A 57,107-nucleotide genomic window follows, 5' to 3' on the forward strand; every position below is an offset into this window, starting at 1 on the left:
CCACGCCGGGCCAACTGCGGCCCCCCCCCCCCCCGCCCACCCCCCCCCCCCCCCCCCCCCCCCCCCCCCCCCCCCCCCCCCCCCCCCCCCCCCCCCCCCCCCCCCCCCCCCCCCCCCCCCCCCACCCCCGACCTGGTTGATCATGAAGTTAGCGCGTCCGTGAGGCCGAAATTTCCGCGCTAACTTCATGATCAACCACGTTCGTTGGTTCATTTGAGCAGGATGTCGGAGCTTTGGATGCACTCGCACAGCCTTGTCGGTGACGGGCCTACGGATGAGGGGAGCCGGCGGCGGGTTCTGGTGCTGTTGACCCTGATCCTCGCCCCGCTGGCCGTGGCGACCCTGGTCGGCCTGATTCTGCTCTGGCCCGGCGGCAAGCAGGTCTCCGGTGCGGCACCGGGTACGGCCGGACGCGACCTCAGCCACCCGGAGGCGACGGTGCAGACCGTGGCACCGTACGAGTGCCCGGCGCCCGGACAACGTACCGGCCCCCAGGCGGGGCCACGGATGGTCACCTGCGCCACCGTGCAGGCGCGGCTGGAGACCGGCCCGGAGCGCGACGGCATCGTGACCGTGGAGGTGCCGGCGGAGTCGTACCGCAGCGGACTTGAGGTCGGTGACCGGATCAAGGTGGTACGCGTCTTCAACCACCAGACCGGTCCCGCCATGTACGCCTTCTACGACTACGCCCGTACGCTGCCGATCGGCATCCTGGCCGCCGCGTTCGCGCTGCTCGTCGTCGCGGTGGCCCGGATCCGGGGGCTGAAGGCGCTGATCGGGCTCGGCTTCGCGTACCTGGTCATCGTCAAGTTCATGCTGCCCGCGCTGCTGGTCGGCGAGTCCGGCCTGCTGGTCGGACTGGTCGGGGCGGCGGCGATCATGTTCGTCGTCCTCTATCTCGCGCACGGCTTCTCCGCCCGGACCACCACCGCGCTGGCCGGAACCCTGTTCGGCCTGCTGGCCACCGCCGGACTCGGGGTGTGGGCGGCGGGTGCGGCCCACCTGACCGGGCTCGGTGACGCCGACGGGGTCACGCTCGCCGTCTACAACGGACAGGTGGACCTCTCCGGCGTGGTGCTCTGCGGCATCATCGTGGCCGGTCTGGGTGTGCTCAACGATGTCACGATCACCCAGTCCTCGGCGGTCTGGGAGCTGCACCAACTCGCCCCCGAGCGGTCGGCCCGCAAGCTGTTCACCAGCGCGATGCAGATCGGCCGGGACCACATCGCCTCGACCGTCTACACGATCGCGTTCGCCTACGCCGGTGCCGCGCTGCCGATCATGCTGCTGATCAACGCGTACGACCGGCCGGTGCTCGCCGTACTGACCAGCGCGCAGATCGCCGAGGAGATCGTCCGTACGCTGGTCGCCTCGATCGGCCTGGTGTTGGCGATCCCGCTCACCACGGCGGTCGCGGTGGCCGTGGTGAAGGCGGTCGGGCGTCCCGCTCCCCCGGCCCAACCCCCGACCGACGACCACGACGCCGGCACCGACGACAACGGCCCCACCGACGGCGGCGGCAGCAGCACGGACGACAACAGGCTAATCGGGGATGAAGAGGAGGAGGCCGGGAAGGACAGGGGCGGGAAGGACGGGGCCGGGCCCGGGCGACCCCAGCCGGTCGGCAGCCAGCAGGGGTGACCGGCGGGCGGTCGGGAGGGGTCGTCGGGCGGTTCGGGTACGGTGTCCACCGTGCTAAGTGGACTGGACGACGTCGCCTGGAATGAGCTGGACCACGCCCACGGGGCGGCGACGGACGTACCCGGGCTCCTGCGCGGTGTGGCCGGTGGCGACGACGACGCGCTCGGTGAGCTGTTCGGGACCATCTGGCACCAGGGCACGGTGTACGAGGCCACCGCGTACGCAGTGCCGTTCCTGGTCGAGTTGCTGGAGGCTCCGGCCGCCGACGCCACCGGACTGCTGGGCCTGCTGGCGGCGATCGCCCAGGGCACGTCGTACGCGGACGCCCACCAGGAGTACGAACCCGCCCCGGTCCGCGACAGTCCCGAGCTGGCCGCCCGGATCGAGCGGGAGCTGGCCTGGACCCGCGCCGCCAGGGCGGCGGTGGCCACGGGTGCGCCGACCTACCTGCGGCTGCTCGACACGGCAGCGGACGAGGAGGTGCGCAGCCATGCGGCGTACACCCTGCGGGCCAGCGTCGAGCCGACCGACCCGGCCGCGACGGCGATGCTGCACCGGATCGAGCGCGACGACAGCCCACTGGTGCGGGCCAGCCTCATCCTGGCGTCCGGCGCGCTCGGGACCGCGACCCCGGCGTTGATCACCGGTTGGCTGGCCGATCCGGCACCGCCGCCCCGGATGGCGGCCGCGCTGGTCGCCGTGCAGCTGGCGGCCGGGTCGTCGGCTCCGCTGCCCGACGGCGTGGAGGAGGTGCTGGTACGCGACACCCCGTCGTCGTTCGACGCCCTGTCGACGCTGCCGTGGAGCGCGCTCGGGGACGACCCGCTCCGCTGGGTGATCGAGCAGCTCGACGAGGAGTGGGAGCTGCTGATCCGGCTGCTGCGGGGCTGGATGCGGCACGAGAGCGCCGACGTACGCAAGGGTGCGGTCTTCGCCGCGGAGCATCCGATCCTGGAGTGGCGCCCGGCCGCCACCGAACTCGGACCGGCGCTGGGCGCCCGACTGTCCGACCCGGACCGTGACGTCCGATACTGGGCGGCGAGCCTGCTGGCGGACTCCGGTCACGCCGCGGCGACCGCCGCCGACGAGCTGTGGGCGCTGGTGCGGCGGGAACCCGTACGGCACAACGAGCCGGCCGCCCTCGCCCTCACCGCCCTCTGTCGGCTGCACGATCCCCGGGCCGCGACATACCTCGCCGAGCGCCTCGGCGCCGACCCGGTCGACCTGTCCGGGCTGGACGCGGCGATCAGGCTGGTCGGGCCGTGGGCGGACGCCTGCCGTGTCCCACTGGTCCGGTTCACCCCGCTGGCTCCGACCGGCAACATCCGGATCGGCCTGATCACGGCGATCGGCCAGCTGTACGCCGGCACCGGCGCCCCGGCCGACGAGGTCGTCCCGCTGCTGCGGCAGGAGTGCGCGACCCATCCGCACATCGCCACGCGGGTGCTCGGCGACCTCGGGCCGGACGCCGCCGACGCCCTGCCCGACCTGCACCCGATGCTGGCGCACGACGACCCGTTCGTACGGGTCAACGCGGCTCGCGCGGTGTGGCGGATCGGCGGGGATCCGGCCCCGGCGTTGCCCGTACTGCGGGAGATCCTGACCGACGGCGGTCGGGCCGACCGGGGTCACGCGCTCGACCTGCTGCCCGAGCTGGGGCCGGCGGCGGTGGACCTGTCCGACCTGCTGCCGCAGTGGTTCGGGGCCGACGACGACTCGCTCGCGGTGGGGTCGGCGGTCGCCTACTGGTACCTGACCGGTGACCCGACGACGGTGGTGCCGGCGCTGCTGCCGCACCTGCGCACCGGTCCGGACGGGCGCGCCGCGCTGGCCTGCCTGGTCGACATCGGACCGGCGGCGCGGGCGGCCGTGCCCGTCCTGCGGGCGGCCGCCGCGCAGGAGCGTCGTGGACCGACCGGCGGCGGTTCACCGGTCGACGACAACGAGGACTGGCCGACCCTGTGCGCCGCGGCGCTCGCCCGCATCGACGTACCGACGGCCGGGTGACTCCTCGGCTCGCAGCCAGGGTAGGTCCGTCTCGCGGCCGGGTCCGATCAGGGTGGCGGTCTGCGTCGGAGCAGGCTCCGACGCAGATTGTGCCGGCCCGTACGGACGAGGCCGGACAATGATCACGTGGAGATCGATGCTTCGCGTAGGGTGTCCGGGTGCGTAAGTCGATCTCCGTCGTCGCAACGTTCCTGACCGCCGCCATTCTCGCCGGGTGCACCCCCGACCGGTCGACCGAAGCCCCGCCCGAGAACCTGACGGTACGGGTGATCCTCGCCGCCGACGCCGACGAGGCGGAGATCAAGGCCATCGAGGCCCGGCTCCGGACCGTCGCCGACCTCAGCGACCTCACCTTCGTCAACCGCGAGCAGGCGTACGAGAAACTCAAGGCCGACCTGGACGACCAGCCGGAGCTGCTCGAATCTCTCAAGTCCGACAGTGCCCCGCACTACTACGACTTCAGGCTGCCGAACCGTTCGGCCTTCGAACGTACCTACGAGGGGCCGCTCCGCGCCGACCTGCGCCGGATGGACGGCTTCAACTCAATCGTCTTCCGGGGCAAGGAGACCCAGACGTCGGTGGGTGAGTGCGTCATGAGCATCGTCCGGGTCGCCCCGAACCCGACGCCCCAGCTGGACATCAGGGTCTTCCTGACCGACGGCACCTCCGAGGCCGAGAAGGAGGCGATCGAGGCGCGGCTGCGGGAGGTGCCCGGCGCGAGCGACGTTCAACTCCGGGGCAAGCAGGAGGCGTACGAGGAGTTCAAGAAGATGTACGGGGACTCCAACCCCGCAGTCGTCGCCTCTGCCAAGCCGGAGGACCTGCCGGAGGCGCTGATCCTGACCCTGGCCGACCGCGAATCGGTCTCCCGTGCGAACGACGCCCGGATCGATCAGGATCTGTGCCGGATGACCGGGGTCGACGGGGTTGTCGTACCGCCCAAGCCGCTCGGCGGTACGCCCTCGTAGCGTCACCGCGCCCCGGACAGGCGTCGGGCGGCACTCGGGACACGCGGGTGCCGCTCGGCTCACCGGTCGGACCGTCCGTCGCGCGAAAGATCGCGATTGGCGCCGGCGGGCCCGGGCGGCGGTACGGTTCCGGGCGGTATGCGGAGGAATCTGCGGGACTGGTGCAGGTGGCCGCTCGACGGGAACCCCCGCACGGTGACTCGGAGAAGAGGTGTCACGTGCCACTTCTGGCGGCGCTGGACCGCGCCCACACCGTCGCACCACCGGGGTACAGCCGCTGGCTGATCCCTCCGGCGGCCCTGTCCGTGCACCTGTGCATCGGGCAGGCGTACGCGACCAGTGTCTACAAGAACTCGTTGATCAGCCACTTCGACAGCAGCCAGACCGCGATCGGCGTCATCTTCAGCATCGCCATCGTGATGCTCGGCCTGTCCGCCGCGCTCGGCGGCACCTGGGTCGAGGCGAACGGTCCGCGCAAGGCGATGTTCGTCTCCGCCTGCCTCTGGGCCTCCGGTTTCCTGGTCGGCGCCCTCGGTATCGCGACCACGCAGCTCTGGCTGGTCTATCTCGGCTACGGCGTGCTCGGTGGGATCGGACTCGGCATCGGCTACATCTCGCCGGTCTCCACCCTGATCAAGTGGTTCCCCGACCGGCCGGGCCTGGCCACCGGGCTGGCGATCATGGGCTTCGGCGGCGGTGCGCTGCTGGCGAGCCCGCTCTCCCGGCAACTGCTCTCGTTCTACGACTCCGACTACAACCCGACCAACGCCGCGTCGGTCGCCTCCGGTGGCGCCCTGGTCGGGCTCTTCGTCACGCTCGGCCTGGGTTACTTCGTCATCATGATGTTCGGCGTGGTCAATGTCCGGGTGCCGGCGCCGGGTTGGCGCCCGGCCGGCTTCGATCCGGGTACGGTGGCCGCCCGGCCCCTGGTGACCAGGGCGAGCGTGTCGGCCGCCAACGCGGTGCGTACGCGGTCGTTCTGGCTGCTCTGGGTGGTGCTGTTCTGCAACGTCACCGCCGGTATCGGAATCCTCGAACAGGCCAGCCCGATGATCCAGGACTTCTTCCGGTCCGGTGGCGTCTCGACCGTGGCGGTGGCCGCGGCCGGCGGATTCGTCGGGCTGCTGTCGCTGTTCAACATGGCCGGGCGGTTCGTCTGGTCGTCCACGTCGGACCTGATCGGACGCAAGCCGATCTACCTGCTCTACCTCGGCGGCGGCATGGTCCTGTACGCCCTGCTCGCCGCCGTCGGACACCGCTCGACCGCACTGTTCGTCCTGCTCGCCTGCGTGATCCTCTCCTTCTACGGCGGTGGTTTCGCGACTGTGCCGGCATACCTGCGGGACCTGTTCGGCACGTTCCAGGTCGGCGCGATCCACGGCCGGCTGCTGACCGCCTGGTCGGCCGCGGGTGTCGCCGGCCCGCTGATCGTCAACGGTTTTCTCGACGCCCAGGGCAAGCCCGGCACGCTGACCGCCGAGGCGTACCGGCCGGCGCTGTTCACCATGGTCGGGGTACTGGCCGTCGGGTTCGTGGCGAACCTGCTGATCCGCCCGGTGCCGGAGCGGTTCCACGAAGCGGTCGCACCGCCCGGTGCCGAGGTCGCCGTACCGGAGCAGGTTACGCAGGAGAAGGAGTCGAGCCGATGACCGGGAACGAGGGTCGGTCGACGGTCGGCCGGCAGCGGCTGCGCCTCTGGGTGTCCTGGCTGCTGGTCGTCGTCCTGCTCGGCTACGGCGTGGTCCAGACCGTACGAACCGCGGTGAACCTCTTCACCCACTGAGCGGCGGCCCGGCCGCTCGGCCCGCGCTGGTGGACGGCGTGCCCTTCATGTCGTCCACCAGCGCGAGGGTTGGCCGACGGGTCGGCTGCCGACGGCGCTGGTGGACGGCTGGTTCTGGCCTACTCCTGGTGATCGGGTGCGGCCTCGGCAGCGAGACCGATGAGGGTGGTCATCGGGATGGGTCCCGCAGGCGCAGCCAGCGGCGCTGGGTGGCCGCGGCGATGCCGTGGACTAGCCGGGCCAGGTCCGCTGCTCCGTCGGCGTCGTCTGCGCGCCGCACCGTCGTGAGGATCGGCGCGACCTCGTCGAGTTCGACGCTCTCGCGCAGCAGCACGAACTGGAGCACCAGCCCGGCCAAACGAGCGTTGCCGTCGTCGTACGGATGGAAGAAGGCGACGTCGAGGTAGACCCGGGCCGCCCGGGCCGTCACCGGTGTTTCCCGGTCGGCGCCCTGGGCCAGACACGAGGCGAACCGGGCTTCGGTGTCGGAGTGCAGCCCGTACCGTTCCCGACCGTTCTTCGCGTGCGCCGGTGCCCGCCGGAACACCGCTACCGGGACACCACGAATGATCCGGTTCCAGCGGGCCAGCAGGTCCGAGGTGAGGTCGGCGCCGGCTGCGGCTTCGAGCCGCACGTCGTCGTACGCGCTCAGCAGTCGGCTCAGCCGTTGCGGGTCACGCCCGGTAGATCCGCGGGTGAAGCCGACGAAGCCGTCACGAATCGCCGACACTGGCGTCTTCGGGTGCGGGACGACATCCCGCCAGCCGACGGTATCCCGCAATCGCTGCCACACCGCCAGGTGATCAGGCGCGGTCAACGGCCACCCGCCGGGCCAGGTCCCCGGCTACCGACTCCACGACCGCTCTCGGCGGCTCCACCCAACTGTCGAAACGGCCGGCGACCGCGTGTTCGAGTAGTTTCCCCCGCCGGGTGGACTCGATTCCGGCCGCGTCGAGAAACCAGCCGAGCACGGTCATGCAGCAGCCGTACCAGCCGGACTCGTACTGCGTGCGGTCACCGACCACGGTCACCAGGTGGGCAACCGCGCGTTCCCACCCGTCCAGGTCGTCGGCGGGAAGCGGCAGGAACCGGTCGAACCGCTCCGCCACATCGTCCAGCCAGTCGCACCACTCCACCAGAGCCGCGGAAATCGCGGTCGCGGTCGCCTCCGGCGTGGTGACCGAATGCGAGAAGCAGCACCAGGAACCAACCGGGCCACCGTCGAAGTCGCCCTCGCCGACCGACCAGCGCCAACCCACCGCCCACCGCCCGTACCGGTCGACAAGCCCGGCCGACACGTTCTCCAGCCACAGGTCTCTGAGACGCCAGTCGGCCTCCGGTGACGGGAGTTCGGACGCGGCGACCAGATCGCGCACCACCGCCCGAACCGTGTCCGGATCGAAGACCCGATCCGGGGGACCGGTGTCCGCCCAGATCAGCTGACGCGGATGGGGCAGGCGGTCCCGGGGTGTGGTGTAGACGGTGATCCGGCCATCGCCCTGAACAGCCTGCCAGGCCGGCGGTTCGTCGGTACCGTCCGTTGCCACCGGGGCCGCGTCCGCGAAGCGGCCCCGGGCATCGGTGGCGAGCTCGACCAGCAGTTCATGCCAGGCCACCACGGCGTCAGCGAGGCGGGTCAGCGTCTCATCCGGGGTCGTCACCGGAGGGCGTTCCGCCCGCCAGAGCGGAATAACCCCACGGCCCCGGTAGTCCTCCATCGCGACCGTGTACCACCAGCCCACCACCCAATCGCCCAGGTGCTCGACCAGCGCCTCCGTCATCCGGTCGTACCAGAAATCGATGAGTCGCCAGTCGGTGCCGACCGGCGGGACCTCGCCGGCCGGCGGCAGCACCCGCACCAGTTCCGCGACACCAGTCGGGTTGAACGCCGGCCGCGCGGCGGGGTCGACGTCTCTCCAGGTGAGTCTTGACAGTTCGGGGAGATTGACTCGGTCAGTTGTCACACTCGGCCTTCCGTCAGGCAGCCGACCAGCTTAACGGCCCGCACTCCCCCTCGCCGCCCGTCCTCGACCAACCGTGGCGCCCTCCTCAAGAGGCGAGACATCCGCTCGTCGCCAGAAGCCCGAGCGCACCGCCAGCGGTCGGGCCGATCAGCTCGAGCCCAGCAAACCGGTCCAGCCAGCCGCCGGGCACGCGGCAGGCCCACCGGGCGGGGGCACCGTCACTCCGACGCCACCGTCTCGTCACCAGTGGTACCGGTGGTGGTGGCCGGGGTCGGCGTCGCGCGGGCCACCTGGAACCGGCGCCAGGCCAGCGCGGCCCCGATCACCGCAAGGGGCAGTGACGGCACCGTGTAGCGAGGGTCGATCGCCGACGTGGCCACGCTTCCGACGATCATGCCGAATGCCAGCACGACCCAGGCCAGCGGGTCGAGATGCTCCCGCCAGGTCGACGCTCGGGGCCGGTAGAACGCCAGGACCAGGACCAGCAGGAAGCAGAGCGCCACCCCGGTGGTCGGCACGGTCGCCACCGCCGAGTAGCGGTGCAGCGGGCCCATCAGCGGGTGGTCGTAGTCGCCGGAGAGGCCGGCGAAGCGGCGTACGGCAGGGTTCTCCGGTGCCAGGTACGGCACGCAGCTCCGGTCACCGCTGGCCGGGAAGTCCCAGATCTTGGCGACGCAGGCGACCCGCTCGTTCGGGTACGGCCCCGGTCGCACCGCCCGCCACGTCTCCAGCGCGACTGTCGCCAGGTAGTCACCGGGTTGACCGAGGATCGCCTTGCTGGCGAAGCTGCCGAACACCGCGTCCGGCGTCTGCGTGAACTCGGCCTTGTTGCCCTCACCCCACAGGTACAGGTCCGGCGGAAGTCGCCGGCCGAGTGGCTGGTCGGGGCAGAGCCGACGCTCCTCGGCGGTCAGGTCGAGCTGGTCGCAGTCGACGAAGGTCATCGTCCGTGACCAGAGGAAGCGGGATCCGTAGGTGCCGAACGAGTACTGCCCGTGGTGACTGTTGTACCAGACCAGGTAGCCGCCGAGCGCGATGACGACCACCGCGAGGAAGGCGGTCGTCCGGCGCCAGTTGATCCGACGCAGCAGCAGGTAGAGCACCGGTACGGCGAGGGCGGCCAGCCCGATCGAGCGGGTGAGGGCCGCCCACGAGAACACTCCCCCGGCCACCAGCACGCCGATCCAGCCGGGCGCCTGCCGCCAGGTCAGCGCCAGCATCCCGATCAGGATCAGGGTGGTGAACAGCGTCTCGGCGAGCAGGAAGTGTTCGACCGCGACCGTACGGGCGTCGAGCAGCAGCGGCGTCACGGCGAGCGTGGACACCAGCCGGGACACCCCACGGCGTTGCAGGAAGGCGTACCCGGCGACCACCATGCCGAGTCCCATCAGGTGCTGGATGGCGATGATCCGCCGGACCGAGTGCAGGTCCACCAGCAGGCTGAGGAAGAAGCTGTAGCCGTACGGCCGGACGGTGCCGGGCTGGTGCAGGTAGGCCAGGCCCAGGTAACTCTGGCTGTCGCCCTGGTACCAGAGCGCGGGGTTGTAACCGAGCATGACGAGCACTCGCAGGGCGGCGCCGACCACCAGCAGCACGACCAGCACCCAGTGCCGGCGCAGCAGGTGGCCGGCGTCACCCGGCAGTCGCCCCAACCGAACCGTGGTCCAGCCCCGCAGCCGTTCCAACCGGGGGGCGGGCGGGGGCGGGGCGAGCGTGGTCACCGGGCCGGCTGCTTCGGCAGTACGGGAGCGGCCCGGCCGGTGCCGTGGTCACCGGAACCGGAACCCGATCCGGAGTCCTTCTCCTCGTGGTACTCCTCCTCGACGTTGACCTGCCACACGTCGTGGGTGGTGCCGTCGAGGATGTTCTCCGCGGTCAGCATCGCGGTGAGCATCGAGTGGTCCTGGTTGTTGTACCGGTGCATGCCGTTGCGGCCGACCGGGTGCACGTTCGGGACCGCCTCGGCGAGCCAGTGCCGGATGGTGTCGACCGCGTCCTCGTAGCCCTCGTCGTAGACCGGGTACGCCTTCGGCATCCGGACCACGTAACCGGCGCTGACCGCGCCCGGCGTGACCAGCCGCAGCCGCTCCAGCTCGTCGGTGCCGAGCTTGACCAGATCGTCGTCGGCCATCTCCCAGAGATCGTCGCCCTCGTTGACGAAGTATTCCAGGCCCAGGCAGGTGAAACCGTCCTGCACCAGGTACGGCGACCAGGAGCCGAAGTTCTGGATCCGGCCGACCCGTACGCCGGGGGTGTGCACGTAGATCCAGTTGTCCGGGAAGCCGGCGGCCTCGGGCACCACCAGGGCGATGGTGAGGAAGTCGCGGTAGCGCAGCGCGTCGGCGGCGGCGCGTACGTTCTCCGGGGCCGGCGGGTCCATCACCTTGATCAGCTCGGAGATCGGCATGGTCGACACGACGTGGTCGGCCTCGACCCGGCGCTCGTCGTCGGCGTCGGCGACGGTCACCGCGACCGCCCGGCCGTCCTCCCGGTGCACGGTCTTCGCCCAGGTGTTCAGGGTGACCACACCGCCGGCCTTGGCCACGTGCTCGGCGGCCCGTTCCCACATCATGCCGGGGCCGAACTTCGGGTACTGGAACTCCTCGATCAGGCTGGTGATGTCCTTCTGGTTGCGCTTCGGCATGAGCGCGTTCACCACGGCGTTGGCCAGCGAGAGGTTCTTGATCCGCTGGGCCGCCCAGGTGGCCTGCAACTCGGTGGCCGGAATGCCCCACAGCTTCTCGGTGTAGGTCTTGAAGAAGATCGAGTAGAGCCGCTTGCCGAACCGGGCGGTGACCCAGCCCTCGAAGTGGCTCTGGTCCTTCGGCGGGCGGACCTGGGCCCAGACGTACGAGCCGACGCAGCGAACCGCCTCGAACACCCCGAGGTTGCCCAGCGCGTTGCTGGCCTTGAGTGGGTAGTCGAACAGCTTCTCGCGGTAGTGGATCCGGCTCATCCGGGGCCGGAGCAGGAAGTCCTCGTCCGGCAGGATCTCGTGCCACAAGGCCTCGACCGACGAGACCTTGGTGAAGAACCGGTGCCCGCCGATGTCGAAACGCCAGCCCTCGCGTTCCACCGTACGACTGATCCCGCCGACCTGGTCGTCGGCCTCGAACACCTCGACCGAAGCCTGGCGTTTGGTCAGCTGGTACGCCGCGGTCAGGCCTGCCGGGCCGGCCCCGATGACAACGGTGTGTGGTGTTCTCGTCATGCGCTGATTCATCACCTTCGACGTATTGTCGGCCACCACCGCACGGCCGTCCCGCTACCCGACGCCAGCCACCGGCGCTTTTCGCAGCGGGGGGCGCGACGACCATGACGACCGTCGCGGAAGGAGGACAAGGACGCGCGGAATCTAGCATGTCGGCGATCGTGCCGAAGACCGCCTCGATGACCTGGGCCTGCACCGCGCCGGGATTACCGATCAGGACGTCGGGGTATCGCACCGCCATCCGGAGTTCGACCCCACCACACCAGGACACATCCGGATATGTCGGCAGTGCCGTCCCCGTCGAACTGGAGTCGTCATGGAACTGAACGAGAACGCGGAGATCGACACCAGTCAGGTGGAGGACCGGCGTGGATCGGGTGGAGCAGGCGGTTCGGGCGGGTTCTCCCTCGGCGGTGGCGGCGGTCTGGTCGGCGTCATCGTCACCGTGCTGGTCGCGCTGGTCGGCGGCGGCTTCGGCCTGAACGCCCTGACCGGCGGCGACGAGCAGGGTGACAACACCGCGATCGAGCAACGGTGCTCGGCCGACGACGCCCTGCGCCAGCTCGACTGCCGCAACACGCTGTACGTCAACTCCATCCAGAGTTGGTGGGAGCGGACGATGCCGGAGAAGTTCGGCAAGCCGTACGCCGAGTCCGACACGGTCTTCTTCGAACAGGCGGTGAACACCGGATGTGGTGCGGCTGACTCGGGCGTCGGCCCGTTCTACTGCCCGACCGACGACAAGGTCTACATCGACCTGAGCTTCTACCGCCAGTTGGCCGAACAACTCGGCGCGACCGGCGAGTTCGCCCAGCCCTACGTCCTCGCCCACGAGTACGGCCACCACGTGCAGGACCTGCTCGGCACCGAGGCGCAGATGCGCCGGCAGCAGGCCCGCGACCCCGGCCAGGCGAACGCCCTCTCGGTCGCGCTCGAACTCCAGGCGGACTGTTACGCGGGTGCGTGGGCGCGCAACGCCACCGGCACCGCCGACGATCGGGGCGAGAAGATCTTCACCAGCATCTCCGACCAGGACATCCAGGAGGGACTGGACACCGCCGCCGCGATCGGTGACGACGCCATCCAGGAGCGTTCGGGCGGTCGGATCGACGAGTCGGCGTTCACCCACGGCAGCTCGGCCCAACGCCAGGAGTGGTTCCGCCGGGGTTTCGACACCGGCGACCCGACCACCTGCGACACCTTCGGCACCGGCCGCTAGTAGTAATTCGTCCCGTTCTGGTCGAGGGTAGTGGCGATAGGTGCATCAGCCTCGACCAGCCGCGCGTCGCGTTCGCCCTCAGCGCGAGGCCGGCCGCCGGGGCCGTACCGGCGCCGACCGGGCCAGGTCGCGAGCGAGCGCGACGAGGTTGGCGGTGGCCGGGTTGGATCCCATGCGGCGGTACGCGACCGCCAGTTCGATGACGTGGGTGGCCGGGAGGGCTGGCCGGAACGCGACGTCGTCGCGACGTAGCCGGGACACCGACGCGGGCACCAGGGACACGCCGAGTCCGCCTCCGACCAGGCCGATGATGGTCTGCATCTGAATGGCCTCCTGCGCGACGGTCGGAGTGAACCCGGCCCGGCGGCAGTAGTCGACGATCTGGTCGCGCAGGCCGGGGCCGAGGTGGCGGGGCGAGAGGACGAACGGCTCGTCGGCCAGCTGACGCACGTCGACGACCCGGTCACCGGCGCGGGGGTGGTCGGCGGGCAGGGCGACGACGAGTCGTTCGTGGCCGACCGCCTCGACATGCAGGAAGCCGGTGTCGGCGGCGGGCAGTGGCGGGCGGAGCAGGCCGACGTCGAGGGTGCCGTCGCGCAGCCCGTCGACCTGCTGGGTGGTGGTGAGTTCGCGCAGGCTGAGGGTGACGTCGGGATGGCGGTCGCGGACCGCCCGCAGCAGCCGGGGCAGCAGGGTGAAGGTGGCCGAGCCGACAAAGCCGACCGTGAGGCTGCCGGTCTCTCCGCGCCCGGCGCGCTGGGCGGCACGAACCGCGGCGGCGGCGTGGGCGAGCACGCGTTCGGCGTCCGGCCGGAACGCGATCCCGGCCGGGGTGAGGCGGACCCGGCGCGTATTGCGGTCGAACAGGTCGACGCCGATCTCCGACTCCAGCGCCCGGATCTGCTGGCTCAACGGCGGCTGCTGGATTCCCAGTTCGGCGGCGGCGCGGCCGAAGTGCAGGTGGTCGGCGACGGCGAGGAAGTACCGCAGATGTCGCAGTTCCATCATTGCCCCCTCTTCCGAGTCGCCTGCGCCGGTCCGGGCGATACACGGAAGATATCAATTGGTGCGGTTCGGGATATGTGACGACCAGTGCGGCAGCCCATGTCGGCATGGTGGCGGCATGACTTCCCGCACGGTCGCACGGCGGGACCCGTTCAGTCAGGAGCGCCCGCCATGCCCGTCAGCCGTCCAAAAGTGATAGCGGCCGCCGTCGCGGCCCTGCTCCCCGGCGGTACCGCCGCCTCGGCCACCACCCTCGCCGACGCCCCCGGCGCCGACCCGGTCCGCAGCGAACTGCACGTGACCAGCGACCCGGGCATTCGTATCGCCGTGCGGGAGGTCCGGCCACGGGACCCGCGTCCGTCCCCCGCTCGCCCGCCGGTCCTGCTGCTGCACGGGGCCCGGGTGCCCGGGCCGGCAAGCTTCGATCTGCCGGTACCCGGCGGCTCGCTTGCTGTGGACCTCGCCGCTGCCGGGCACCGCGTCTACGTGATGGACGCGCGCGGTTACGGTGGCTCGACCCGCCCGGCAGAGCTGTCCGAACCGCCGCAGGCCAACCCGCCGGCAGTCCGTTCCGACGCGGTGGTACGCGACGTGGCCGCCGTCGTCGACATGATCAGCGCACGGAACCGGGCAGGCGACCGGTCAGGCCGGGTCGCGCTGCTGGGCTGGGCCACCGGCGGCCACTGGCTCGGCCAGTACGCCGCCGCCAACCCGGCGCGGGTCAGCCATCTCGTGCTTTACAACTCCCTCTACGGCGCGAGCGACACCCATCCGACCATGGGACGAGGTAGCGGCTACGAGGACCCGAACCGACCCGGCCGGTTCAACGCGGCCAACTACGGCGCCTACCGCACCAGTACCGCGGCGAGCCTGTTGCCGTCGTGGGACAGCAGCATCCCGACGCCGGACAAGAGCGTCTGGCGCGACCCGGCGGTGGCGGCGGCCTATCAGCGGGCGGCGTTGGATTCCGACCCGACCAGCAGCAGCCGTGAACCGGCGAGCTTTCGCGCGCCGTCCGGCGCTCTGGAGGACAGCTTCTACCTGGCCACCGGCCGTCAACTGTGGGACGCGAGCCTGGTGACCGCACACACGCTCGTGCTGCGCAGCGAGCATGACTTCTGGAGCCGACCGGAAGACCCCACGACGCTGGCGGAGCATCTCGTGCACGCCCGCAGCGTACGCAGCGTGCAGTTGGCCGGGGCAACCCACTACGCGCACCTCGACCGCGGCGACCACGGGCGCGACCAGTTCCTCGCCGAGGTCCTCCGGTTCCTGGGGTCGGGCTGGTGACAACACCCTCCGGGGCGTCATCCGCCACCGCTCCACGCCGCACGGCCGGACGGGGCACGATCATCTGACGCACCGACGGGCTCTCCTGCCGACCGTTACCGGTACGACGGGAGAGCCCACGCCGGGCCGCGTTTCCCTGGACACGATGCCCCTGGACACGGTGCTCCCTGGACACGATGCCGCTGGACGTCCGCAGGCGGACGCGACGGACGCGGCCGACATGGGACGGACGGAGCCCGCCGGGTGGTGCCGGTGTCAGCAGCGACCGAGGTCGCGCCACTGGGCGGTCAGGCCGGGCTCGGAGCCCTGGGTCCACCAGTTGGCCTGCCACAGCCGCCCGTTGTGCTTCACCCGGGCCCCCTCCAGGTAGACGGTCCCCCAGTCCCAGGCCGGGGCGGCGGCGCAGTTGGCCGGCGGCGCGGTGGTCGGCGGTGTGGTGGTCGGCGGTGTGGTGGTCGGCGGACGGGTCGTCGGAGGCGTGGTCGGCGGACGGGTGGTCGGCGGGGTGGTGGTACAGGTGCCACCGGCGCCGACCGTGTCGACGTGGTTGGTGCCCGCCGTCCGGTACGCGGTGACCCGGCTCTTCGCCTCGGCCGTGGTGATCACCTCCCGGTCGGCGTAGTAGAGGTAGTCGACCTGTTGGATGTAGGTCGCCAGCCCGGTGCCGGTACGGCCGAGCAGGTCGATGAACCACAGATTGAAGTTGATCGACATCGGGGTTTCCGGGTAGTAGCGGTCCCCGTGGTCGGCGACCTGCACGCCGTCGACGAAGTACTTCACCCGACCGTCGGAGACGGTGAAGACCAGGTCGTGCCAGCCGTTGAAGCTGGTCCGCTGGGCGGTGTGGGTGTTGTCGGCCCGCCACGGCTCGTTCTGGTACGTCTCCCAGGTGGTCTGGTAGAAGATCGGCCCCTGCTCGCCCCACCCGCCGTTCGGCAGGTACTCGAAGTCGATCTCGCCGTAGTTCGGGTCGAGCGGCCGGTCCAGCGGGGTGATGGTGAAGAACGTCTCGACCAGGCGGTCACCGTCCGGGCCGGACACGGGCGCGTCGGTGAACCGGACCCGGCTGGCGTAGGTGCCCTCGAAGAACTTGCGCTGGTGGAAGAACTCGGCGTGGCTGGTGCCGCCGGCCGTACCGTCGGTCTTGGCGGTCAACTGGAGGACCTTCTGCCCGCCGTCGGTGGGAAAGCTGACGTTCGCCGCCGGCCAGGCCGCGCCGGGCACGCCCGGTCCGCCGGCGTTGGTGCGTACGGTCCAGTTGCGGGCGGCGATCGCCGGGTCCGACGACGACGCGTAGGTGAAGTCGTCGAAGAGGACGCCGCAGTTGGCGGCGATGGCGGGGGCACCGACCGGGGCGGTGCCGGCGGAGGCGGTCGCGGTGATGCCGGCGAGGGTTCCGGCGGCCAGGACGGCCGCCGCACCGGCCGCGAGACTTCTCACGGTGGGTTTCGTGGACACGGGGTCTCCTCACAGTGGATCGAAGGATGGGTACGGCCGGACGACGGTGGTCGGCCGTGGCGTGCCGCAGTGGGCGTTACTTCACCGCGCCGGCGGTGAGGCCGGAGCGGATCTGACGCTGGAAGAGCACGTAGGCGGCGAGGACCGGCAGCATCGCGATGGTGAGACCGGCGAACAGTCCACTCCAGTCGCTGCGGTAGCCCTGGCTGACCGAGAGCGCCGCGAGCCCCTGGGCGAGCACGTACCGGTCGGGGTCGGGGTTGAGCACGAGCGGCAGCAGGTACTGGTTCCACAGCCCGAGGAAGTTGAAGATCCCGATGCTGACCAGGCCCGGCCGGGCCAGTGGCAGCATCACCCGGAAGAACACCCCGGCGTGTGAGCAGCCGTCGATGAAGGCGGCCTCGGCGATCGCCGTGGGCAGCGTACGGAAGAACGAGTGCAGGAAGAACACGGTGAACGGGAGCGCGTACGCGGTGTAGACGAGGATCAGCCCCGGATAGGTGCCGAGCAGTCCGAGTTGCTTGACCACGAAGAAGAGCGGCACCAGGGCGAGGAAGACCGGGAAGAGGATGCCGGCGACGAACAGGTGGTAGAGCAGCCGGTTGCCGGGGAAGGTGTACCGGGCGAGCGCGTACGCGACCAGCGAGCCGAGCAGCATGGTCAGGATGAGCGCGCAACCGACGACGATCGCGCTGTTGACGAAGTAGCTGCCGATCGACGCCTGGGTCCACGCCCGGGACCAGTTGTCGAACTGTGGTTGCGTCGGCAGTCTCCACGGGCTGGTCAGGATCTCCCGGTCGGTCTTGAGCGAGCTGACCACCGCCCAGAGCAGCGGTACGGTGACCAGCACCGCCCAGCCGACCAGGAACAGGTGGGCCGCGACGTCGCCGGGCCGCCCGGAGCGGGTCACCGGTCTGTCCCGCCTGGCAGGAGTGACCGGTCGCGCCGACCGGTCGACGAGCGCGGTCACGACAGTTCCACCCGTTCCCGTCGGCTGGCCCGCAGCGCGATCACGGCGAACGCGAGGGTCAGGAAGAACAGCGTCACGCCCATCGCGGCGGCGTAACCGAACTTGCCGTAGGTGAAGGCACTGCGGTAGAGCCCGAGCCCGATCACCTCGGTGGCCCCGTCCGGTCCGCCCGGTCCGGCGGTCATCACCTGCACCACCGCGAACCCGTCCAGGGCCAGGACGCCCAGGTAGACGAACGCGACCTGGATGTTGTCCCAGAGCAGCGGGACGACCACCCGGCGCAGGGTGGCGAGCCGCCCGGCACCGTCGAGTACGGCGGCTTCCAGCACGTCGCGCGGGATCGACTCCATCGCGGCGGAGAAGAGCACCATGTAGAAGCCGACCGCCGACCAGACCAGGACCGCCATCACCGCCCAGAGCGCCAGTGCGGGATCACCCAGCCAGGCGTGCGCCAGCGCGTCCAGGCCGACGGCCCGCAGCAGGCCGTTGAGCAGTCCCTCGTTGGGGTGGTAGACGAACTGCCACAGCACGGCGATGATCGGCAGCGAGAGCAGCTGCGGGAAGAAGTAGGCGATCTTGTAGAACTCGCCGCCCCGGATCCCGGCCGGGGCGGTGCTGCCACGCCGGCCGCCGAAGTTGACCAGCGCGGCGAGCAGCAGGCCGAGCACGATGGTGGCCAGCGGTACGACCAGCAGCATCAGCCCGTTGTTGCGCAGTGCGGCCAGGAACAGCCGGTCGTCGAGCAGCCGCCGGAAGTTGTCCAGCCCGACGAAGCGCACCTCGCCGGAGACCCCGGTCCAGTCGGTCAGCGACAGGTAGAACGCCTGCGCGTACGGGGAGAGCACGAAAACCGCGTACAACAGCAGCCCCGGCAGGATCGCGCCGGCCAGGAACCGGTATTTGCCGTGCCGCATGGCTGCCATCGCCCCGCCCCTACCGGGCGTACTTGGCGACGGTGGTGTCCCTGGCCAGCGCGTCGGCGGCCTGCTGGATCCGGTCGGCCCACTGGGCCGGGGTGACCCGTCGGGTGGCGAGTTCGCCGGTGGCGTCGTCGACGGCCTTGGCCAGCGGGGCGTACCAGGTGCGGAACCGGTAGGTGAAGGTGTTCGCCCCGGCGGCCTGTACGGCGGACCGGACCGAGCCGAGCCCGCTGCTGACGGTCAGGCCGTCGGTGGCCCCGGCGACGCTGGGCAGGGTGCTGTTGAGTTCGGCGAAGGTGCGGGCGGCCCGCTGGGAAAAGAGGATCCGGAGGAACTCCAGCCCGCCGCGCGGGTTCTTCGCCTTCGCCGGCACCAGGAACGATTCGCTGCTGGCGGCCTGCAACGCGCCGTACGGCAGCCGGTCCCCGGCCCCGAGCGTCGGTACGGCGGCCATCACCATGTCGAAGCCGTCCGGGGTGACACCCTTCTGTTCGGCCTCCAGCCACGACCCGCAGGGGATGATCGCCGCCTTCCCCTGTGACCAGGCGGCCTGCGCCTCGGTGTGCGACAGCGCCTCGGAGCCGGAGAGCAGGTAGCCCCGGCCGGCGAGTTCGGCGACGGCGGTGGCCGCGTCGAGCAGGGGTTGCTGCTTCCACGCGCCGGGCTGGAGGTTGTCCACCGCCTTGACCAGGTCCGGCCCGCCGGCCTTGGCCGCCATGGCGAGCAGCGGGTCGTTCAGGTACTCGGGATACTTGCCCTGGTACGTCCACGGCGCGATGCCGGCCTTCTTGATCTCCGCGCAGAGCGCGAGCATCCCCTCCCAGGTGGTCGGGTAGGTCCAGCCGTGCCGGTCGAACAACGGTTTGGAGTACCAGAGACCCCAGACGGTGTAGGTGAAGTTGAGCGAGTACACCCTGCCGTCGAGGGTGCCGTCCTCGACCACGCCCGGCAGCAGGGTGTCGCGTACCTTGCGGGCCGGGTCGTCGAGTGACGGCGCGTCGAGCAACTCGGTCAGGTCGGTGAGCTTCTTCGCGCCGACCAGGGTGGCGAGGTCGAGCCGACCGGCTCCGGTGTTGTCGACCACGTCCGGCGGGGTGTCGGCGACGAACCGGGGCTGCAACGCCTCGCCGACCTTCTGGATGCCCTTGTGGTCCACGCTGGAGCTGGGGTACCGCTGCTCGTAGAGCTTCTCGGCGTTGATCGCGTAGTCGTCGCCGTACCCGCCCTTGAAGATGACCACCTCCAGCGGGGTCTTCTCGGGTACGCCGAGCGGGTTGTCGGCACTGGTCGCGCCCTTGGCGGCGGTGGAGGTGTCGTTGTCACCGGCACTGGTGACGCAGCCGGTCAGGGCCGGGGCGGCCAGGCCGATGCCGGCGGCTCGGAGCAGGGTGCGTCGGTTGGGACGGCGTACGACCGGGGTGGAAGAGGGGTCCATGGTCGGCGGCCTCGCCTTCTGGTCAGGCGGTGCGTCGGATACGCCCGGCGTACCGCGCTTCGAGTTCGTGGTTGTGGGTGTCGCCGCCGGGCACGTTCGCCGACAGGTAGATCGGTGGGGTCTGGCCGGCGGCGAGCAGGTGCGCGACGACCTCGGTGACGATCTGCTGGGCGAGCAGCGCTCCGGTGATCGACGAGATGGCTCCGACGGCACCGCCGCCGGGGATGGGCAGGGCTGCGTCGCCGTACGGCGCTCCGTTGTCGAGTACGACGTCGGCGATGTCGGCGAGCCGCCGCCCCGAGGGGTGCCTCGATTCGACCCGTGCGGTGTGGTCGAGCGAGGTGATCCCGACGAGCCGGTGGCCGTGCTCCTTGACCAGCAGGGCGAACTCGACGATGACGCCGTTGACGCCGGAGTTGGAGGTGAGGACGAAGACGTCGTCGGGCTTGACCGGGGCCAGCTCGTAGAGCCGGTGGGCCACCGCCGGGTCCCGTTCGAGGTACGGGTCGTCGAGCACGGCCCGGTCGGCGCCGCCGTAGAGGACGAGGTCCCGCAGTGCGATCCTGTTGGTGGGTACGAGTCCGCCGGCCCGCCCGGCGATCTCCATCGACAGTGCCTCGGAGTGCCCGCAGCCGAACGCCTGCACCACCCCGCCCTGGTCGAGAGCGGTGGTGATCAGGGCGGCGGCGGCCCGTACGCCGTCGGCCTGGGTGCCGGTGACCCGTGCGATCGCCGCGGTGACGGCGTCGACGTAGGCCGGTGCGCTGATGGTGGTGGTCATGACCCCTCCGTGGTTTTGACACGTCGACGAGCCGCCCGCTGCGACTCGTCCGGCAGCCGGTGGGCGTCGACGGCGCGTGCCGTGACCTCGAACGCCTCGGTGGTCCGCTGGTACGTCCGCTGCGCCACCGCGACGTAGATCAGGTCGAGCACCAGCAGTTGGGAGTGCAGGGCCGAGAGCGCGGCCAGCCGGAACGTCGTCTCCTGGACGGCGGTCGTCATGACCACGTCGGCGACCTCGGCCAGCGGTGAGCGGGGGAACGAGGTGACCGCGACGGTGAGCGCGCCGTGGTCGGCGGCCTCGGCGAGCACCTCGATCACCTCGCGGGTACGCCCGCTGTGCGACAGTCCGATCGCGACGTCGCCGGGTCCGAGCAGGGCGGCGTTGGTGAGCGCGCTGTGCGCGTCGGCCCGGTGCCAGACCGGGATCCGGATGCGTTCCAACCGGAAGGCCATCTCCCGCGCGGCGTTGCCGGAGCTGCCGAAGCCGAACAGGTCGACCCGTTGGGCCTGCGCGACGGCGGCGGCGACCCGGTCGACGGCGGCGAGGTCGACCTGGCCGGCGGTGTCCTGGATGGCCCGCGCGTCGGCGCTGGCGACGACTTCGAGCAGGTGGTCGAGGGGGTCGTCGGGGCCGATCTCACGGTCGATGTCGGTGTCCCAGCGGGCCTGGGCGGCTCGTCCGGTCTCGGTGGCGATGGCGACCCGCAGCTGGGCGTAGCCCCGGTAGCCGAAGACCCGGCAGAACCGGGTGACCGTGGCCGTGGAGGTGCCGGCGCGTTCGGCCAGGTCGATGATGGTCGCCCGAGCGGCCTCCTCCGGGGCGATCAGGATCTGCTCGGCGACCCGCTGCAAAGCGACCGGCAGCGCACTCAGCTCGGTACGCACCCGGCCCAGCAGTCCGCTCTCCTCCATCAACATTCCTTTCACCGTCACGTGTTGGTGAGAAAAACTATGACCACTGTGGCGCACACGTCAATACCTTTAACTTTTTCGATCCGTACCCTTGTGGTGGGCCACCGGCAGCCCGCACCATCGGCAGGGTGACCACTCCCCTCGTCCTCGGCGTCGACGCCGGGGGCACCGCGACCCGCGTCGTCGTCGCGACCCTGGACGGCCGGATCGTGGGCCGGGGCCAGGCCGGCGGCGGAAACCCGATCGCCACCGACCCGGCGCAGGCCGCCGCCGCGCTCGGTGCCGCGATCCGATCCGCGCTCGCCGGCCACGACCCGGGCCGGATCGTCGGCGGAGTGGTCGGCCTGGCCGGCGTCTCCCGACTGGACGACCCCGAGGTCGCCGCCGGCTACGCCGACCACTGGTCCCGAGCCGGGCTAGCTTGTCCGATGTGGTCGGTCGGTGACGCCGTGGTCGCGTTCGCGGCCGGCACCCCGGCCGACACCGGCACGGTGCTGATCGCCGGCACCGGCGCGGTCGCGGCGGTTGTCCGGGACGGCACGGTGGTCCGGATCGCGGACGGCCTGGGCTGGCTGCTCGGCGACGAGGGCTCCGGCTACTGGCTCGGCCTGGCCGCCGTCAAAGCCACCGCACGAGCCCTCTACCAGGACGAACCGACCGAGCCGGGAGCACTGCCGCCCTCGCCTGGAGCACTGCCGGCCTCAACTGGAGCGCTGGTGGTCGAGCCGGAGGCGCGACCGGCCGAACCGGGGGCACTGGTCCGGGCCGTCTGCCAGCGGGTCGGCGCGACCGCACCGGAGGCGTTCGTGACCCGGTTCTACGAACTCGACCGCCAGCACGTCGCGGCGATCGCACCGGCAGTCGTGGACTGCGCACGGGCCGGCGATCCGATGGCCCTCGACATCGTGGAGACCGCCGCACGCCGGCTCGCCGACACCCTGGTCTCGCTGCACCCGGCACCCGGACCGGTGGTGCTCGCGGGCGGTCTGCTCACCGGAGTGCCGGAGATCCGGGTCAGGGTGCAGCAACGGCTGGTCGCCTGGCTGGGTCGACCCGGCGTACTCGCCGGAGACGGTGCCGCCGGGGCCGCCTGGCTCGCCATCCGCCGGGCCACCCCACAAAATCCAACCGCAGGGGTACGCGACAGCGCGCTGGACGAGCAGACGCACGCCCGACTGGTCAGCGGCTGATCCCCACCCGTTCGGATCCTGCCGTTGCCTACTTCTTCGGATCCTGCTGTTGGCTACGTCCTCGGATCCTGCCGTGCTCGGGTCGCCTCGGCGTGCGAGCGGCTGCGCTCGACGTACTGCTCGGCGGTACGCCGCAGGTCGGCCCGCTCCGGCTCGGTCAGCGGCCGGCGTACCTTCGCCGGCACCCCGGCGACCATCGAACCGGGTGGCACCACGGTCCCGGCCAGCACCACCGCCCCGGCGGCCACCAGCGAACCGGCCCCGATCCGGGCCCCGTTGAGCACCACCGCGCCCATCCCGACCAGCGCACCGTCCTCGACCGTGCAGCCGTGCAGTACGGCCCGGTGCCCGACCGAGACACCGACGCCGACCGTGGCGGGAAAGCCCGGATCGGCGTGCACCACACAACCGTCCTGGATGTTGCTACCCGCCCCGATGCTGATCTGCTCGGTGTCGCCCCGGAGTACGGAGCCGTACCAGACGCTCGCGTCGGCGGCCAGGCGGACCGAGCCGATCACCGTGCAGCCGGGCGCCACCCAGGCTTCGGGATCGATCTGCGGGTGCCGGTCGAGGTAGTCGAACACCAACGGCTCACCTGACACGGTTACCTCCCCGACCGGTCGCGGCGCGGTGCCGCTACCAGGCCGGAATCGTATCGAAGCGCTCCGGGGACGCCTGCCTACCGGCCGTGGCCGGACAACATCTGGCGCTGCTGGCCGCTGATCGTCAGGTTGCGGGGTATCGCGGCGAGTCGGGCGGTCGAGGTTCAGGTCGGGCACGATGGGCCAGGGAGCAGCTCGACCAGGGCTCGGCGGGGGTGACCTTCGCCAACGGGTTGTAGGAGGAGGACGCAGTGCAGGTGATCCAGAAGGTCCGCCATCGCCAGGCCGCTGTCGATGGCCTGGAGGTGTTCTTCCGCGAGGCCGGGCGCCCCGGTGAGCCGGCCGTACTGCTGCTGCACGGGTTCCCGAGCTCGTCGCACACGTTCCGTGAGGTCATGCCCATACTGGCCGACGTCGCGTACGTGATCGCGCCCGATCTTCCCGGCTTCGGCATGTCCTCGTCGCCCACCATCGACGAGTACGCCTACACCTTCGAGAACCTGTCACGGACGGTCGAGAACCTACTCGACCAACTCGGGGTCGAGCGCTTCTTCGTCTACCTGCACGACTTTGGCGCTCCGGTGGGATACCACCTGATCACCCGGGCCCCGAATCGCATCCGCGGCATTATCGTCCAGAGTGGCAACGCGCACGAGGACGGCCTCGGCGAGCAGTGGAACAGCGCCAAGGCGTACTGGGCCGACCCGACCGACGACAAGCGTGCCGAGCTGCCGGACTGGTTGAACTTCGCCGGCACCCGGGACCAGTATCTCGCCGGGCTGCCCGATCACATGCGGACGCTGCAACCTCCGGAATCGTGGCACCTCGACTGGGAGCGCATGAGCCGACCCGGCAACATCGACGCGCAGTTCGCGCTGTTCAGCGACTACGCCAACCACGTCGCCCGCTTCGGTGAGCTCGCCGCGTACCACCGGGCTCATCAGCCGCCGGCGCTCGTGCTGTGGGGACGGCACGACCCGTACTTCGACGTCGAGGAGGTCCTCGCCTACCACCGCGTCCTCGATCGCATGGACGCGCACATCTACGACGGCGGGCACTTCCTGTTGGAGACGCACGCGGCCGAGTGCGCCGAGCACATGCGGACGTTCGTGCACGACAACGCCTGAGCCAATTCACCGCAACACGTTCTCCCACGACGCCTGCTGGATCAGGTGCGCGCCCGTCGGCAGCTCCGAATGCCGACCGACACGGAACCGCTGATCATCATTGATCCAAGTCAACCGATGCCGCCCTACGTGCAGATCCGGGACCAGATCACCGACCTTGTCAACGTGGCGAGTTGGAGGAAGGCACACTGCTGCCACCGGTACGACAGCTCGCCGCCGACCTTTGGCTGAGCTGCGGCTTGATGTGGTGCGGGAACGACGACAGTCACCGCCGATCATGGGCGGCTGTGTGGACCGACCATGACGCAGCGGTGGCTGCCGGATACCGGGCAGATCCTCGGCAGCGGTGCGTAGCCTGCCGGGCCGGTTCGCTGGCCGTCCAGCGGTAGAACCCGGAGCCTTCTCCTGCCGCAGCTCAACCGCCTCGCGCCGCAGGCGGGCGATCTCGGCGTCCTTGTCCGCCACCGACAGCCCCTCCCCGGAGACCGCCGTACCCGTCCCAGACTGCCGCTCCTGCTTACGGACCCAGTTCCGCAGAGTCTCGTGACTCATCCCCAACTCACGGGCAACCTGGTTGATCGGCCGCCCCGACGAGCGGACCAGGTCAACCGCGTCACGCTGGAACTCTTCCGTGTACTTCGATGGACGCCCCAACCGGGACACCCCTTCCTCTGGACCAACATCCAGTTTCAGGATGTCCACATCTCAGGGAAGCCCAGTCAGTGCTTTCCGACGCGGCACCTTAGGGGGAGGTGAAACCCGTTTGGTGTTGCCGGTAGGTCCCTGGAGTCATGCCGTTGGCGGCGGCGAAGAGTCGGTTGAAGTGCGCCTTGTCTGGGAACCCCCAGCGGGCGGCGATGGCGTGGATCGTGTGGGTGGCCATGGCGGGGTCGGCGAGATCGCGTCGGCAGCGGTCGAGTCGGCGGTGGCGGATCCAGCCCGCGACTGTGGTGTGGTGGGCCCGGAAGAGCCGGTGCAGGGTGCGCAGGGAGATGTGGTGGGCGGCAGCGATCGCCGATGGGGTGAGCGCCGGGTCGGCCAGGTGTCGGTCGATGAAGTTCAGGATGCAGGCGTAGGTTGCGTGTTGACGGGTCTCCGGAGGGAGTGCCGCTTCGGTGTCGAGTTGATGCGCGAGGGTGGCCGCGATGAGGTCGACGGTGATCGCGCCGAGGCGTGTTGCGTCGGCGGGTCGCAACTGCTCGACGTTGTGGGCCAGTTGAAGTAGGTGTTGTGACAGCACGGCCACGATGCCGGCTCGGCCGGAGACCAGGGGTGACGCGAAGAGCCTCTTCACCTTTTGGCTGGGAATCGATAGGAGCGCCCGGGGGATCTGGACGCTGATTGCCGTATTCTGATTGCGAGCACCGGGTTCTTCTGAGTAGCTGAGTTGGTGCGGGCTTGAGACGTTGTAGAAGCAGAAGTCGCCTCGGCGGGCCACACAGATACGGCGATCTTGGTCGACGACACCGCGTCCGTGGAGAACCAGGTTGAGCTTGTAGATATCCGGATCAGATTGTCTGATCATTCGTGCGGTGCGGAATACCTCAAGTGATGGAAATTGGTAGATTGACAGCTGGAGGGCGCCGAGCTCAACTGACCGCATCGTGGCAATGAAGTCGATCGAGCGTTCAGCCCGGATGTCCATTGGCGCGAGCGAGGTGGATATCAGCTCGCGGAAAAAGTCGAGTCGGTCCTTGGTAGGATAATCCCTCGTGTTTGCCGTCGTCTGAGCGCGTTGCATCGTCATCCCTCACACGGTTCATCGACGTACTGACGCTTGCGGCGCCACATCCTCGGACTCTTCACGCTCAACCTCGCCGAACGCAGACGTGTTGTGGTGCAACGGAATCGCCACACGGATGCATGACCGGCTGCGCAGAGATTCAACTCCTACGATACCTCCAGCCCACGCGACATCAGCTACAGAGGTTGAAAGGCCGAGTTCTGTTGTGGAGGTTCGTCGGCGGGTCGAGCTGACGCAGCCCCGGTTGATCATCTAGACCTGTGGGGTGAGGTATCCCGATGGTGGTGGTTTGAGTGCGACCGCTCGGCAGCGTCGAGAAGCGGTCGTCACCGCGGCGTCGGTCAACCGCCCTGGCGACGGCGCAGCGAGGGCGAGATCAGCGGCGCGGCGATCTTCCACAAGCGGTCAGGCGCCCACTCGGCCACGGCAGCGGGAGCCCACGGTCGTACCATTGCCGCACTGTGAGGTCAGGAAGGGGATCCGACTTGATGAGTCACCCACCGCACATCGATTTCGAGCGTGTGCCGGAACGGCAGGTCGAACGGATACGGATGCTGATCGTCGACCATGACGCCGACGGCCGTCCCGTGCTGCTGGCGGGAGTCGATGACAGAACTGGGGAGTTTGTTCGGATTGCCGGCATCCCCGCTATGCCTGATCCGACCGTTTGCGACCTCAGCCGCGACGGGCGGAAGATCCTCTTCAACTCCTCAAGGGAGTCTGACCAGGAACAGACGAGGCTGTGTCTGCTGGACCTGCCAACCGGCCAGCCCGACTGGATCGATCACGAGCCATCTGTGCCTAGTAGCACCACGGCGGCGCTCTCGCCGGACGCAAGCAAGATCGCCGTCCTGGCCTCGGTCGAGGAAGGCCCGTACGTGGACCTGATCGACCTCGCCGCCCGAACCACGACACGGCTGTGGGCCGACGACGACGAGATGTGGACCAACTGGGAGAGCAGGATCAGCTGGTCACCCGACGGCGAGCTCATCGCGGCCGCATTTATCTGGTACGACCATGTGGAATCCGACAACGACCAGGACACCGTGGTGGTCATACGCACAGCTGACGGCTCTGTTCAGCACCGCTACGACTTTCATTCTCACATTGGCTGGCTCAACGAGCACGAGCTGGGCATGGTCAACTATGTCACCGATAACACCTTCGTGCTGGCCGACGCGTCCTCTGGCACAGCCCGGGCGTTCGTCGACATATCCTTCGATCCAAATCAATCGTCGGGTGGTCCATGCGGGATCCTCGACAACCGCATCGTAATCCGTCGCGGATACAACGATCCCCTCTCTGTCTTCCTACACAGCGATCGTGACGGCCGGGACCTCAGACCCCTCTTCACGACCAACACACGGTCTGCAAATATCTTCCTCGCCGCCCAGACCGACCCGCTACGGCTCACCAGCCACACCGGCGATGAGCCCAGCTCGCGGGACCTGCCGGCTCGGCCGAAGACTGATTCTGAGCCGCTTTGATAGCGGGCCGTGAGGCGCCGTGGTTCCCGTGGAGGTGAAGACCTGCGCCGGCCTCCTCAGCCACTAGAGAGGTTGAAAGGCTGAGGTCTGATCGGTCAGGTTTTCTCCGGGTCGAGGGTCATGCCGGTCTGGGCGAGGAAGCCGGCGATGAGGTCGGGTCGTTGCTGGATGTGTCGTAGTCGCTGTTTCACGACCTGGGCGAGGTGATCGACGCCTCGGACGGCAAGATTACCGAGGCCGCGTTTCAGGTGTGCCCAGGCGCCCTCGGTCGGGTTCAGGTCGGGGGCGTAGGCGGGTAGCCGGATCACGGTCAGCCAGGCCCGGGCGGCGATCAGGGCGCGCATCGCGGCACTGACGTGAGTGTTCAGGTTGTCCCAGACCAGGATGATCGGGGCCCGTAGACGCTGGTGGACCTGGTCGAGCAGGTTCGCGTAGTCGGTCTCGGAGAAACTGCTCCGCTCACCCTTACGGCCGCGGTGGGTGATGGTGCGCCATCCGAACCTGCCACGGTGGCCGGGCTTGAGACAGACCAGGCCGGCGATCGAGACCCGACCCGAGCCCTTACCCGACACCCCGACCACCGGAGTACGCCCACGCCTGGCCCACGTCTTGGCTTTCGGCGGTCGCAGAGTCTGACCCGCCTCGTCCTGGAAGCAGATCCACGCACCCCGCGCCGCCGCTAGTCTTTTACCGCTGGCCACCGGCGCCGCCGCCACCCGGCGATCTGCTCCGGGTCGCGTTCGACCGCCCGCCGGGCCGGTACCTGAACGGTGTAGCCGATGCGGTGCAGCAGGTAGGACACCCCGCGCAGCGTGTAGTCGACCCCGAACAGTTGGCGGATCACCTCAGCGATGCGGGCCAGTGTCCACCGTTGGTCCGCCCAGCCCCGCGCGGCCGGGCCAGCGTCCAGGACCTCGGCCAACCGGTGGAGCTGTTCATCGGTGAGTTTGCACGTTGACCCGCCCGCCCCGGTCGAGGCCAACGCCTCGTCACCGCCGGCTTTCCACGCACGCCGCCACTGTCGTACCGACTTCTCCGACACCCGCAACCGCGCCGCGACCTGCGTGGTCGGCTCACCCTGGGCGAACATCTCGGCCGCCCGCCGGCGTACCGCTTCTCGACGCTGCCGAGCAGCCGCGCTCAAACCACCACCATCGGGATACCTCACCCCACAGGTCTAGATGATCAACCGGGACTGCGTCAGCTCGACCCGCCGACGAGCCTCCACAGCAGACCTCGGCCTTTCAACCTCTGTAGTGCCTCGTCATGCAGCCTTGGACGTGTAATCCGGGTGTCGGATCTTGGAGTTGATGGCGAATCCGGACGCCGGTCGTGCGCGCTGGTTGCGCCATCGGAGGTAGTCGCCGATGGCCTTGTCCTGCTCTCGGTGGGTGCGGTGGTAGGTGCCGTTGAGGGCGAAGTACCGGACGGCTGCGAACTCGCCCTCGATCCAGTTCAGCCAGGATGCGTAGGTCGCGTTGCTGCCAGGCGCGGCCGGAGCTGGGTTGCAGTTCAACGGCCCAGGTGCTCACGGAGCTTGGTCAGGGACCAGCAGGAAACGGTTTGCCGAGGAACCGGAGGTCGCCCCGGGCGGTGGCGCAGATCCAGGCTCTGGTCTGCTCATCGATCCGTCTCGGTGCGCCCCCTCTCCATTTTGCGTTCAACACGTCGAACCTCCGATCGTTGAACACGTGGATCACGTCCCGGACGTAGTCCTCGGTGGCCTTCAGTAGGTGCGCGATGTCCGGGGCCGGCTGGCCTTGAGCGGACATCAGCACCACGACGGCCCGTCGTAGCTTCACTGGGTCCTTCGCGGTCCGGGTGATCTTCTGCAACCGTTGGCCCTCGGGGCGGCGGGCGGCGGCAGGGTCTTCGCCGGGCGGATGCTGCCGTGGGGAATCTCCCAGCCTCAGGGGTCGGTCACGAACCGGTGACGCCACTTCGAGAGTCGGCGGTGGCTGCTTGCTGCCCACGGACAGACCACACCGCCACCGCAGGTCAGAGCGGATCTCCTGCTGGAGTACCAGAAGAGAGCTTGCCGCACGTGCCGACAAAAGACAGCCCGGTCCGTCCTCACCAACAGCGCGGCGCCGGTCGCTCTACGACGGGCTGGCACGCGCGGTCAACGGCCTGGCACTCGTACACAACAGCCCTGAGGACTATTCACTGCATGCTTTGTCTGGCCGGCGGAGGCGCCTGACATGGCGAACATGTGCGACTACGCCAACGCGGGCCGCCAGCAAGAGCGCAATCAGTCGACGAAATCCAAAGAGGGGAGTTCGCCATGACGCCACCTGACTACTGATGTCTCCAGTTCGACAGGCGGTCAGCGCGTGGACATCACCCGGCGCATCAAGAATCTGACGCACTTTGAGGCCACAGATTCCATTGGATTCCGGGCTCGGCGTCGGACTCCCGACAGCCACGTTACGAGGAGACCTACCCGGGCGTCGGGCGGCCCGGCACCTATCAGTGGTCCGCCGACGCCACCCGAGCCGGCGACAACACCCCGGATCATGCATACGACAGGGGCGGTAAGTCATACCGGGCCGGGCGACTGAGCAGTCCCCAGCCGGGGACGATCAAAAGGTAACGGGGGAGACGAACGCAAGTCGCCTCCCGATTTTGGGCAGGCCTCGCTAGGTTGCGCGTCGTCTACAGATATCCACGAGATAGATCTCGAATGGCCAGAGAGGAACCTACATGCGAGTTACACGGATGATCGCAGGTCTGGTAGCTGCCGCGACTGCTGTTCTCGGGCTGAGCCTGGCGACCGCCGCTCCCGCCGCGGCTGCGGAGAGCGGGTCCTGGCGCCCCTACGGCAACACGTCCCCGCCGAGCGTGGGCACCAGCACGTGGCGCTGCGCCGGCACCGAGAGCGTCACCGAGGACCGCACGGTAATTGCGCAAGTCTGCGCGATCAGGTCGCAAAGCGGGGCGTCCGTACAGGGGGCAGTGATTGTGCGCAACAACCGATCCAGCCTCTACTCGGCGACGGCATCCGCAGACCTGCACACCATCACAGGCGTTGACCTAGGCACGTGGGTATGCGGCTCGTCGGGGGTCGCGGCACACTCGTGGTCAGTGTGCTTCGGACGCACCCTCACCCAGAGCAGCGCGGTGGACTCGGAAGGGTACGTCCACAACGTGTACCTCGGCGTATCACCGCTGGTCTGAATACGGAAACCAATCGAGGCCGATCCTCCTTGAGGACAGGCGGCAATAGCCGAAGCGCTCGATCGGGATGTTCCGGTCGAGCGCTTCGGCTATTGCCGGGGGCGCGGCGCGGGGGCACAGGCCCGGAGCGTGGTGCGTCACCGGCGGTCCGTCCCCGCCCTGAGTGGGCAGGATGGGCGTACGACCTCGCACGGGTCGTTCAGGCCCGGTGGGTGTGGCTGCGGGGCGCCTCGTGGATGACGACGACGAGGACGTGATGGCCCGGCACCGGCACGGCCCGGACTGGCGTTGTCGTGACTGCCTCGACGCGTGGCCGTGCAGGTTCTTCCGGCGGCGGCTGTTGGCGGTGGCCCGACGGGAAGCCGGAGAACATCCGCACCTACATGGAGCAGTACCGGAAGCTCGCGGGCGCGGAACTGGTCGACGCGCCCCCCGAAGAGCTGGACGAACGTTTCCTCGGGTGGCTGACGCGCCGACCCGCCCGGCGACTCGGATTGCGATCGATCGGATGAACGGGAACAGCGCACGCAAGCCTCTCCGCAAGTGCAGCGAGTGCCCCCGTACGTTCGAGGTGGCGCCGGGAAAGGCGGCACCGATCCACGGCGTCGAGGGCACCGACATGATCTGTTTCGGGTCGGGAGCTTTGCCGGTTCCCGTTCCGACGACCAAGTGACAACTTGTGAGGGGCAGTCTCCGATCCTGGGGCCGCTGTCGTTTCCGTCCAAGACGGCCGCCGTGGCCCTGATCTAGCGTGGATCCGGCAGCCCGCTCAAGCATGAGGAGACAGCACAATGCGTAACCTGGTCTACACCGGTTTCATGTCGCTCGACGGCGTGGTGGACTCGCCCGGCGGTGGGCCGGGAGAGGAACACCGCAGCGGCGGGTGGGTGTTCAAGGACCTTGAATTTGTCCCGGAAGCCTGGTCGCTGAAGGGCGAGGAGCTCACCGACACGACGGCGCTGATGTTCGGCCGCCGCAGCTACGAGGCATTCGCGCCGGTCTGGCCCGGTTCGGAGGACCACGCCGGCTACAAGGAGCTGCCCAAGTACGTCGTATCGACCACGTTGCCTGACGACGCCCTCGTCGACGGGTGGGGGCCGACGGTGCTTCTGCGCTCGACCGAGGACGTCTCCGCGCTCAAGCAGGGCGACGGCGGCGCGATCTTCATCCACGGGAGCGCGGAGCTGGCCCGGCGGTTGTCCGATGCGGGCCTGATCGACCAGTACAACCTGCTCGTCTTTCCCGTGCTGCTCGGTGCCGGGAAGAGCGTGTTCGGCCGGGCCGACAGAGACAAGCACATGCTGACGCTGCGGGAGTCGGAGACTTACTCGAACGGGATCCTGAAGCTGGTCTACGACGTCAAACGCTGACCCAGGTCGAGGGCGATCGCACCGCCGGTGCCCTCGCGCAGCTGCCTGACGGTGCGTCCGACGTAGGAGCGCAGTGCCCGGGCCAGGTGCGGCTCGTCGAAGTAGTCGAGCTTGGCAACGACCTCGACGGCCGGGTCACCGGCAGCCAGCAGCTCCGCCGCCGTACGGGCCCGCTCGATCTGCCGGACCGCGCCCCGCGTCAGTCCGGTCGCGGCGCGGAACCGGCGTTCGACGGTGCGCCCCGAGACGGCCGGGCGGTGACCACGCAACACCTCGGCGACGAGCGGATCACGGACCACGGTCCCGGCGCGGACGAGAGTGTCGACCAGTGTCTCGGCGTCGTCGGGGCCGGGCGTCTCCCAGCGCGCGCCGTCGAGCCGGAACGTCCGGCGCGTGCTGTCGGGGAGCCCGATGCCGCCGTCGACCAGCGCCGACGTTGGTACGGCCCGCAACGAGGTGCCCACGGCGAACTCGATGCCCGTGAAGGTCGCGCCCTCCGGCACCGGCGCCGTGCCGGTCCGGGTCTCGGGACCGGTGATCGCCGCGTACGTTCGGCCGGACTGTTCCCAGAACACCAGGCCCCAACGCACCCCGGCGACGGACGTCATCGAAGTGACCTGCTCGCTCGTACATGTCCACACGGTGTCGACCCACGGCGAATCGGACCGACGCGTTTCGAACCGCAGTCCCACGCGCGCAGGATACGCCGCTCCACGTTCTGCTGGCCGGGCCGGCCGCACCACCCTGCGCGACGACGAGCTGAGCGGACTGCGCTCCGGTCACGTCGCCCGCCTGCCGTGCCCGGGGCGCCCGATCATCTGCTCACCGGGTTGCCGGCGCGGTACACGGCGAGCGGGCGGCGCAGTACCGTGATGTCGCTCGTCGGGTCGCCGCCCACGACCAGCAGGTCGGCGTCGAATCCGGGATGGACGCGGCCCTTGCGCCGGCCCAGGCCACACACCTCGGCACCGACCGAGGTTGCCGCGCCGAGGGCGGCGGTGGCGGGGATGCCACACCCGACGTACTCGACGAGCGTCTCCGGCAGGATCCCGTGCGGCTTCGCCGGGCCGAGGCCCGCGTCCGACCCGGCCACCAGGCGGACCCCGGCCCGGTACAGTGACGGGTGTCGCTCACTCCTCGACGAGCGCCCAGTACGGCGGCCGCACAGCAGAGCAGGGCGATCGCGGCAATGACCACCGGAACCCATCCGCCGGGGAAGTACGATTCCCTGCCCATCAGGAAACGCGGCGCACCACCGATGGCCGCCCACAGGTGGACCAGCGCATAGGCGGCCTGCCACGCCACCACGAAGAGTCCGAACCTGCTCGCCGGTCCACCGGCGACCCCTGTGGGCCGACCGGAGACATCGGCGTTCATGAAAGCACCACCAGCCGAAGTATCCCAGCCCCGCCTTTGACTGAGCTGAGCGAAACTGAGGCGCCACTCAGTCTTCCGTCCCACCGGCCGCCGAACCGGCGGCGAGCGGGACTACGCGGGAGCGGACCGTCGGTGTCGGACCCAGCTCTCCTCGGTGACGTCGTAGTCGGCGGGCACCCGGTAGGGCCGTCGTGGATGGTCGCGCTAGTGTGCGGTCCGGGTGTTGGCGCAACATGGGGGGGTAGGGGTCTTGTCGGGTCTTGCCCTGCGCGTCGGTGATCCAGTGCGCCTCGGTGCTTACGAGGTACTGGCTCGGCTGGGCTCCGGTGGGATGGGAGTGGTGTTCCTGGGGCGGACGCCGCAGGGCCGGCAGGTGGCGATCAAGGTGCTCCGTAGCGAGTTCACCCAGGACACGGAGTTCCTCGGCCGGTTCCGCAGCGAGGTCAACCGGGCCCGGCAGGTACCGCCGTTCTGCACCGCGGAAGTCCTTGACGCCGACCTCGACCACGACCCGCCGTACCTGGTGGTCGAGTACGTCGACGGGCGGAACCTGTCCGACGTCATCCGCGAACAAGGGCCACTGTCACCGGCGGCACTGCACAGCGCGGCGTTGGGAATCGCCACCGCGTTGACCGCGATCCACGGCGCCGGGGTCATCCACCGCGACCTCAAGCCCGCCAACGTCCTCTTCGCCCTCGGCGGCCTCAAGGTCATCGATTTCGGAATCGCCCGACCAGTCGAGGCCACCAGCCATCACACCCGCACCGACCAGATCGTCGGAACCGTCGCCTACATGGCACCGGAACGCTTCGACGACGAACCCGGTCCACGCATCGGGCCCGCCGCCGACATCTTCGCCTGGGGCGCGGTCATCACCTTCGCCGGCACCGGCCGAACCCCCTTCGCCGCCGACTCGGCACCCGGCACCGCCATGCGCATCCTGACCCAACCCCCCACCCTGACCGGCCTACCCACACCACTGCGCGCCATCGTCGCCCGTACCCTCGCCAAGGACCCCGACGAACGACCGACGGCCCGCGAACTACTCGACCTCCTCCTCGCCACCAGCGCACCACCACAGCAGCCGGCCGCACCGGAGGCGGTAGCGCCCGCCCCCGTACGGGCAGCATCCACCGACCCCGGTGCACCAGCACCAGAGGACGCACGGCCACGGCGACGCGCTCTCAAACGTGCCGGCGTCGCCGCCCTCGCCCTCGCCGTCCTCCTCCTCACCGGCCTCCTCGGCTACAACCTGCGAACCGGCACCGACACCAAGACCAACCCCGAAGCCGCGAACGACATCGCATCGCCCGCCAGCGCCGGCACCTCGACGCCAGCGACCGGGGGCGCTTCCGTCGGCGCCGGGATCGCAAGCGGCCGGCCCTCGACCGGCCCGTCGATTCCTGCCGCGCCACCACCGGTTCCGTCGCGATCCCCGGCCCACCAGACCTCCGCGCCGGCGTCCCCGGCCGCACCGAAGGCCTCAGCGAACACCTCCGGCCGCAACCTCGCGCTGAACAGCACGGCCACCGCCTCCAGCGTCGAGCACGGGATCTGGCCGGCGTCGAACGCGGTCGACGGTGACCCGGCAACCCGCTGGAGCAGCGAGTTCAGCGACCCACAATGGTTGCGGGTGGATCTCGGCGCGCGGTGGCAGATCAGCGAAGTCCGGCTGAACTGGTACGACTCATACGCCACCGAGTACCGAGTCGAGTTGTCAGCCGACGGTACGACGTGGAAATCCGTCTACCAGACCAGCAACGGCCAGGGCGGCAACGTGGTCGTCGATGTCGCCAAGCTGCCCGCCCGGTACGTGCGGATCTACGGCACCAAGCGTTCGACCAACTACGGCTACTCACTGCTCAACCTCGACGTACGCTGACCTCAGCTCTCCTCGGTGGCGTCGTAGTCGGCGGGCACCCGGTACGGCGCGGCGATCCGCGCCCCGGCGCCAACCGGACCGGACGGGTCCGGCGGCCGACGCAGGTGATGGTCGGTGACCGCCTGGTACGCCGCGACGAGGGCGAGCAGCCGCTCCTCCCCGAACGGCGGCGCCGCGACGGTCGTCCCCCGAGGCACGGTCAGCCCGGTCGCCTGGTCCACGCCCAGGCCGTACGGGAATGCCATCATCGGCAGCCCGATCCGGTCGACCGCGGTCCCGATGAGCAGTACGTCGCACTGGCCGAAGAACTGCGACAGGGTGCGCTTGAGCAGGATGTAACGCGCCTCCATCGCCTTGAGGTAGCTGTCGGCGCTGCGGAACTGGCCGTTCAGGAAACCGGTGAGACGGTCGGCGAAGAGCCGCACGTCGCGTTGCAGCGCCGGCAGGAACAGGTTCGTGCCCTCGCCGGAGGTGCTGGTCACGGTGCCGGTCAGTTCGCTCCAGCCGTCCGGGTACGGCACCTCCCGTACGCGTATCCCGACCGTTTGCATCGCCGCGAGCATGGCCTCGCGCAGTGGTCTGGTCTCCGCGTTGGCGCCGGTGAGGTAGTCGGGCGGGTAGCCGAGGGTGGTCTCCCAGCGGACCCGGATCCGCTTCTTCCAGTAGTAGACCTCGGCCGCCCTGATGTAGTTCGGCACCGGCGGCAGGCCCAGGGTGCGGGGGTCGTTGGGGTCCGGTCCGGCCACCGACTGGAGCATGATCGCGGCGTCCATGGCGTCTCGGGCCAGTGGTCCGGGGTGGTCGTGGGTGATGGTCAGCGGCACGATGCCGTAGAGCGAGGCCCGGCCGAAGGTCGGTTTGAGGCCGGTCAGGTTCTGCGCGTTGGACGGCGAGGTGATCGACCCACCGGTCTGGGTGCCGGTGCCGGAGGTGGCGAGCCGGCCGGCGACCGCGGTGGCGGTGCCGCCGGACGATCCGCTCGGGCTGTACCGGATGTCGTCGGGGGTCCAGGCGTTGTAGGTGGTGGCGGTGCCGTCGGGCAGCCGGGCCCGACCGGAGGCCAGCGGGCCCATCGCCGCCTTGCCGATCATGATCGCCCCGTCGTCCTTGAGCCGGGCGTGCACGGTCGAGTCGTACGCGGGCACGAATCCCTGGTAGACCGGGGACATGGCGGTGGTGGGGATGCCGGCGGTGTAGTAGTTGTCCTTCTCCGCCGTGGTGATGCCGGCCAGCGCCGTCGATCCACTGTGGATTTTCGTACGGCGGGCCAGGTCGAGCAGTTCGGCGTCCGGCCGGCGCCAGAGGAATGCCTGGTAGCGGGCTTCGTACCGGTTGATCCGGTCGAGGTAGGCGGCCATCAGGTCCACCGGCTTGATCAGCTTGCGGCGGAACGCGGCGGCCGCCTCGCTGATGGTCAGCTCGGTCGGGTCGGCCAGCGCCTCGGGGCGTATCGTCCGGGCGAGCGCGCCGTCCCACCAGTCCTTCGGCGTACCCGGTCCGGTGCGAGCGGTCGCGGCCCCGGCCGGTGTCGCGCCGGCCGGCGTGGCCGCGAACAGGGTGCCGCCGACCGCACCGGCGGATGCCGCAGCGGCCCAGACGCCGGCCATCCGCGACATGAACCAGCGTCGGTCGACGGTGAGGTCCTGCGGCTGCCCGGTGCCGTCCGTGACGCGGTCGGGCCGGTACGGTGCCAGCGGTTCAGTCATCGAGCGCTCCCGTCCACTGGGCGAGCTGGACGGGGTAGAAGGTCGGCACGTCGGCCTGTTGGTCGGTCGGGTACGCGGCGATGACCGGGTCCTGCCGGATGACGCTGCGGGCCGAGGCGAACACCCGGGCCTGGTCCATCGGCGCCGCCGGGTCGTCTTCCGGCAGGACCGAGATGTCGATGCCGAGCAGGGCATACCGGGTTCTTATGTAGACGTCGAGTTCCTGGTCGGTGGGTGCTGGAGGTACGGCCATGACCACCCCTTCGCTCCTTACCAGCGGATACTGGAGCGAAAGCCAACCAGAAGATCGTTTCTGCCGGGCATCGGATCAAATTCGTCGATGTTTCCGGGGCGCGGGTCCCGGCCGGTCTCAGCTGCGCTCGGGTACGGCCAGTTCGCCGAGGAGGGACCAGTCGTCCTGCGGAACCGTGGCGTTGACGATCCGGGGTGTTTCAGCCAGATACTGGGGCAGTGTCCGTTGCGCCTGCCGGAAGTGCTCGGACTGCACGTGCGCCCCTCCGGCGTCACCGTCGCGGAACGCCTCGACCAGGACGTACTCGTTCGGGTCGTCGAGGCTGCGGGACCAGTCGAACCAGAGGCAGCCGTCCTCGGCGCGGGTCGCGCGGGTGAAGTCACCGGAGATCTCGGGCCACTGGTCGGCGTGCTCCGGGAGCACCCGGAACTTGGCGGTAATGAAGATCATTCGGATCTCTCCCCTGGGTACGACGGGCGGGTGGAATCACTCGCACCGGGCGATTCTAGTACCCCGATCCGGTCGACATGATCTTCATGGGGTGGTGCCGGTCAGCGCATCCGGCGCTCGGGGTGCTGGCGGTTCCAGGCCCGCATCCGCTCCGGGTAGCCGACCCGGGCCGCCTCGTAGATCGGCACCGCGTGCCGGTGCGCCAGCCGCTGCGCGATCCGGGGTGAACCGGTCCGGCGGCGGATCCACTCGCCGTCGTCGGCGATGGCGACAACGGTCGTGTCGGTGGCCGTCGTCTCCGGTTCGAGGTACAACTCGACGCCGTGCCGATCGTCGATGAACGCGGAGAGCGCCGCAAGATCGGCGGAGGTCGCCTCCCGGTCGAGCTTGGTCGGGGTGTGGAGGTCGTCGGCGGACGCCCGCCGACGGGACAGCCAGCGCATCAGGTGCTCCTTTGCTCCGATTTCCGATCACCGCCGGTGCCCTTTCCGGCAGCCCACCCATTCCAACACCCCGGACCGGGAGAAACCTTCAAAAAACCTGTACGTGAGGTGAGAGCCGCCCGCCGATTCGCCGACGGTGAATTCGCTCGACAAAACCGCACCGACGACGCACCCTCACCGGGATCGGCCGGCGAACTGCCGGCCGACCCCGGCCACAGGTTCCGGGCGAGAGTCGCCGCCGGTTCAGCTCAGGTACACAAGATCGGTCCTGTTGCTCCAACTCCAGTCGCTGTTGCACGGCAACAGCACCGAGGTGAGGTTGTGACGTCCCGGAGGGACCTCAAGCAACCACCCGGGACAGGCGAGGTCCCGCAGGAGTGCTATTCCCGACCTGCGGTTGTAGACGCTGCTGGCCTGGTTGGCGAACCCGATCTCTCTCAGATCGTGCCAGCCCGGACTCCGGCCCGAGACCATGCGGCCGGTGGCGTCCGGGTTGTCCCAGAGGCAGACGGAGCCGCTGGCACAGGCGTCCCAGGCGTTCGTGCCGACACCGGTCCCCGCGAGATCGGGCCCCGGCGACAGCCGAACGATACGGTCGCCGCCGTCCGCGACGACGCCGGTCACCTCGAAACTGTTCGACGGTTCGGCCGCCATCGTCGGCGCGGGTCCGATGGTCACCAGCGTGACGATGCCGAGCACCACGGCGCCGAGGGACAACCCCAGTTGTCGTCGCATGCCGTACACACTTCCTTTCGTCGTGGCCCCTGCCCACGGCTCTCTCCGAATGATTCGCGAAGCCGCGCCGGCCGGACCGACCTGGCTCAAGCCTGCCGATCCGCGACGAAGACGTCGTTGGCGTAGCCTCCACAGTCGCTTGACGATGCCTCTACACACGCGAGCGAGCCGATCGATCCACGCCATTGGATAGACTGGCGACAATCGGCACCGGACACCGATGTCCGTAGTACCCGCCGACCCCTGGGACCACGAGATCGACGCGGACTGCTCCGAAGGGGACGGACAGGTGATCGAATTCGAGTTCGACAGCGCCGAGCTGCCAGCGGTCGAGCGGTTCGACTACTGGCGCAAGTTGATGTCCGTAGCCCCGTCACCGATGCACCCGAGCAGTGATCACGACGCCGCTTTCCGGGTACACCAGCACGACCTCTACCTCGGCGACACGCGGGTGTGGAGAATGGCCTTCGAGCCGATGGTCTTCCATCGCACGGCGAAACTGATCCGACAGTCTGACCCCGAGACGTACAACCTCTGTCTCCTGCTGGACGGGACTCTCGGCCGTAACTGGAACCGGCGCGAGGCCACCTACGAGCCGGACGACCTGCACACGATCGACTCGTCACAGCCGTTCGAACTGCACGCGCGCAGCGTACGAGGACTGATCTCGTGCGTGGGTGTCGAGTTGCCGAAGAGACTGCTGGCCCTGCCGCAGAACCGGACCGACCAGTTGGCCGGGCTACGGCTGTCGGCAAGAGAAGGGTTCGGCGCGCTGCTGGCCGGAACCCTCACCCAGTTGACCACCCGCGCCGGCTCCTATCTCCCCTCGGACGGCCCCCGACTGAACGGCATTCTGGTCGAACTGGTGTCGGCGCTGTTCGCCCACGCACTGGAAACGGAAAAGGTTCTCGCACCACAGGCGCGCCCGCAGGCATTGACCCTGCGAATCCGGGCGTTCATCCAACAGCATCTGCACGATCCGCAGCTGAATCCTGATGCCGTCGCCGCCGCGCACTACATCTCCACAAGCTACCTGCACCGGCTCTTCCAACAGGACGGCACCACCGTCGCCGGCTGGATTCGGGAGCAACGCCTGGACCGGGCCCGCCGCGACCTGATCGATCACGCGTTCTCCGGCACCCCGATCCACGACATCGCCGCCCGACGCGGCTTCAAACACGCCGCCGCCTTCAGTCGCCTGTTCCGGGCCCGATACGGCATCGCCCCGAGCGACTACCGGCAACGGGCACTCGACCCGACAACACGCGGCGCCCCCGACCACCCGCCGCCATGGTGACGCCCATGCCCGACCGCCACCGGTGGTCCGGCACGCGAGATCCCCGGTCAGTGCGACTCGCGGGCCACCTCGTCGCCGCTGGACCCGGTCAGGAAGTCGAGGTCGGCGCCGGTGTCGGCCTGACGCACGGTGTTGACGTAGAGCCGCTCCCAGCCACGTGTCGGGGCGGCGAAGGCCCGCACGGTCGCCTCCGCCGGCTCGCGCCACTCCCACTCCGAGGCGGGCACGTCCACGTCCAGCCGGCGGGCGGCAACATCGAGAACGACAACGTCACCGGTACGCAGCAGCGCCAACGGACCACCGGCGGCGGCCTCCGGGGCGACGTGCAGCACCACCGTGCCGTACGCGGTGCCGCTCATCCGGCCGTCGCTGATCCGTACCATGTCGCGGACCCCGGCGCGCAGCAGTTTGGCCGGCAGCGGCAGGTTCGCCACCTCGGGCATGCCCGGATAGCCGCGCGGTCCGCAGCCACGCAGCACCAGCACCGAGTCCGCGTCGACGTCGAGGTCGGGGTCGTCGATCCGGGCGTGCAGGTCCTCGATGGAGTCGAAGACGACCGCCCGGCCCCGGTGGCGCAGCAGGTGCGGTGACGCGGCCGCCGGTTTGATGATCGCACCGGACGGGGCCAGGTTGCCGTGCAGCACGGCGATCCCGGCGTGCTGCAGCAGCGGCTGGTCGCGTACCCGGATGACCTCGTGGTCCCAGATCCGGGCGTCGTCGAGGTAGTCGACCAGCGGGCGGCCGGTCACCGTGAGCGCGTCCGGGTCGAGCAGGTCGCGCACCTCCCGCAGCACCGCCAGCAGGCCACCGGCGCGGTGCAGGTCGTCCATCAGGAACCGGCCGGCCGGCTGGAGGTCGACCAGCAGCGGCACAGCCGCACCGGTACGGTCGAAGTCGTCCTGGGTCAGCTCGATCCCGAGCCGTCCGGCGACGGCGAGCAGGTGCACGACCGCGTTGGTCGAACCGCCGATGGCGGCCAGCGCCACGATCGCGTTCAGGAACGAGCCACGGGTGAGCAGGTTGCTGGGGCGGCGCTGCTCGGCGACCAGTTCGACGGCGAGTCGGCCGGTGTCGTGGGCGTGTTCGAGCAGCCGGCTGTCCGGGGCCGGGGTGCCGGCCAGGCCGGGAATGGTGGTGCCGAGCGCTTCGGCGAGCAGGGCCATGGTGGACGCGGTGCCCATGGTGTTGCAGTGCCCGCGACTGCGGATCATGGACGATTCGGAACCGAGGAACTCCTGCCGGGACAGGGTGCCGGCGCGTACCTCCTCGGAGAGCTTCCACACGTCGGTGCCGCAGCCCAGCGCCACTCCCCGGAAGGTGCCGGTGATCATCGGACCGCCGGGGACCACGATGGCGGGCAGGTCGACCGAGGCGGCGGCCATCAGCAGGGCCGGGATCGTCTTGTCGCAGCCGCCGAGCAGCACCACGCCGTCGATCGGGTTGGCCCGCAGCATCTCCTCGGTCGCCATCGCGGCCATGTTGCGCCACAGCATCGCGGTCGGGCGTACCTGCGTCTCGCCGAGCGACACCACGGGCAGGTTCAGCGGGATGCCGCCGGCGGCGTACACGCCCTGTTTGACGCTCTGCGCCACCTCGTCCAGGTGGCTGTTGCACGGGGTCAGGTCCGAGGCGGTGTTCGCGATCGCGATGTGCGGGCGACCGTCGAAGGCGTTGGCCGGCAGGCCGCGACGCATCCAGGCGCGGTGGATGTACGCGTTGCGGTCGGTGCCGCCGTACCACTGTGCGCTGCGCTGCCCCGGCATGTGAGCGCCTTCCCATTAGTGGATCACAAGTCTACGATCCGGAACGCCGTCGTGGCGCAGGGAGAGGCCGGTCGGAATGAGGGCGTTCGTGGTGACCGGCCCGCGCCGGGCCGAGGTACGGGAGGTCGAGCCGCCCGAGGCGGGGCCCGGTCGGGTGGTGGTCGACGTGTCCCGGGTCGGGGTCTGCGGCACCGACGTGGAGTTCTTCACCGGCGAGATGGCGTACCTGCACCAGGGGCATGCCCGGTACCCGATGCGGCTGGGGCACGAGTGGTGCGGCACGGTCGCCGCGGTGGGGCACGGGGTCGATCCGGGCTGGGTCGGTCGGCGGGTCACCGGTGACACGATGCTCGGCTGCGGCCACTGCCGGCGCTGCCTGGCCGGTCGCGGTCACGTCTGCGCGGACCGGTTCGAGATAGGCATCCGGGGCGGTTTCGCCGGTGCGCTGGCCGAACAACTGGCCGTACCGGTGAGCGCCCTGCACATCCTGCCGGACGCGGTGGACGACACGGCCGGTGCGCTGGTCGAGCCGGGCGGCAACGCACTGCGGTCGGTACGGGCCGCCGCGCCCGCTCCGGGCGACCGGGTGCTGGTGCTCGGCCCTGGCACGATCGGCCTGCTGGTGGCCGAGTTCGCCCGCGCCAAGGGTGCCGAGGTGCACGTGGTGGGAAAATCCGCCCGCTCCCTCGAATTCGTCCGGGGGCGGGGCTTCGCCGGGGTGTGGCACGCCGACCGGCTGCCCGACCTGCCCTGGGACGCGGTGGTGGACGCGTCCAACGATCCGACCGTACCGGCGCTCGCGCTCGACCTGGTCGAACCCGGCGGCCGGGTGGTCTACGTCGGCCTGGCCGGCACCCCGAGCCGGCTCGACACCCGGACGCTCGTCCTTAAGGACGTGACCGCGGTCGGCATCCTCGGCGCCTCGGCCGGGCTCGCCGGCACCATCGAGCGGTACGCCACCTCGGCCGTGGACCCCCGCCCCCTGGTCGCCGCCACCATCGGCCTGGACCAGGTCACCGAGGTGCTGGCCGGCCGGCTGCCCGAGGGCGCCGGACCGGGCCCCAAGGTGCACGTCGACCCCCGCCGCTGACCGGTCCCGGTCGCGCCGGGCGGGTGGGTTAGCCCGGCGACCGACGGGTAAGCGCCGGTCCTCACCAGGTGGGAGGGATCAGATGTCCGAACGACACACCGTGTTGCGCTCGATGCACGATCTGGGATTGGCGGCCTGGTTCGGCGGTTCGCTGATGGGGGCGGTCGGCGTCAACAGCGCGGCGGCCCGGGTGGACGACTCGAAACAGCGGCTCGGGATCGCCTCGGCCGGCTGGGCCCGGTGGACGCCGGTCAACGCCGCCGCGATCGGCGCCCACGTCGCCGGTGCCGCCGGTGAACTGGTCACCGAGAGCCCACGGGTGATCGCCCAGGCCGGGGTGGCCCGGATGAGCCTGGTCAAGACCGGGCTCACGGTGGCGGCGCTGGCGGTGACCGGTTACAGCCGGATGCTCGGCATGAGGCTGCAACGGGCCGGTGGTTCACCGGTCGACGGGGTCACCGAGCCGAACCACGCCACGCCGAAGGACATCGCGGCCAGCCAGCGGCAGCTGCGGGTGCTCCAGTGGGCGATTCCCGCGCTCACCGGCGCGCTGATCGTGGTCACCGCGCTCGCCGGGGAACAGCAGAAGCCGGGGCAGGTGGCCCGGGGGATGCTACGCCGGGCCAGCGGCCTGCGGCAGCGCCGGTCCGGCGCCTCGCGGTACGCCTCGGGCGCGATGCGGCACGTACCGGGCGCGATGCGGCACGTACCGGGCGCGATGCGGCACGTGCCGGGGGTGATGGGGCACGTACCGGGGGCGGTGCGCCAGGCATCCGGCGGGCTGCGGTACGCCTCGAAGGGGATGGGCCGGGTGATGGCCGTACGGTCGGCCATGCACGCGCTGTCGATGCTGCGACGCTGAACGGGCGGACGGATCCGGGCCGGGCCCGGAGGGAACGCCGACGGCGGTCGGTGCCGGTGCGGCACCGACCGCCGTCGCGGGCGGATCCGAGGGTCAGCGGCTGGCCAGGCCGGCGCGCCGCTTGGTCCAGACGTCGAAGGCCACCGCCGCGAGCAGCACGATGCCCTTGACCAGCATCACCCGCTCGCTCGGGGCGCCGATCAGCGACATACCGTTGTTGATCACACCCATGATCAGGCCACCGGTGATGGCGCCGACGACCTTGCCCACGCCGCCCTGGACCGCCGCGCCGCCGATGAACGCGGCCGCGATGGCGTCGAGCTCGAAGGCGTTGCCGGCGGTGGGACCGGCCTGGTTCAGCCGGCCGGCGAAGATGACCCCGGCGAGGGCGGCCAGCACACCCATGTTGACGAAGATCCAGAAGATCACCGACTTGACCTTGACGCCGGAGAGCGTCGCGGCCTGGAGGTTGCCGCCGACGGCGTAGATCTGCCGGCCGAACACCGCCCGGTTGGTCAGCAGCGAGTACGCCAGCACCAGCACCGCCAGCAGCACCAGCACCCAGGGCAGGTTCTTGAACCGGGCCAGCTGCACCACCACCGCCAGCACCACCACCGCAGCCGCGATGATCTTCAGCAGGAAGAGCGGCAGCGGGTCGACGCTCTGCTGGTAACCGAGCCGGGCCTGGCGGCTGCGCCACTGCGTACCGGCGATGCCGACCACGGCGACCACGCCGACCAGGAGACTGAACAGGTCCGCGCCGCCGAGCGGCCCGAGGCCGATGTTGCCGAAGTAGCCGCTGGTGAACCCGTTGGAGAGGGTACGGATCTGCTCCGGGAACGGGCCGATGCCCTGGTTGCCCAGCACGGTCAGGGTCAGCGCCCGGAACAGCAGCATCCCGGCCAGCGTCACGATGAACGCCGGAATGCCGAAGTAGGCGATCCAGTAGCCCTGCCAGGCGCCGATCAGGCCGCCGACCACCAGCGTGATGAGCAGGGCGAGGGGCCAGGGTACGTCGTGGTTGACCATCAGCACGGCCGAGATCGCCCCGCTGACCGCGACCACCGAGCCCACCGAGAGGTCGATGTGCCCGGCGATGATGATCAGGATCATCCCGATCGCCAGGATCAGGATGTACGAGTTCTGCACGATGATGTTTGAGATGTTCTGCGGCTGTAGCAGGTCCCCGCCGGTCAGCACCGAGAACAACACGATGATCAGGGCGAACGCGACGTAGATGCCGCTCTGCCGCAGGTTCAGCGAGAGTCGCCGCTGCGGACGGCCGTCCGGTGGCCGGGAGTCGCCGACGCCCATCACGGCACCGGCATCTGCGCTCGCGGGTGCGATGCTGCTCATCGGGTCTACTCCTGTTCCTTGGTCATGTACTGCATGAGTCGTTCCTGGGTGGCGTCCGCGCGGTCGACCTCACCGGTCACCCGGCCCGCCGACAGGGCGTAGACGCGGTCGCAGAGGCCGAGCAGTTCCGGCAGCTCGGACGAGATGACCAGCACGGCCTTGCCCTCGTCGGCCAGCCGGTTGATGATCGAGTAGATCTCGTACTTCGCGCCCACGTCGATGCCGCGGGTCGGTTCGTCGAGGATCAGTACGTCCGGATCAGTGAAGATCCACTTGGACAGCACGACCTTCTGCTGGTTACCACCGCTGAGCTTGCCGGTGATGCTCGCGACGCTCGGCGCCTTGATGTTCATGCTGGCCCGGAAGTCGTTCGCGACCCGGTACTCCTCGTTCTCGTTCACCCAACCCCGGCGGGCGAGCTTGCGCAGGCCGGCGGCGGAGACGTTGCGCTTGATGTCGTCGATCAGGTTCAGCCCGTACCGCTTGCGGTCCTCGGTCACGTACGCGATGCCGTGCCGGATGGCGTCCCGGACCGAACGCAGCTCGATCTCCCGACCGTCCTTGAAGATCCGGCCGGAGATGTTCGTCCCGTACGAGCGGCCGAACACGCTCATCGCCAGCTCCGTACGACCGGCGCCCATCAGACCGGCCAGCCCCACGATCTCGCCCCGGCGCAGGCTCAGGTTGGCCTTCGAGACCACCACCCGACCGCGCTGGGTCGGGCTGTGCACGGTCCAGTCCTCGATCCGCAGGACCTCCTCGCCGATCCGCGACTCGTGCGGCGGGAAGCGGTTCTCCAGGGCCCGGCCGACCATGCCGGAGATGATGCGGTCCTCGGTGACCTCCTCGACCGACGGATCCAGGGTCTCGATCGAGCGCCCGTCGCGCAGGATCGTGATCCGGTCGGCGATGGCCCGCACCTCGTTCAACTTGTGCGAGATGATCACCGAGGTGATGCCCTCGTCGCGCAGGCCGCGCAACAGGTCGAGCAGGTGGGCGGAGTCGTCGTCGTTGAGCGCGGCGGTCGGCTCGTCGAGGATCAGCAGCCGTACCTTCTTCGACAGCGCCTTGGCGATCTCGACCAGCTGCTGCTTGCCGACACCGAGGTCGAGCACCGGCGTCACCGGGTTCTCCGCCAGGCCCACCCGGCGCAGCAGCACGGCCGCCTCGTGGTTGGTCCGGTTCCAGTCGATCAACCCACGGGTGGCCAGCTCGTTGCCGAGGAAGATGTTCTCGGCGATCGAGAGCTGCTGGGCCAGCGCCAGCTCCTGGTGGATGATCGCGATGCCGCGCTGCTCGCTGGCCCGGATGTCGCCGAACCGGCAGAGCTCGTCATCGAGAAGGATCTCGCCCTCGTACGACCCGTGCGGGTAGACGCCCGAGAGCACCTTCATCAAAGTCGACTTGCCCGCGCCGTTCTCACCGCAGATCGCGTGGATCTCGCCCCGGCGTACGGACAGGTTCACGTCCCGGAGCGCTTTCACCCCGGGGAACGTCTTGGTGATCCCGCGCATCCGCAGGATGTTGTCGTCGGTCATGCCTGGTGTCCCTCCGGGCTGTGCTGATCGCCGTCGAACCGCGTCACCCCACCGGGTCCCGCCGCCGGCCCGGTTGCCCGGCACCGGCGGCGGGACCGCGCGATCGGACTACTTGAGCTGGTCGGCGGTGTAGAAGCCGGAGTCGACCACGGCCTTCTGGTAGTTGGACTTGTCCACCACCACCGGCTGGAGCAGGTACGACGGGACGACCTTGTTGCCGTTGTCGTAGTCCGTCGTGTTGTTCACCTCGGGCTTGCCGCCCTTGAGCACGGCGTCGGCCATCTTGACCGTCACGTCGGCGAGCAGCCGGGTGTCCTTGTAGACGGTCGAGTACTGCTCACCCGCGATGATCGACTTCACCGACGCCAGCTCGGCGTCCTGACCGGTGACCACCGGGTACGGCTGGCCGGTGGTGCCGTAGCCGTTGCTCTTGAGCGCGGACAGGATGCCGATCGACAACCCGTCGTACGGCGACAGCACGCCCTGGACCTTGGTGCCGCCGCTGTACGTCTTGGTCAGCAGGTCCTCCATCCGCTTCTGCGCGGTGGCCGGGTCCCAGCGCAGGATGGCGACGGTCTTGAAGTCCTTCTGACCGCTCTTCACCACCAGCGTGCCCTTGTCGAGGTACGGCTGGAGGACCGACATCGCCCCGTTGAAGAAGAAGGTGGCGTTGTTGTCGTCCGGCGAGCCGGCGAACAGCTCGATGTTGAACGGGCCCTTGGCGTCGCCGTCGGTGCCGTCGGCCTTCTTCAGGCCCAGCCCGACCAGCAGCGAGGTGGCCTGCTCGACGCCGACCTTGAAGTTGTCGAAGGTGGCGTAGTAGTCCACGTTCGGGCTGTTGCGGATCAGGCGGTCGTAGGAGATGACCGGGATCTTCTTGTCCCCGGCCTCCTGCAACTGGGTGCTCAGCGCGGTGCCGTCGATCGAGGCGACGATGAGCAGCTTGGCACCCTTGGTGATCTGGTTCTCGATCTGGTTGACCTGGGTCGGGATGTCGTTCTCCGCGTACTGGAGGTCGACCTTGTAGCCCAGCTTCTCCAGCGCGCTCTTGACGTTGTCACCGTCGTGGATCCACCGCTCGGAGGACTTGGTCGGCATGGTCACGCCGATCAGGGCACCGGTGTTGTCCCCGCCCTCCGCACCCTGGTCGACCGTCTTGGTGCTTGAGCCGCAGGCCGTCAGGGCGGCGGCGAGCGTGATGGCTCCTGCCATCGACGCGAGCCGTACGAACCTCATGTTCTCTCCTTTGAGTACAGAGCGCGGGCCGACCGTGATCACGTGATCCGGCTGCGAAGGTCGCCGCGGTTTTCCTTGGGTGTCGACCGGCCTCGGGCCCGTCGACGGGTCGTACGGATGAGGGATCTGCCTCATCCCCTGCCCGGCAGCCCTTGGGCCAGCCGGTAGTAGGCCTGGTTCCAGCGCAGCCGGTCGGTGAATCCGGTGGCGGTGGTCTGCTGGTCGATCACCAGCAGCTCGGTGCGGAGCATGTTCGCGAAGTCCTGGAGGGTCTCCACCCCGACCGCCTGGGTCAGCACCGTGTGGTGCGGTCCCCCGGCGGTCAGCCACGACTCGGCCGAGGTGGACAGCGACGGGGCCGGCTTCCAGACCGCCCGCGCCACCGGCAGCTTCGGCAGCGGCTCGTCCGGCGGCACGACCTCGATCTCGTTGGCCACGAACCGGAACCGGTCGCCGAGGTCGGCCAGGCCGATCACCACGCCGGGGCCGGAGACGGCGTCGAAGACCAGCCGGACCGGGTCCTCCCGGCCACCGATGCCGAGCGGGTGGATCTCGCACGAGGGTTGCGCACCGGCGATGCTCGGGCAGACCTCCAGCATGTGCGCGCCGAGGATCTTCGGTTCGCCGGGCCCGAAGTGGTAGGTGTAGTCCTCCATGAAGGAGGTGCCGCGTCCGGTGCCGACGCCCATCGCCTTGACCGCCGCCAGCAGCGCGGAGGTCTTCCAGTCGCCCTCGCCGCCGAAGCCGTAGCCGTCGGCCATCAACCGCTGCACGGCGATACCGGGGAGCTGGCGTAGGCCGCCGAGGTCCTGGAAGTTGGTGGTGAACGCACCGAAGCCGCCGGTGGTGAGGAACTGGCGCAGGCCGAGTTCGATCCGGGCCGCGTACCGCAGTTCGGCGTGGCGTGGGGCGCCGGTGCCGAGTTCCGGGGCGAGCCGGTACTGGTCGGCGTACTCCACGACGAGCTTGTCGATGGCGTCGTCGGCCACCGCGTCGACCAGCTCGACCAGGTCGTTGACGCCGTACGTGTTCACCGAGACACCGAACCGCAGCTCGGCCTCCACCTTGTCACCCTCGGTGACCGCCACGTCGCGCATGTTGTCGCCGAACCGGGCCAGCCGCAGCGTACGCAGGTGGCTGTAGCCGGCGGCGGCCCGTGCCCAGCCCTCGATCCGGGCCACCAGCGCCGGGTCGGAGGCGTGCCCGGCGACGGTCTTGCGGGCCACCCCGAGACGGGTCTGGATGAACCCGAACTCCCGGTCGCCGTGGGCGGCCTGGTTCAGGTTCATGAAGTCCATGTCGATCGACGCCCACGGCAGCGCCACGTTGAGCTGGGTGTGCAGGTGCAGCAGCGGCTTGCGCAGGACGTCGAGCCCGCTGATCCACATCTTCGCCGGGGAGAACGTGTGCATCCAGGCGATCACCCCGATGCAGTCCGGGTCGGCGTTCGCCGCGAGCATCACCTGCCGGATCGCGCCCGCGTCGGTGAGCACCGGCTGCCACACCAGCTCGGCGGCGATCCGGCCCGCGCCGGTCAGCGTCCGGGCGATCTCCTGCGACTGCTCGGCGACCTGCGCGAGCGTCTCCGGCCCGTAGAGGTGCTGGCTGCCGGTGAGGAACCAGATCTGGGGTTTGGTCTCCGGTGTGATGGCGGATCCTCCTGTTCCGGGCATGGTCAGGCCTGCCCGTACACGTTCTGGTAGCGGGCGTGGAGCGAGTCGATGTCCTCGGTCGCCAGCGGCAGCGGCGTCCCGAGCTGGCGGGAGATGTGTACGGTCCGCGCCACGTCCTCGCACATCACCGCCGCCTTGACCGCCGCGCGCGCGCTCGCCCCGATGGTGAAGACGCCGTGGTTGCGCATCAGCACCGCCGGAGACCGGTGCCCGGTGAGGGTGGCCACGATGCCCTGACCGATCGAGTCGTCCCCGATCAGCGCGAACGGGCCGACCGGGATCTCCCCCCCGAACTCGTCGGCGATCATCGTGAGCACGCACGGGATCGGTTCGGCTCGCGCCGACCAGGCGGTCGCGTACGTGGAGTGGGTGTGCACGACGCCGCCGACGTGCGGCATGTGCTTGTAGACGTACGCGTGGGCGGCGGTGTCCGAGGACGGGGCCAGCCCGCCGTCGACGAGGTTGGCGTCGAGGTCGGTCACCACCATGTTGTCGGCGGTGATCTCGTCGTAGCTGACCCCGGACGGCTTGATGACCAGCAGGTCCGCACCGGGAACCCGGGCGGAGACGTTGCCGGCGGTCCAGACCACCAGTTCGTTGCGGGGCAGTTCGGCGTGGAGCGCGGCGACCTGGGCGCGCAGCGCGCGGATGGTCCCGGCGACGGATCCGGTGACGGTCATCGGTGCGCCGCCCGTCCGGCCGCAGCGGCGGTGGCGGTGGCGTCCGGAGCGGTGACCGTGGCGGCACCGGTCGCTTCCGCCAGGGCCTGCCGGCGGATCGCCCGGAGTCTGCGCATGACGCCGTTGCCTCCCCGGCCGAAGTGGTCGTGGAGTTGGCGGTACTCGTCGAACAGTTCGTCGTAGCGGGCCGCCGCCGCCTCGTCCGGGGTGTAGACGGCTCGTTCGACCCGGCCCATCCGGGCCGCCGCCGCGCGTACGTCGGGGTAGAGCCCGGCCGCGACGGCGGCGTGGATGGCCGAGCCGAGGGCCGGTCCCTGGGTGGAGGTGATCAGCGACAGCGGCAGCCGGGTCACGTCGCTGTAGATCTGCATCAGCAGCCGGTTCCTGGTCAGCCCGCCGACGACGACGAGTTCGGTGACCGGTACGCCGGCGTCGTCGAAGGTCTCGATGATGGTCCGGGTGCCGAACGCGGTCGCCTCCAGCAGCGCCCGGTAGATGTCCTCGGGGCGGGTGGCCAGGGTCTCCCCCACCAGCAGCCCGGACAGTTCGTGGTCGACCAGCACCGAGCGGTTGCCGCTGTGCCAGTCGAGCGCCACCAGCCCGTGCTGGCCGACTCGCTGTTCGGCGGCCAGCCGGGTCAGGTACTCGTGGGTGGTCAGCCCCTCGGCCCGCGCCCGCTCGGTGTAGGCGGCCGGCACCCCGGTCGAGACGAAGTGGGCGAAGATGTCGCCGACGCCGCTCTGCCCGGCCTCGTAGCCCCAGCTGCCGGCGACGATGCCGCCGTCGACCACGCCGCACATGCCGGGTACGTCCCGCAGTTCGCGCCCGTTCATCACGTGGCAGGTGGAGGTCCCCATGATGGCGACCATCTGGCCGGGTTCGAGGGCGTTGCCGGCGGCGGCGGTGACGTGCGCGTCGACGTTGCCGACCGCGACCGGGATGCCGACCGGGAGCCCGGTCCAGGCGGCGGCCTGCGGGCTGAGGAACCCGGCGGCGGAGCCGAGGGCACCGATCGGCTGGTCGAGCTTGGTCGACACGAAGTCCGCGAACGCGGGGTTGAGCGCGGCGAGGAACTCGGGGCTCGGGTAGTGACCGTCCTGGAGGATGCCCTTGTAGCCGGCGCTGCACGCGTTGCGGACGTAGCTGCCGGTGAGCTGCCAGACGATCCAGTCGGCCGCCTCGACCCAGCGTTCCATGGCGGCGTAGACCTCGGGGTCCTCCTCCAGCAGCTGGAGCGCCTTGGCGAACTCCCACTCCGAGGAGATCAGCCCACCGTAACGAGGCAGCCACGGCTCGTCGCGGGCGGCGGCGAGTTCGTTGATCCGGTCGGCCTGCGGCTGGGCGGCGTGGTGCCGCCAGAGCTTGACGTAGGCGTGCGGGCGGTCGGCGAACCGGGGCAGTTCGCTGAGCGGGGTGCCATCGGCCAGCGTCGGGACCATGGTGCAGGCGGTGAAGTCGGTGCCGATCCCGACCACGGCCGCCGGGTCCACACCCGCGTCGGCCAGTGCGGCCGGTACGGCGTACCGCAGCACGTCGACGTAGTCGGCGGGCACCTGGAGGGCCCAGTCCGCACCGAGCGGGACCCCGCCACCCGGCAGCGCGTCGGTGAGTACGGCGTGCGGGTACTCGAAGACCGCGGACCCGAGTTCGGTGCCGTCCACGGCCCGGACCACGACGGCACGGCCGGACAGCGTGCCGTAGTCGACACCGACTACGAGCGCTTCTGACGGATCGATGGGCATGTCTGGCACCTTCGGGGTGGACGAACGGGTCGGCCGCCTGAGAGATCGCAGGCTCGGACCCAGAGTATTATCGCTAACAATTGTGGGGTCAACCGGAGGCCGTAACATTTCGGTAACGGAGGCGGGGTGCTTTGTCACACAACCGGCTACGATCTGTTACCCGTACGACGCACGGGCATCCCGAGTACGTGCCGAAGCTCGGCCGCCGGTCAGCGCGGCGGTGGCGCGACGCTCGCCCGGGACACCAGGGCCGGTGCGACGCTCTGCCGCCGGGTCGTCGGCTGTCCGGACTCGATCTGCTCCAGCAGCAGGGCGAGACTCGCCCGCGCGACGGCGCCGAAGTCCGGCCGGATCGTCGTCAGTGGAGGGATGAAGTAGGCCGCCTCGGGCACGTCGTCGAAGCCGACGATGCTGACCTCCTCCGGCACCCGACGGCCCCGCTCGCTCATCGCCCGCAGGAGGCCGAGCGCCAGGTGGTCGTTGGCGGCGAAGATCGCGGTGACCTCCGGCATCCGGGAGAGCATCTGGCCGGCGCGGTAGCCGGCGGCGGCGGTCCAGTCCGCCGGCATCAGCGGCGGCAGTTCGGCCCCGGCGGCCTCCAGCGCCTCCCGCCAGCCCTCGATCCGGCCGGCGCTGTCGAACCAGTCGGGCGGGCCCGTAACGTGCCACACCGTCCGGTGGCCGGCGTCGAGCAGGTGCCGGGTGGCGTCCCGGGCACCGCTCGCCTGGTCGACCGTGACCAGCGCGGCCGACCGCTGCGGATCGCCGTCGATCGCCACCAGCGGCACGTCCGCGGGCAGGTCGTCGAGCGCCTCGTTGGCCGAGGTGACCGGTGCGATGACCATGATGCCGGCGACCCGGTGGTCGAGGTGCCGGGCCACCGCCTCGGCGATGGACCGGCGGTCGAGCACACTGACGCTGCCCACGCTGACCGCGAAGCCGGCCTCGGCCGCCGCCTGCTCGAAGGCGGCGAGCAACGACGCCGGCCCGTAGAGGGTGGAGTTCTGGGCGACCACGCCGATCGACTGCGAGCGGCCGGTGACCAGCGTCCGGGCCGCCCGGTTCGGTCGGTACCCCAGTTCGGCGATGGCGGCGCGGACCCGGCTGCGGGTCTGCTCGCGGACGTTCGGATGATCGTTGAGCACCCGCGACACCGTCTGGTGGGACACCCCGGCAAGGCGCGCGACGTCGGTCATCGCGGGATTGCGCATCATCCTGTTGTCCACTTTCATTACCTCACTGGGGGAAAGCTCACATACGCCGCGTCTGTGCCGAGCGCCGCCGGGGAATCTGATTATCGTCGGGCATGCCCGGTGCGTTCACCCACCCACGCACGGATACCCGCGGCGGACCGATCGGGTGGGCGCGTCATCGGCGACGGCCGACACGGTGCGTCATGCCGCAGCGCGCTCGGCGCGTCGGACTCCGCTCTCCTTCCACCACGGCCGATGCTCGGGCGGTAGCGCCTATGTTAGCGATAACATACGGTCCGTCAAGGGCGCTCCGCGTAAACCACCGTCACCATCGGACCTGCCGTGCGACGGCCGGCACCACCGGGAACTCCGACCGGCCCCGGTCCCGGCGGCACAGGAACCGGCGGGCGAGCCGCCGGCCGGCGTCGGACCACCGGGGCGAGACCGGACCCCAGGGCGAACGCGGACCAGACGGAGAGCCGAGGTCGTCCGGCCAACCCCGATCGTCGCGCCGGTCCGACGGCGGCCACTCCGGCACGCCGAAGGTCGGGGTGCCCAGCCACGAGAGGACGGCGGTCCCGTCCGCCCACTCGCCTACCCCGAGCTCCGCCTCTGAGGCGTGCTGGTCGAGCACAGCCATCGTGCTCACCTCCTCCGGCCTGCCGTACGGCGGCTGCCCCCTCGGCATCCGCCCTGCCATCAGGATCGGTCGAGCCGGGGCGCATCGGACAGGACCGGTGCCCGGCCCAGTTCCGACCGGCAGTGGACCTGGACACCACACGCACCGATGTGCGTCACAACCGCGCCACAACCACGGGAGGGCTTAATGGGAGTTGACACCCGTCGATCGAAGGAGATGATCCGATGACACGTCTGCGCTGGCGGGTCGGCAGTCTTGCCGCCACCGTCGTCGTCCCCACGGCGTTGCTGGCCCTGACCCCGGCAGCCGGCCAGGCCTGCTGCGACCCCAAGGTGGACCAGGTGGTGGTCTCGATCAACGGAACCATCTGCTGGGAACAGACGCCGGCCAACGTTCCACCGGCCGTACAGGCGCTGCCGGGCAAGGCAATCGTCACGGTGACCCTCTCGCAACCGACCACGACGGCGGTGAGCGTACTCTTCCGCACCACCGACGGCACCGCCGTCGCACCGGCCGACTACACCGCGATCCAACAACGGTTGGTGACGGTCCCGGCGGGGGCACGGGCCGTCGACGTGCCGATCGACATCCGACCGGACACCCTGCGCGAACCGGATGAATGGTTCAGCGTCAACATCTCCAACCCGTCGACCGGTGCCGTCATCGGGCAGGGGCGGGCAACGGTGGTGATCAAGGACGGGGCGCCACCCAGGGCCGCCATCGGTCAGTAGGACCGGGGAGCGACGACGGGCCGTGCGTCCCGGTCGAGACGCACGGCCAGCTCGTCCGCCTCCACGGTCGCGTTCGCCCGCCGGAACAGCGCCACCGCCAACCGCCAGTGGTGCTCGGTGCCGGCCCGATCACCGAGCCGCAGGTCCAGGTCGCCCAGGTGTCGGCGGACCCGCGCCTCCTCGTACGGGTCGGGTATCCGGGCACGCAGGGCGAGCGCGTGCCGCAGTTCGTCGCCGGCCTCGGTGAGGTCGCCCGCGCTCAGGTGCACCTGCCCCAGGTTGTGCCGGGTGACCGCCTCCAGGTGCTGGTCGGCGAGATCGTGGGTGAGCAGCAGCGCCCGCCGCAACGGGGTGACCGCCGCGGCGGGGTCACCCCGACGCAGCAGCGTCAGCCCGAGCCCGTTCATCGTCTCCGCCTCGTAGCGCCGGTCCCCGATCGTCCGGTAGACCAGCAGTGCCCGACCGAGGTGGTCGAGCGCGTCGTCGAGGGCGCCCCGGCCGAGATCGGCCTCACCGAGACTGTGCAGCACCGCCGCCTCAAGCCTCGGATTGCCGACCTCCCGGCTGATCCGCAGCGCCTCGGTCAGGTCGGGCGCGCTCAGCTCCGGCCGCCCCATCCGTACGTAGGTGTGTCCGGTGTTGTTCAGGGCCAGGGCGATGCCCAGGCGGTAGCCACTGGCGGTGTGGATGGCCAGCGCGTGCCGGAACGCCGTCACCGCGTCGTCGAACCGGCGCAGGCCGCTGTACGCCGCCGCGATGTTGTTGTACACGTGCCCCGCCCCGCGCTGGTCACCGCTGGCGAGCATCAGCGGCAACGCCTCGTGCAGGCCGTCCAACGCCGCGTCGAACCGGCGGGCCATGATGTGGGCGACCCCGAGTCCGCTGAGCATCAACCCCTCGGTGGCCGGGTCGCCGACCTGCCGGGCCGCGCGCACCCCCCACCGGCACATCTCCACCCGCTCGGGCCAGTGCCCACGGGAGTCGTAGAAGCCGATCAGCAGGTACGTGAGCTGCCAGGCGGCGGTCGGCTGCCCGTGCTCGGCCGCGTACCGGGTGATCGGCAGCAGGTTGCCCCGCTCGGCGTCGAGGAACTCCAGCGCCGCGTGGTGCTCGGCCGGGAACGGCGGCTCGGCCGGCGGATGGCGCAGCACCGGGGTCACCCGGTCCCGCCCCGGATCGAGCACCCGGTTCGCGGCGGCGGCGACCGCGACGTACCAGTCGACGATCCGTACCGCGGTCTCGTCCCGCCGCACGGGCGTCTCGTCGACGGCGGCGCACTGCTGGGCGAAGAGCGCGATCAGGTCGTGGAACCGGTAGTGGTCCACGCCGGTGGGTACGGCGAGGTGCGCCACCACCAGTTCGTCGATGATCCGGTGCGCCTGCGCCGGGTCCAGGTCCGCCACGGCGGCGGCGAGCAGGGGGTGGAAGGTCGGGCCGGGATGGAGCCCGAGCAGGCGGAACAGGCGTGCCGCGGGACCGCTCAGCGCCCGGTACGCACTGGCGAAGACCGCCCGTACGCTGCGCGAGTCGCCGTCCACGGTGAGCGCGTCGAGCCGGTTCGCCCCGGCCAGCTCGGCCACCAGGCTGCCGATCGTACGGTTGGACCGGCCGGCCAGCTTCGCCGCCGCGATCCGCAGGGCCAGCGGCAGCCGGTCGCAGAGCCGGACCAGCTCGGCCGCCGCCACCGGTTCGCGCTCGACCGCCCCGGCGCCGAGCAGTCGCCGCAGCACCGCCAGCGCCTCGGCGTCGGGCAGCACGTCGAGGTCGACCGGGCAGACGGCGTGGTGGGTGTTCAGGGCCGCCATCGTCTTGCGGCTGGTCACCGCGAGCATGGTGCCGGCGCTGGCGGGAACCAGCGGCAGTACGTCGTCGGCGGTACCGGCGTTGTCCAGCACGATCAGGATCCGACGGCCGTGCAGCAGCGAACGGTAGAGGCTCGCCTGCTCGGTCAGCTCGGCCGGGATCCGGTCCGCCGGTACGCCCAGGCTGCGCAGCATGTGCGACAGCGCGTGCTCCGGGGACAGGGTCGACTCCCGTTCGTGCCCGCGCAGGTCGACGAAGAGCTGACCGTCCGGGAAACGGCTCGCCACCCGCCGGCCCCACTGCACCACCAGGGCGGTCTTGCCGATGCCGGCCGGGCCCGAGATGAGCGCCAGCGGGAGGTCACCGTCGGAGTCGTCGAGCAGCCGGTCCAGGA

Annotated in this window: 51 protein-coding genes (1 of these 51 running past the window's edge); 16 read left to right on the forward strand and 35 right to left on the reverse strand. The window is 70.0% G+C overall.

The genetic code is table 11. The features are described from left to right. Positions 1-300: 300 nt before the first annotated feature. From ACZ6QQ_RS25520 to ACZ6QQ_RS25540, 5 genes are all read left to right on the forward strand, one after another. Positions 301-1,641, forward strand: coding sequence for a YibE/F family protein (locus ACZ6QQ_RS25520; RefSeq protein ID WP_465879658.1), 1,341 nt, complete (start codon positions 301-303; stop codon positions 1,639-1,641). Between the two features lie 51 nt (positions 1,642-1,692). Next, positions 1,693-3,648, forward strand: a complete 1,956-nt coding sequence (locus ACZ6QQ_RS25525; RefSeq protein WP_465879659.1) for a HEAT repeat domain-containing protein — start codon at positions 1,693-1,695, stop codon at positions 3,646-3,648. A 158-nt stretch (positions 3,649-3,806) separates the two neighbouring features. After that, entirely contained in the window at positions 3,807-4,616 is an 810-nt protein-coding gene (locus ACZ6QQ_RS25530; RefSeq protein WP_465879661.1) for a permease-like cell division protein FtsX, read from the forward strand. Positions 4,617-4,834: 218 nt separating this feature from the next. Beyond that, positions 4,835-6,265: an OFA family MFS transporter gene (locus tag ACZ6QQ_RS25535; protein WP_465879663.1), complete on the forward strand. Its 1,431-nt coding sequence runs from the start codon at positions 4,835-4,837 to the stop codon at positions 6,263-6,265. Next, positions 6,262-6,399 (forward strand): MFS transporter small subunit, encoded by a 138-nt coding sequence (locus tag ACZ6QQ_RS25540; RefSeq protein WP_465879664.1) that lies wholly within the window; start codon positions 6,262-6,264, stop codon positions 6,397-6,399. The genes ACZ6QQ_RS25535 and ACZ6QQ_RS25540 overlap by 4 nt, the downstream gene beginning before the upstream one ends. Before the next feature lie 169 nt (positions 6,400-6,568). Here ACZ6QQ_RS25540 and ACZ6QQ_RS25545 read toward each other — a convergent pair whose 3' ends face one another. The 4 genes from ACZ6QQ_RS25545 to ACZ6QQ_RS25560 form a co-directional block, all read right to left on the reverse strand. Next, positions 6,569-7,129, reverse strand: a complete 561-nt coding sequence (locus tag ACZ6QQ_RS25545; RefSeq protein ID WP_465879665.1) for a Fic family protein — start codon at positions 7,127-7,129, stop codon at positions 6,569-6,571. A gap of 73 nt (positions 7,130-7,202) precedes the next feature. Beyond that, complete coding sequence (locus tag ACZ6QQ_RS25550) at positions 7,203-8,363, reverse strand: hypothetical protein (protein ID WP_465879667.1); 1,161 nt, start codon at positions 8,361-8,363, stop codon at positions 7,203-7,205. Positions 8,364-8,581: 218 nt separating this feature from the next. Continuing rightward, a complete protein-coding gene (locus ACZ6QQ_RS25555) occupies positions 8,582-10,084 on the reverse strand; it encodes a hypothetical protein (protein WP_465879668.1) in 1,503 nt (500 codons plus the stop codon). Then, positions 10,081-11,574, reverse strand: coding sequence for an NAD(P)/FAD-dependent oxidoreductase (locus tag ACZ6QQ_RS25560; RefSeq protein ID WP_465879670.1), 1,494 nt, complete (start codon positions 11,572-11,574; stop codon positions 10,081-10,083). The genes ACZ6QQ_RS25555 and ACZ6QQ_RS25560 overlap by 4 nt, the downstream gene beginning before the upstream one ends. A gap of 316 nt (positions 11,575-11,890) precedes the next feature. Between ACZ6QQ_RS25560 and ypfJ the strand changes: the two genes are divergently transcribed. Next, positions 11,891-12,793, forward strand: a complete 903-nt coding sequence (ypfJ, locus tag ACZ6QQ_RS25565) for a KPN_02809 family neutral zinc metallopeptidase (RefSeq protein ID WP_465879671.1) — start codon at positions 11,891-11,893, stop codon at positions 12,791-12,793. Positions 12,794-12,871: 78 nt separating this feature from the next. On the opposite strand, the gene ACZ6QQ_RS25570 is transcribed toward ypfJ, so the two are convergent. Further along, entirely contained in the window at positions 12,872-13,801 is a 930-nt protein-coding gene (locus ACZ6QQ_RS25570) for a LysR family transcriptional regulator (protein WP_465879673.1), read from the reverse strand. A 168-nt stretch (positions 13,802-13,969) separates the two neighbouring features. Between ACZ6QQ_RS25570 and ACZ6QQ_RS25575 the strand changes: the two genes are divergently transcribed. Beyond that, positions 13,970-15,088, forward strand: a complete 1,119-nt coding sequence (locus tag ACZ6QQ_RS25575) for an alpha/beta hydrolase (RefSeq protein WP_465879675.1) — start codon at positions 13,970-13,972, stop codon at positions 15,086-15,088. A 255-nt stretch (positions 15,089-15,343) separates the two neighbouring features. Here ACZ6QQ_RS25575 and ACZ6QQ_RS25580 read toward each other — a convergent pair whose 3' ends face one another. From ACZ6QQ_RS25580 to ACZ6QQ_RS25605, 6 genes are all read right to left on the reverse strand, one after another. Continuing rightward, on the reverse strand, positions 15,344-16,546 hold the full coding sequence (locus ACZ6QQ_RS25580) for a carbohydrate-binding protein (RefSeq protein WP_465879676.1): 1,203 nt from the start codon (positions 16,544-16,546) through the stop codon (positions 15,344-15,346). Positions 16,547-16,622: 76 nt separating this feature from the next. After that, positions 16,623-17,456: a carbohydrate ABC transporter permease gene (locus ACZ6QQ_RS25585; protein ID WP_465879678.1), complete on the reverse strand. Its 834-nt coding sequence runs from the start codon at positions 17,454-17,456 to the stop codon at positions 16,623-16,625. Positions 17,457-17,512: 56 nt separating this feature from the next. After that, positions 17,513-18,430 carry a carbohydrate ABC transporter permease gene (locus ACZ6QQ_RS25590; RefSeq protein ID WP_465879838.1) on the reverse strand — a complete coding sequence of 306 codons (918 nt, stop codon included), beginning with the start codon at positions 18,428-18,430 and terminating at the stop codon, positions 17,513-17,515. Positions 18,431-18,449: 19 nt separating this feature from the next. Beyond that, complete coding sequence (gene ngcE / locus ACZ6QQ_RS25595; RefSeq protein ID WP_465879680.1) at positions 18,450-19,871, reverse strand: N-acetylglucosamine/diacetylchitobiose ABC transporter substrate-binding protein; 1,422 nt, start codon at positions 19,869-19,871, stop codon at positions 18,450-18,452. Positions 19,872-19,893: 22 nt separating this feature from the next. Then, the gene (locus ACZ6QQ_RS25600; RefSeq protein WP_465879681.1) at positions 19,894-20,652 is read right to left on the reverse strand and encodes a sugar isomerase domain-containing protein; all 759 of its coding nucleotides are present in this window, start codon (positions 20,650-20,652) and stop codon (positions 19,894-19,896) included. Then, positions 20,649-21,566: a MurR/RpiR family transcriptional regulator gene (locus ACZ6QQ_RS25605; RefSeq protein ID WP_465879682.1), complete on the reverse strand. Its 918-nt coding sequence runs from the start codon at positions 21,564-21,566 to the stop codon at positions 20,649-20,651. The genes ACZ6QQ_RS25600 and ACZ6QQ_RS25605 overlap by 4 nt, the downstream gene beginning before the upstream one ends. A 128-nt stretch (positions 21,567-21,694) precedes the next feature. On the opposite strand from ACZ6QQ_RS25605, the gene ACZ6QQ_RS25610 reads away from it, so the two are divergent. Next, complete coding sequence (locus ACZ6QQ_RS25610; protein ID WP_465879683.1) at positions 21,695-22,756, forward strand: N-acetylglucosamine kinase; 1,062 nt, start codon at positions 21,695-21,697, stop codon at positions 22,754-22,756. A 53-nt stretch (positions 22,757-22,809) separates the two neighbouring features. Here the strand turns inward: ACZ6QQ_RS25610 and ACZ6QQ_RS25615 are convergent, their stop codons facing one another. Continuing rightward, positions 22,810-23,358 (reverse strand): gamma carbonic anhydrase family protein, encoded by a 549-nt coding sequence (locus ACZ6QQ_RS25615; RefSeq protein WP_465879684.1) that lies wholly within the window; start codon positions 23,356-23,358, stop codon positions 22,810-22,812. Positions 23,359-23,609: 251 nt separating this feature from the next. Between ACZ6QQ_RS25615 and ACZ6QQ_RS25620 the strand changes: the two genes are divergently transcribed. Beyond that, positions 23,610-24,485 (forward strand): alpha/beta fold hydrolase, encoded by an 876-nt coding sequence (locus ACZ6QQ_RS25620; protein WP_465879685.1) that lies wholly within the window; start codon positions 23,610-23,612, stop codon positions 24,483-24,485. A 6-nt stretch (positions 24,486-24,491) separates the two neighbouring features. On the opposite strand, the gene ACZ6QQ_RS25625 is transcribed toward ACZ6QQ_RS25620, so the two are convergent. Beyond that, positions 24,492-25,187, reverse strand: coding sequence for a transposase (locus ACZ6QQ_RS25625; protein ID WP_465879686.1), 696 nt, complete (start codon positions 25,185-25,187; stop codon positions 24,492-24,494). A gap of 40 nt (positions 25,188-25,227) precedes the next feature. Then, positions 25,228-26,232, reverse strand: coding sequence for an AraC-like ligand-binding domain-containing protein (locus tag ACZ6QQ_RS25630; RefSeq protein ID WP_465879687.1), 1,005 nt, complete (start codon positions 26,230-26,232; stop codon positions 25,228-25,230). Positions 26,233-26,717: 485 nt separating this feature from the next. On the opposite strand from ACZ6QQ_RS25630, the gene ACZ6QQ_RS25635 reads away from it, so the two are divergent. After that, positions 26,718-27,716 (forward strand): TolB family protein, encoded by a 999-nt coding sequence (locus tag ACZ6QQ_RS25635; protein WP_465879688.1) that lies wholly within the window; start codon positions 26,718-26,720, stop codon positions 27,714-27,716. Positions 27,717-27,811: 95 nt separating this feature from the next. Here ACZ6QQ_RS25635 and ACZ6QQ_RS25640 read toward each other — a convergent pair whose 3' ends face one another. The 4 genes from ACZ6QQ_RS25640 to ACZ6QQ_RS25655 all read right to left on the reverse strand — a co-directional run bounded on the left by ACZ6QQ_RS25640 (position 27,812) and on the right by ACZ6QQ_RS25655 (position 29,551). Beyond that, complete coding sequence (locus tag ACZ6QQ_RS25640) at positions 27,812-28,432, reverse strand: IS630 family transposase (RefSeq protein WP_465879690.1); 621 nt, start codon at positions 28,430-28,432, stop codon at positions 27,812-27,814. Beyond that, on the reverse strand, positions 28,396-28,860 hold the full coding sequence (locus ACZ6QQ_RS25645; RefSeq protein WP_465879693.1) for a winged helix-turn-helix domain-containing protein: 465 nt from the start codon (positions 28,858-28,860) through the stop codon (positions 28,396-28,398). Before ACZ6QQ_RS25645 ends, ACZ6QQ_RS25640 begins: the two co-directional genes overlap by 37 nt. Positions 28,861-28,980: 120 nt before the next feature. Continuing rightward, entirely contained in the window at positions 28,981-29,232 is a 252-nt protein-coding gene (locus ACZ6QQ_RS25650) for a transposase (protein ID WP_465879694.1), read from the reverse strand. Positions 29,233-29,257: 25 nt separating this feature from the next. Further along, positions 29,258-29,551: a helix-turn-helix domain-containing protein gene (locus tag ACZ6QQ_RS25655; RefSeq protein ID WP_465879695.1), complete on the reverse strand. Its 294-nt coding sequence runs from the start codon at positions 29,549-29,551 to the stop codon at positions 29,258-29,260. 2,133 nt (positions 29,552-31,684) lie between these two features. On the opposite strand from ACZ6QQ_RS25655, the gene ACZ6QQ_RS25660 reads away from it, so the two are divergent. Continuing rightward, the gene (locus tag ACZ6QQ_RS25660; RefSeq protein ID WP_465879696.1) at positions 31,685-32,263 is read left to right on the forward strand and encodes a dihydrofolate reductase family protein; all 579 of its coding nucleotides are present in this window, start codon (positions 31,685-31,687) and stop codon (positions 32,261-32,263) included. Here the strand turns inward: ACZ6QQ_RS25660 and ACZ6QQ_RS25665 are convergent. Together ACZ6QQ_RS25665 and ACZ6QQ_RS25670 are read right to left on the reverse strand one after the other, a co-directional pair. Then, a complete protein-coding gene (locus tag ACZ6QQ_RS25665) occupies positions 32,245-32,955 on the reverse strand; it encodes a helix-turn-helix domain-containing protein (protein WP_465879699.1) in 711 nt (236 codons plus the stop codon). The two genes, ACZ6QQ_RS25660 and ACZ6QQ_RS25665, sit on opposite strands and share 19 nt — an antisense overlap. Positions 32,956-33,077: 122 nt before the next feature. Beyond that, the gene (locus ACZ6QQ_RS25670; protein ID WP_465879700.1) at positions 33,078-33,470 is read right to left on the reverse strand and encodes an amidohydrolase family protein; all 393 of its coding nucleotides are present in this window, start codon (positions 33,468-33,470) and stop codon (positions 33,078-33,080) included. 453 nt (positions 33,471-33,923) lie between these two features. Here ACZ6QQ_RS25670 and ACZ6QQ_RS25675 point away from each other — a divergent pair, with 453 nt between their 5' ends. Beyond that, positions 33,924-35,522, forward strand: a complete 1,599-nt coding sequence (locus tag ACZ6QQ_RS25675) for a protein kinase domain-containing protein (protein WP_465879701.1) — start codon at positions 33,924-33,926, stop codon at positions 35,520-35,522. Positions 35,523-35,524: 2 nt separating this feature from the next. Here the strand turns inward: ACZ6QQ_RS25675 and ACZ6QQ_RS25680 are convergent, their stop codons facing one another. From ACZ6QQ_RS25680 to ACZ6QQ_RS25700, 5 genes are all read right to left on the reverse strand, one after another. Continuing rightward, positions 35,525-37,228 carry an amidase gene (locus ACZ6QQ_RS25680; RefSeq protein WP_465879702.1) on the reverse strand — a complete coding sequence of 568 codons (1,704 nt, stop codon included), beginning with the start codon at positions 37,226-37,228 and terminating at the stop codon, positions 35,525-35,527. Further along, positions 37,221-37,481, reverse strand: coding sequence for a hypothetical protein (locus tag ACZ6QQ_RS25685; RefSeq protein ID WP_465879704.1), 261 nt, complete (start codon positions 37,479-37,481; stop codon positions 37,221-37,223). Before ACZ6QQ_RS25685 ends, ACZ6QQ_RS25680 begins: the two co-directional genes overlap by 8 nt. Positions 37,482-37,598: 117 nt before the next feature. Next, complete coding sequence (locus ACZ6QQ_RS25690; protein WP_465879705.1) at positions 37,599-37,931, reverse strand: putative quinol monooxygenase; 333 nt, start codon at positions 37,929-37,931, stop codon at positions 37,599-37,601. Between the two features lie 101 nt (positions 37,932-38,032). Beyond that, entirely contained in the window at positions 38,033-38,374 is a 342-nt protein-coding gene (locus ACZ6QQ_RS25695) for a hypothetical protein (protein ID WP_465879707.1), read from the reverse strand. A 243-nt stretch (positions 38,375-38,617) separates the two neighbouring features. Continuing rightward, positions 38,618-39,109 carry a peptidase inhibitor family I36 protein gene (locus ACZ6QQ_RS25700; RefSeq protein ID WP_465879708.1) on the reverse strand — a complete coding sequence of 164 codons (492 nt, stop codon included), beginning with the start codon at positions 39,107-39,109 and terminating at the stop codon, positions 38,618-38,620. 220 nt (positions 39,110-39,329) lie between these two features. Between ACZ6QQ_RS25700 and ACZ6QQ_RS25705 the strand changes: the two genes are divergently transcribed. Next, positions 39,330-40,406, forward strand: coding sequence for a helix-turn-helix domain-containing protein (locus ACZ6QQ_RS25705; RefSeq protein WP_465879709.1), 1,077 nt, complete (start codon positions 39,330-39,332; stop codon positions 40,404-40,406). Between the two features lie 47 nt (positions 40,407-40,453). On the opposite strand, the gene ACZ6QQ_RS25710 is transcribed toward ACZ6QQ_RS25705, so the two are convergent. Further along, a complete protein-coding gene (locus ACZ6QQ_RS25710) occupies positions 40,454-42,169 on the reverse strand; it encodes an IlvD/Edd family dehydratase (RefSeq protein WP_465879711.1) in 1,716 nt (571 codons plus the stop codon). A gap of 76 nt (positions 42,170-42,245) precedes the next feature. Here ACZ6QQ_RS25710 and ACZ6QQ_RS25715 point away from each other — a divergent pair, with 76 nt between their 5' ends. Then, positions 42,246-43,259 carry a zinc-dependent alcohol dehydrogenase gene (locus ACZ6QQ_RS25715; protein WP_465879712.1) on the forward strand — a complete coding sequence of 338 codons (1,014 nt, stop codon included), beginning with the start codon at positions 42,246-42,248 and terminating at the stop codon, positions 43,257-43,259. An 82-nt stretch (positions 43,260-43,341) separates the two neighbouring features. Beyond that, the gene (locus tag ACZ6QQ_RS25720) at positions 43,342-44,121 is read left to right on the forward strand and encodes a hypothetical protein (RefSeq protein ID WP_465879714.1); all 780 of its coding nucleotides are present in this window, start codon (positions 43,342-43,344) and stop codon (positions 44,119-44,121) included. Positions 44,122-44,214: 93 nt separating this feature from the next. Here the strand turns inward: ACZ6QQ_RS25720 and mmsB are convergent, their stop codons facing one another. The 8 genes from mmsB to ACZ6QQ_RS25760 form a co-directional block, all read right to left on the reverse strand. Beyond that, a complete protein-coding gene (gene mmsB, locus ACZ6QQ_RS25725) occupies positions 44,215-45,477 on the reverse strand; it encodes a multiple monosaccharide ABC transporter permease (RefSeq protein WP_465879716.1) in 1,263 nt (420 codons plus the stop codon). A 5-nt stretch (positions 45,478-45,482) separates the two neighbouring features. Then, a complete protein-coding gene (mmsA, locus tag ACZ6QQ_RS25730; protein ID WP_465879718.1) occupies positions 45,483-47,015 on the reverse strand; it encodes a multiple monosaccharide ABC transporter ATP-binding protein in 1,533 nt (510 codons plus the stop codon). 108 nt (positions 47,016-47,123) lie between these two features. Then, entirely contained in the window at positions 47,124-48,251 is a 1,128-nt protein-coding gene (chvE, locus tag ACZ6QQ_RS25735) for a multiple monosaccharide ABC transporter substrate-binding protein (RefSeq protein ID WP_465879719.1), read from the reverse strand. Positions 48,252-48,382: 131 nt separating this feature from the next. Further along, positions 48,383-49,924, reverse strand: a complete 1,542-nt coding sequence (gene araA, locus ACZ6QQ_RS25740) for an L-arabinose isomerase (RefSeq protein ID WP_465879720.1) — start codon at positions 49,922-49,924, stop codon at positions 48,383-48,385. A gap of 2 nt (positions 49,925-49,926) precedes the next feature. Beyond that, a complete protein-coding gene (locus tag ACZ6QQ_RS25745) occupies positions 49,927-50,604 on the reverse strand; it encodes an L-ribulose-5-phosphate 4-epimerase (RefSeq protein WP_465879721.1) in 678 nt (225 codons plus the stop codon). Then, on the reverse strand, positions 50,601-52,346 hold the full coding sequence (gene araB / locus ACZ6QQ_RS25750) for a ribulokinase (RefSeq protein ID WP_465879722.1): 1,746 nt from the start codon (positions 52,344-52,346) through the stop codon (positions 50,601-50,603). Before araB ends, ACZ6QQ_RS25745 begins: the two co-directional genes overlap by 4 nt. A gap of 209 nt (positions 52,347-52,555) precedes the next feature. Then, positions 52,556-53,542, reverse strand: a complete 987-nt coding sequence (locus ACZ6QQ_RS25755; RefSeq protein WP_465879839.1) for a LacI family DNA-binding transcriptional regulator — start codon at positions 53,540-53,542, stop codon at positions 52,556-52,558. A gap of 322 nt (positions 53,543-53,864) precedes the next feature. Then, positions 53,865-54,179: a hypothetical protein gene (locus tag ACZ6QQ_RS25760; protein ID WP_465879724.1), complete on the reverse strand. Its 315-nt coding sequence runs from the start codon at positions 54,177-54,179 to the stop codon at positions 53,865-53,867. A gap of 224 nt (positions 54,180-54,403) precedes the next feature. Here ACZ6QQ_RS25760 and ACZ6QQ_RS25765 point away from each other — a divergent pair, with 224 nt between their 5' ends. Further along, on the forward strand, positions 54,404-54,910 hold the full coding sequence (locus ACZ6QQ_RS25765; protein ID WP_465879727.1) for a Calx-beta domain-containing protein: 507 nt from the start codon (positions 54,404-54,406) through the stop codon (positions 54,908-54,910). Here ACZ6QQ_RS25765 and ACZ6QQ_RS25770 read toward each other — a convergent pair. Then, positions 54,904-57,107, reverse strand: partial view of an AfsR/SARP family transcriptional regulator gene (locus ACZ6QQ_RS25770; protein WP_465879728.1) — the 3' portion only. It continues 982 nt past the right edge of the window; the window shows 2,204 of its 3,186 coding nt (coding positions 983-3,186); its start codon lies off the right edge, out of view — the gene reads right to left on this strand; the stop codon is at positions 54,904-54,906. The genes ACZ6QQ_RS25765 and ACZ6QQ_RS25770 overlap by 7 nt on opposite strands.

Source organism: Micromonospora sp. NPDC049529, assembly GCF_055586685.1.

What these genes read in the sequence shown, in the direction of transcription:
- ACZ6QQ_RS25540 (WP_465879664.1), top strand. Translation starts at nt 6,262, where the DNA reads ATGACCGGGAACGAGGGTCGGTCGACGGTCGGCCGGCAGCGGCTGCGC.
- ACZ6QQ_RS25560 (WP_465879670.1), bottom strand. Translation starts at nt 11,574, where the DNA reads ATGACGAGAACACCACACACCGTTGTCATCGGGGCCGGCCCGGCAGGC.
- ypfJ (WP_465879671.1), top strand. Translation starts at nt 11,891, where the DNA reads ATGGAACTGAACGAGAACGCGGAGATCGACACCAGTCAGGTGGAGGAC.
- ACZ6QQ_RS25570 (WP_465879673.1), bottom strand. Translation starts at nt 13,801, where the DNA reads ATGATGGAACTGCGACATCTGCGGTACTTCCTCGCCGTCGCCGACCAC.
- ACZ6QQ_RS25575 (WP_465879675.1), top strand. Translation starts at nt 13,970, where the DNA reads ATGCCCGTCAGCCGTCCAAAAGTGATAGCGGCCGCCGTCGCGGCCCTG.
- ACZ6QQ_RS25590 (WP_465879838.1), bottom strand. Translation starts at nt 18,430, where the DNA reads ATGCGGCACGGCAAATACCGGTTCCTGGCCGGCGCGATCCTGCCGGGG.
- ngcE (WP_465879680.1), bottom strand. Translation starts at nt 19,871, where the DNA reads ATGGACCCCTCTTCCACCCCGGTCGTACGCCGTCCCAACCGACGCACC.
- ACZ6QQ_RS25600 (WP_465879681.1), bottom strand. Translation starts at nt 20,652, where the DNA reads ATGACCACCACCATCAGCGCACCGGCCTACGTCGACGCCGTCACCGCG.
- ACZ6QQ_RS25605 (WP_465879682.1), bottom strand. Translation starts at nt 21,566, where the DNA reads ATGGAGGAGAGCGGACTGCTGGGCCGGGTGCGTACCGAGCTGAGTGCG.
- ACZ6QQ_RS25630 (WP_465879687.1), bottom strand. Translation starts at nt 26,232, where the DNA reads ATGACGATGCAACGCGCTCAGACGACGGCAAACACGAGGGATTATCCT.
- ACZ6QQ_RS25635 (WP_465879688.1), top strand. Translation starts at nt 26,718, where the DNA reads ATGAGTCACCCACCGCACATCGATTTCGAGCGTGTGCCGGAACGGCAG.
- ACZ6QQ_RS25660 (WP_465879696.1), top strand. Translation starts at nt 31,685, where the DNA reads ATGCGTAACCTGGTCTACACCGGTTTCATGTCGCTCGACGGCGTGGTG.
- ACZ6QQ_RS25670 (WP_465879700.1), bottom strand. Translation starts at nt 33,470, where the DNA reads ATGGGTTCCGGTGGTCATTGCCGCGATCGCCCTGCTCTGCTGTGCGGC.
- ACZ6QQ_RS25680 (WP_465879702.1), bottom strand. Translation starts at nt 37,228, where the DNA reads ATGACTGAACCGCTGGCACCGTACCGGCCCGACCGCGTCACGGACGGC.
- ACZ6QQ_RS25685 (WP_465879704.1), bottom strand. Translation starts at nt 37,481, where the DNA reads ATGGCCGTACCTCCAGCACCCACCGACCAGGAACTCGACGTCTACATA.
- ACZ6QQ_RS25690 (WP_465879705.1), bottom strand. Translation starts at nt 37,931, where the DNA reads ATGATCTTCATTACCGCCAAGTTCCGGGTGCTCCCGGAGCACGCCGAC.
- ACZ6QQ_RS25695 (WP_465879707.1), bottom strand. Translation starts at nt 38,374, where the DNA reads ATGCGCTGGCTGTCCCGTCGGCGGGCGTCCGCCGACGACCTCCACACC.
- ACZ6QQ_RS25700 (WP_465879708.1), bottom strand. Translation starts at nt 39,109, where the DNA reads ATGCGACGACAACTGGGGTTGTCCCTCGGCGCCGTGGTGCTCGGCATC.
- ACZ6QQ_RS25705 (WP_465879709.1), top strand. Translation starts at nt 39,330, where the DNA reads ATGTCCGTAGTACCCGCCGACCCCTGGGACCACGAGATCGACGCGGAC.
- ACZ6QQ_RS25710 (WP_465879711.1), bottom strand. Translation starts at nt 42,169, where the DNA reads ATGCCGGGGCAGCGCAGCGCACAGTGGTACGGCGGCACCGACCGCAAC.
- ACZ6QQ_RS25715 (WP_465879712.1), top strand. Translation starts at nt 42,246, where the DNA reads ATGAGGGCGTTCGTGGTGACCGGCCCGCGCCGGGCCGAGGTACGGGAG.
- ACZ6QQ_RS25720 (WP_465879714.1), top strand. Translation starts at nt 43,342, where the DNA reads ATGTCCGAACGACACACCGTGTTGCGCTCGATGCACGATCTGGGATTG.
- mmsB (WP_465879716.1), bottom strand. Translation starts at nt 45,477, where the DNA reads ATGAGCAGCATCGCACCCGCGAGCGCAGATGCCGGTGCCGTGATGGGC.
- mmsA (WP_465879718.1), bottom strand. Translation starts at nt 47,015, where the DNA reads ATGACCGACGACAACATCCTGCGGATGCGCGGGATCACCAAGACGTTC.
- chvE (WP_465879719.1), bottom strand. Translation starts at nt 48,251, where the DNA reads ATGAGGTTCGTACGGCTCGCGTCGATGGCAGGAGCCATCACGCTCGCC.
- araA (WP_465879720.1), bottom strand. Translation starts at nt 49,924, where the DNA reads ATGCCCGGAACAGGAGGATCCGCCATCACACCGGAGACCAAACCCCAG.
- ACZ6QQ_RS25745 (WP_465879721.1), bottom strand. Translation starts at nt 50,604, where the DNA reads ATGACCGTCACCGGATCCGTCGCCGGGACCATCCGCGCGCTGCGCGCC.
- araB (WP_465879722.1), bottom strand. Translation starts at nt 52,346, where the DNA reads ATGCCCATCGATCCGTCAGAAGCGCTCGTAGTCGGTGTCGACTACGGC.
- ACZ6QQ_RS25755 (WP_465879839.1), bottom strand. Translation starts at nt 53,542, where the DNA reads ATGACCGACGTCGCGCGCCTTGCCGGGGTGTCCCACCAGACGGTGTCG.
- ACZ6QQ_RS25760 (WP_465879724.1), bottom strand. Translation starts at nt 54,179, where the DNA reads ATGGCTGTGCTCGACCAGCACGCCTCAGAGGCGGAGCTCGGGGTAGGC.
- ACZ6QQ_RS25765 (WP_465879727.1), top strand. Translation starts at nt 54,404, where the DNA reads ATGACACGTCTGCGCTGGCGGGTCGGCAGTCTTGCCGCCACCGTCGTC.